General features: G+C 44.4%; 50 protein-coding genes (2 of these 50 cut by a window edge). 45 read left to right on the top strand and 5 right to left on the bottom strand.

Going from position 1 to position 57,671, the window contains the following annotated elements:
* On the top strand, positions 1-683 hold the 3' portion of the coding sequence (locus NST34_RS25050) for a glycosyltransferase family 2 protein (RefSeq protein ID WP_341128960.1). Its footprint begins 526 nt before the window's first position; 683 of the gene's 1,209 nt are visible here — the last part of the coding sequence; its start codon lies beyond the left edge, outside the window; its stop codon occupies positions 681-683.
* Between the two features lie 25 nt (positions 684-708).
* A complete protein-coding gene (locus NST34_RS25045) occupies positions 709-1,806 on the top strand; it encodes a glycosyltransferase family 4 protein (RefSeq protein WP_341128959.1) in 1,098 nt (365 codons plus the stop codon).
* A gap of 21 nt (positions 1,807-1,827) precedes the next feature.
* Here NST34_RS25045 and NST34_RS25040 read toward each other — a convergent pair whose 3' ends face one another.
* Entirely contained in the window at positions 1,828-2,508 is a 681-nt protein-coding gene (locus tag NST34_RS25040) for an SOS response-associated peptidase (RefSeq protein WP_341128958.1), read from the bottom strand.
* 125 nt (positions 2,509-2,633) lie between these two features.
* Here NST34_RS25040 and NST34_RS25035 point away from each other — a divergent pair, with 125 nt between their 5' ends.
* The 6 genes from NST34_RS25035 (at position 2,634) to leuS (ending at position 9,572) form a co-directional block, all read left to right on the top strand.
* Positions 2,634-3,083, top strand: a complete 450-nt coding sequence (locus NST34_RS25035) for a DUF523 domain-containing protein (protein ID WP_341129594.1) — start codon at positions 2,634-2,636, stop codon at positions 3,081-3,083.
* 230 nt (positions 3,084-3,313) lie between these two features.
* Entirely contained in the window at positions 3,314-4,459 is a 1,146-nt protein-coding gene (locus tag NST34_RS25030; RefSeq protein WP_341128957.1) for a cysteine desulfurase family protein, read from the top strand.
* A gap of 99 nt (positions 4,460-4,558) precedes the next feature.
* Positions 4,559-5,080 (top strand): PRC-barrel domain-containing protein, encoded by a 522-nt coding sequence (locus tag NST34_RS25025; protein WP_042191050.1) that lies wholly within the window; start codon positions 4,559-4,561, stop codon positions 5,078-5,080.
* Between the two features lie 14 nt (positions 5,081-5,094).
* Positions 5,095-5,304 (top strand): hypothetical protein, encoded by a 210-nt coding sequence (locus NST34_RS25020; protein WP_036677557.1) that lies wholly within the window; start codon positions 5,095-5,097, stop codon positions 5,302-5,304.
* A 232-nt stretch (positions 5,305-5,536) separates the two neighbouring features.
* Positions 5,537-6,604, top strand: coding sequence for an AI-2E family transporter (locus NST34_RS25015; RefSeq protein WP_042191048.1), 1,068 nt, complete (start codon positions 5,537-5,539; stop codon positions 6,602-6,604).
* Between the two features lie 517 nt (positions 6,605-7,121).
* Positions 7,122-9,572, top strand: coding sequence for a leucine--tRNA ligase (leuS, locus tag NST34_RS25010; RefSeq protein ID WP_341128956.1), 2,451 nt, complete (start codon positions 7,122-7,124; stop codon positions 9,570-9,572).
* 59 nt (positions 9,573-9,631) lie between these two features.
* Here leuS and comER read toward each other — a convergent pair whose 3' ends face one another.
* A complete protein-coding gene (comER, locus tag NST34_RS25005; protein WP_341128955.1) occupies positions 9,632-10,483 on the bottom strand; it encodes a late competence protein ComER in 852 nt (283 codons plus the stop codon).
* 186 nt (positions 10,484-10,669) lie between these two features.
* On the opposite strand from comER, the gene NST34_RS25000 reads away from it, so the two are divergent.
* From NST34_RS25000 to NST34_RS24975, 6 genes are all read left to right on the top strand, one after another.
* Entirely contained in the window at positions 10,670-11,308 is a 639-nt protein-coding gene (locus NST34_RS25000) for a helix-hairpin-helix domain-containing protein (protein ID WP_341124337.1), read from the top strand.
* 115 nt (positions 11,309-11,423) lie between these two features.
* The gene (locus NST34_RS24995) at positions 11,424-11,942 is read left to right on the top strand and encodes a deoxycytidylate deaminase (RefSeq protein WP_042191041.1); all 519 of its coding nucleotides are present in this window, start codon (positions 11,424-11,426) and stop codon (positions 11,940-11,942) included.
* A gap of 117 nt (positions 11,943-12,059) precedes the next feature.
* Positions 12,060-14,738 (top strand): ComEC/Rec2 family competence protein, encoded by a 2,679-nt coding sequence (locus NST34_RS24990; RefSeq protein WP_341128954.1) that lies wholly within the window; start codon positions 12,060-12,062, stop codon positions 14,736-14,738.
* Between the two features lie 364 nt (positions 14,739-15,102).
* Entirely contained in the window at positions 15,103-15,642 is a 540-nt protein-coding gene (locus NST34_RS24985; RefSeq protein ID WP_341128953.1) for an RNA polymerase sigma factor, read from the top strand.
* Positions 15,639-16,757, top strand: coding sequence for a hypothetical protein (locus tag NST34_RS24980; RefSeq protein ID WP_341128952.1), 1,119 nt, complete (start codon positions 15,639-15,641; stop codon positions 16,755-16,757). The genes NST34_RS24985 and NST34_RS24980 overlap by 4 nt, the downstream gene beginning before the upstream one ends.
* 73 nt (positions 16,758-16,830) lie before the next feature.
* Positions 16,831-17,847 (top strand): LacI family DNA-binding transcriptional regulator, encoded by a 1,017-nt coding sequence (locus NST34_RS24975; RefSeq protein WP_341128951.1) that lies wholly within the window; start codon positions 16,831-16,833, stop codon positions 17,845-17,847.
* An 88-nt stretch (positions 17,848-17,935) separates the two neighbouring features.
* Here the strand turns inward: NST34_RS24975 and NST34_RS24970 are convergent, their stop codons facing one another.
* Positions 17,936-18,886 (bottom strand): sugar kinase, encoded by a 951-nt coding sequence (locus NST34_RS24970; RefSeq protein WP_341128950.1) that lies wholly within the window; start codon positions 18,884-18,886, stop codon positions 17,936-17,938.
* A gap of 345 nt (positions 18,887-19,231) precedes the next feature.
* Between NST34_RS24970 and NST34_RS24965 the strand changes: the two genes are divergently transcribed.
* The 5 genes from NST34_RS24965 to holA all read left to right on the top strand — a co-directional run bounded on the left by NST34_RS24965 (position 19,232) and on the right by holA (position 23,824).
* Positions 19,232-19,873 carry a bifunctional 2-keto-4-hydroxyglutarate aldolase/2-keto-3-deoxy-6-phosphogluconate aldolase gene (locus tag NST34_RS24965; protein ID WP_042130419.1) on the top strand — a complete coding sequence of 214 codons (642 nt, stop codon included), beginning with the start codon at positions 19,232-19,234 and terminating at the stop codon, positions 19,871-19,873.
* A gap of 236 nt (positions 19,874-20,109) precedes the next feature.
* Positions 20,110-20,346 (top strand): hypothetical protein, encoded by a 237-nt coding sequence (locus tag NST34_RS24960; protein ID WP_042191032.1) that lies wholly within the window; start codon positions 20,110-20,112, stop codon positions 20,344-20,346.
* A gap of 384 nt (positions 20,347-20,730) precedes the next feature.
* Entirely contained in the window at positions 20,731-21,279 is a 549-nt protein-coding gene (locus tag NST34_RS24955; RefSeq protein ID WP_036677530.1) for an RNA polymerase sigma factor, read from the top strand.
* Positions 21,276-22,526, top strand: a complete 1,251-nt coding sequence (locus tag NST34_RS24950; RefSeq protein WP_341128949.1) for an anti-sigma factor family protein — start codon at positions 21,276-21,278, stop codon at positions 22,524-22,526. The genes NST34_RS24955 and NST34_RS24950 overlap by 4 nt, the downstream gene beginning before the upstream one ends.
* Positions 22,527-22,804: 278 nt before the next feature.
* Positions 22,805-23,824 (top strand): DNA polymerase III subunit delta, encoded by a 1,020-nt coding sequence (gene holA / locus NST34_RS24945; protein ID WP_340972318.1) that lies wholly within the window; start codon positions 22,805-22,807, stop codon positions 23,822-23,824.
* Between the two features lie 248 nt (positions 23,825-24,072).
* On the opposite strand, the gene rpsT is transcribed toward holA, so the two are convergent.
* Complete coding sequence (rpsT, locus tag NST34_RS24940; protein WP_042130412.1) at positions 24,073-24,345, bottom strand: 30S ribosomal protein S20; 273 nt, start codon at positions 24,343-24,345, stop codon at positions 24,073-24,075.
* A gap of 310 nt (positions 24,346-24,655) precedes the next feature.
* Here rpsT and gpr point away from each other — a divergent pair, with 310 nt between their 5' ends.
* The 18 genes from gpr to NST34_RS24850 all read left to right on the top strand — a co-directional run bounded on the left by gpr (position 24,656) and on the right by NST34_RS24850 (position 46,489).
* Positions 24,656-25,657: a GPR endopeptidase gene (gpr, locus tag NST34_RS24935; RefSeq protein ID WP_042191024.1), complete on the top strand. Its 1,002-nt coding sequence runs from the start codon at positions 24,656-24,658 to the stop codon at positions 25,655-25,657.
* A gap of 156 nt (positions 25,658-25,813) precedes the next feature.
* Positions 25,814-27,187, top strand: a complete 1,374-nt coding sequence (locus NST34_RS24930) for a stage II sporulation protein P (RefSeq protein ID WP_076284816.1) — start codon at positions 25,814-25,816, stop codon at positions 27,185-27,187.
* Positions 27,188-27,250: 63 nt separating this feature from the next.
* A complete protein-coding gene (locus NST34_RS24925; RefSeq protein ID WP_076284815.1) occupies positions 27,251-27,736 on the top strand; it encodes a hypothetical protein in 486 nt (161 codons plus the stop codon).
* 134 nt (positions 27,737-27,870) lie between these two features.
* A complete protein-coding gene (gene lepA, locus NST34_RS24920; protein WP_036677511.1) occupies positions 27,871-29,685 on the top strand; it encodes a translation elongation factor 4 in 1,815 nt (604 codons plus the stop codon).
* A 105-nt stretch (positions 29,686-29,790) separates the two neighbouring features.
* Positions 29,791-31,596 carry a cache domain-containing sensor histidine kinase gene (locus tag NST34_RS24915; protein ID WP_341128948.1) on the top strand — a complete coding sequence of 602 codons (1,806 nt, stop codon included), beginning with the start codon at positions 29,791-29,793 and terminating at the stop codon, positions 31,594-31,596.
* Positions 31,581-32,348 carry a response regulator transcription factor gene (locus NST34_RS24910; RefSeq protein ID WP_341128947.1) on the top strand — a complete coding sequence of 256 codons (768 nt, stop codon included), beginning with the start codon at positions 31,581-31,583 and terminating at the stop codon, positions 32,346-32,348. Before NST34_RS24915 ends, NST34_RS24910 begins: the two co-directional genes overlap by 16 nt.
* Positions 32,349-32,443: 95 nt before the next feature.
* Positions 32,444-33,748, top strand: coding sequence for an ABC transporter substrate-binding protein (locus NST34_RS24905; RefSeq protein ID WP_341128946.1), 1,305 nt, complete (start codon positions 32,444-32,446; stop codon positions 33,746-33,748).
* 91 nt (positions 33,749-33,839) lie between these two features.
* The gene (locus NST34_RS24900; RefSeq protein ID WP_231573337.1) at positions 33,840-34,724 is read left to right on the top strand and encodes a carbohydrate ABC transporter permease; all 885 of its coding nucleotides are present in this window, start codon (positions 33,840-33,842) and stop codon (positions 34,722-34,724) included.
* Positions 34,725-34,787: 63 nt separating this feature from the next.
* Positions 34,788-35,615, top strand: coding sequence for a carbohydrate ABC transporter permease (locus NST34_RS24895; protein ID WP_076284811.1), 828 nt, complete (start codon positions 34,788-34,790; stop codon positions 35,613-35,615).
* A gap of 19 nt (positions 35,616-35,634) precedes the next feature.
* Positions 35,635-37,884 (top strand): FAD-dependent oxidoreductase, encoded by a 2,250-nt coding sequence (locus tag NST34_RS24890; protein ID WP_341128945.1) that lies wholly within the window; start codon positions 35,635-35,637, stop codon positions 37,882-37,884.
* 213 nt (positions 37,885-38,097) lie between these two features.
* Entirely contained in the window at positions 38,098-39,270 is a 1,173-nt protein-coding gene (hemW, locus tag NST34_RS24885) for a radical SAM family heme chaperone HemW (RefSeq protein ID WP_042191005.1), read from the top strand.
* Positions 39,271-39,363: 93 nt separating this feature from the next.
* Entirely contained in the window at positions 39,364-39,855 is a 492-nt protein-coding gene (locus tag NST34_RS24880) for an N-acetyltransferase (RefSeq protein ID WP_042194380.1), read from the top strand.
* 104 nt (positions 39,856-39,959) lie between these two features.
* Positions 39,960-40,991, top strand: coding sequence for a heat-inducible transcriptional repressor HrcA (gene hrcA / locus NST34_RS24875; protein WP_042191003.1), 1,032 nt, complete (start codon positions 39,960-39,962; stop codon positions 40,989-40,991).
* A 62-nt stretch (positions 40,992-41,053) separates the two neighbouring features.
* Positions 41,054-41,635 carry a nucleotide exchange factor GrpE gene (gene grpE, locus NST34_RS24870; protein WP_076284809.1) on the top strand — a complete coding sequence of 194 codons (582 nt, stop codon included), beginning with the start codon at positions 41,054-41,056 and terminating at the stop codon, positions 41,633-41,635.
* Between the two features lie 114 nt (positions 41,636-41,749).
* On the top strand, positions 41,750-43,597 hold the full coding sequence (gene dnaK, locus NST34_RS24865) for a molecular chaperone DnaK (RefSeq protein ID WP_042190999.1): 1,848 nt from the start codon (positions 41,750-41,752) through the stop codon (positions 43,595-43,597).
* Between the two features lie 257 nt (positions 43,598-43,854).
* Positions 43,855-44,976, top strand: a complete 1,122-nt coding sequence (dnaJ, locus tag NST34_RS24860) for a molecular chaperone DnaJ (RefSeq protein WP_042130386.1) — start codon at positions 43,855-43,857, stop codon at positions 44,974-44,976.
* A 362-nt stretch (positions 44,977-45,338) separates the two neighbouring features.
* On the top strand, positions 45,339-45,737 hold the full coding sequence (locus NST34_RS24855; RefSeq protein WP_076301175.1) for a helix-turn-helix domain-containing protein: 399 nt from the start codon (positions 45,339-45,341) through the stop codon (positions 45,735-45,737).
* Complete coding sequence (locus tag NST34_RS24850; protein ID WP_256716456.1) at positions 45,653-46,489, top strand: IS3 family transposase; 837 nt, start codon at positions 45,653-45,655, stop codon at positions 46,487-46,489. The genes NST34_RS24855 and NST34_RS24850 overlap by 85 nt, the downstream gene beginning before the upstream one ends.
* Before the next feature lie 71 nt (positions 46,490-46,560).
* On the opposite strand, the gene NST34_RS24845 is transcribed toward NST34_RS24850, so the two are convergent.
* Positions 46,561-51,045 carry a S8 family serine peptidase gene (locus tag NST34_RS24845; protein WP_341128944.1) on the bottom strand — a complete coding sequence of 1,495 codons (4,485 nt, stop codon included), beginning with the start codon at positions 51,043-51,045 and terminating at the stop codon, positions 46,561-46,563.
* A 284-nt stretch (positions 51,046-51,329) separates the two neighbouring features.
* Between NST34_RS24845 and NST34_RS24840 the strand changes: the two genes are divergently transcribed.
* The 8 genes from NST34_RS24840 to prmA form a co-directional block, all read left to right on the top strand.
* Positions 51,330-51,689: a hypothetical protein gene (locus tag NST34_RS24840; protein WP_042190997.1), complete on the top strand. Its 360-nt coding sequence runs from the start codon at positions 51,330-51,332 to the stop codon at positions 51,687-51,689.
* A gap of 39 nt (positions 51,690-51,728) precedes the next feature.
* Positions 51,729-51,908, top strand: coding sequence for a YfhD family protein (locus tag NST34_RS24835; protein ID WP_042130382.1), 180 nt, complete (start codon positions 51,729-51,731; stop codon positions 51,906-51,908).
* 93 nt (positions 51,909-52,001) lie between these two features.
* Complete coding sequence (locus NST34_RS24830; RefSeq protein ID WP_341128943.1) at positions 52,002-52,376, top strand: hypothetical protein; 375 nt, start codon at positions 52,002-52,004, stop codon at positions 52,374-52,376.
* A gap of 520 nt (positions 52,377-52,896) precedes the next feature.
* Positions 52,897-53,808 carry a methyl-accepting chemotaxis protein gene (locus NST34_RS24825; RefSeq protein ID WP_341128942.1) on the top strand — a complete coding sequence of 304 codons (912 nt, stop codon included), beginning with the start codon at positions 52,897-52,899 and terminating at the stop codon, positions 53,806-53,808.
* Between the two features lie 197 nt (positions 53,809-54,005).
* Positions 54,006-54,566 carry an RNA polymerase sigma factor gene (locus NST34_RS24820; RefSeq protein ID WP_076299677.1) on the top strand — a complete coding sequence of 187 codons (561 nt, stop codon included), beginning with the start codon at positions 54,006-54,008 and terminating at the stop codon, positions 54,564-54,566.
* Positions 54,526-56,202: a DUF4179 domain-containing protein gene (locus NST34_RS24815; RefSeq protein ID WP_341128941.1), complete on the top strand. Its 1,677-nt coding sequence runs from the start codon at positions 54,526-54,528 to the stop codon at positions 56,200-56,202. Before NST34_RS24820 ends, NST34_RS24815 begins: the two co-directional genes overlap by 41 nt.
* Positions 56,203-56,338: 136 nt before the next feature.
* Positions 56,339-56,917, top strand: coding sequence for a DNA-3-methyladenine glycosylase I (locus NST34_RS24810; protein WP_042190988.1), 579 nt, complete (start codon positions 56,339-56,341; stop codon positions 56,915-56,917).
* A gap of 190 nt (positions 56,918-57,107) precedes the next feature.
* On the top strand, positions 57,108-57,671 hold the 5' portion of the coding sequence (gene prmA / locus NST34_RS24805; RefSeq protein WP_341128940.1) for a 50S ribosomal protein L11 methyltransferase. Its footprint extends 492 nt past the window's final position; the window shows 564 of its 1,056 coding nt (coding positions 1-564); it begins with the start codon at positions 57,108-57,110; its stop codon lies beyond the right edge, outside the window.

Genomic DNA, 57,671 nt, shown 5'->3' with positions numbered 1-57,671 from the left:
GGGGGTACGGAATGGAGCCGGTGGAGGATTATGATTACTGGCTGAGACTTGCTGAACATTGTGATATTCGCTTTATCCCCGTGGAGCTGGTGAATTATCGTGTGGACTCTACCTTTAGTGTATCTGCACAGTTACATTCCACTGAAAATCATCGGAGATGGAGATATACGTACCACTTGACCCGCCATCAGGCGCGATTCCGTAGAGGGATTCGTCCTATGATTACCGTTTTATTTCCTGTAGTAAATGCTGGTGCGGAGGAAATAGCGAGGATAGAGAATTTGTATGAACAGACGTATAGCAATTATGAGTGTCGGGTGCTGGATTTATCACTTACGGGTCAACCATCTGTACTAATAGGTTCAATCCCTCATCCTGCAACAGAGTTTGTTTACATGCCAGGGGTTGTGGAGTCGCACGCGATTTGTGGAGCGCTAGAGCACTTGTCCACTCCCTACACGATAGTTTTAGGTCCCAAGATTTTCATCGGAACACTCGATATTGAATACATGCTGGAGGCTTTGATTACTACCGGTGGAGATACGATCTCCAATTATTATACGGATGATCATAGCTTGATTGGATTCCGGCATAGACATGTCCCATCGACTAAAAATCACTACTATAATGAGCTGTTTCGAAGCACAGATTTGTATGATTTGTTGAAGATCTATTTTTCCTAAAATAATATGTGAATGAGTGATCGTAATGAAGATTTTGTTCACCTTCTTCAACCCGAGCGGCGGCATGCAGACCCTGAACCGAGTGCGCTGCCAAGCATTACATGATCGCGGTGTAGAGTGTCATTTGTTGTACACACACCCTGGGAAAGGGCAGCAAAATATCCCTAATATTCAAACCTATATTACCAATAATGATGACGAGATCAGGGGACTGCTCACTCGGGAAGCTTTTGACTTGATTGTAGTGTGTACGGATATTTACTTAGCGGAGAGGTTTAGAGGGTTTGGTTACAAGGGGCCGCTTGTTTTTGAGGTGCAGGGATTGGGGACCTTAGATGAAGCGGAGCAAGTTATTAGTAATTTTAATGAGCGGATTCACAAGCTAACCGATGCACTGCTCTATCCAGAAACCACTCATTTGCAGACGCTTTTTAAAGGTGGATTTCCATCTGTTCCTCAATATTGCTTTGACAATCCGATCGATTGCGATCAGTTTGAATATACCAATTATCCCGCAAAAAGCTTTCCCATCCTCGGCTGGGTGGGACGAATTCAAACGAATAAGAACTGGAGAGAATTTCTACAAATCGGACAACGGCTGCTGGCGATCCATCCAGAGCTTTATTTATGGATTTTTCAGGACGATACTTTGTTTGAGCCGGAGCAAAAAGAGAGCTTCGAACAATTTGTAGCCGAGACAGGGATTTCCTCACGTTTGATTTCGCATTCCAATGTTCCTCACGGGCAAATGGCAGATTATATGAGCATTATTGGTGACTCGGGAGGACTGCTATGTTCCACCTCTATTCTCGAGGGGTTTGGGTACGCCGTAGCCGAGGCGATGTTGTGTCGTTGTCCTGTTCTTACTACGGATTCGGATGGCATTCGGAGACTTGTCATTAATAATCATACTGGAAAAATATACACAAGAGGGCAGCTGGATGAAGCTGTGAATGCTGCTTTATCTTTAATGCATGATCCAGCACTGCGGGACAGAATTAGGATGAATGGCGAATGGCATATCCGAAACAATCTTTCCTCCGGGCTGTATGCGGATAGATTTCTCCAGATGTCTCATCAATTGGTGAGACGCCGATCTAAGATCGAGCGCCGATGGTCTTAACTCTGCGGTTAAGCCGCAGGGTTAAGATGTTTTCTGTGCCTCTTCAATTAATTCCTTTGCATCATTCCTAACATTTCCGACAGCCATGGAAACTGGATAGGCTCGCATTAGTTGTTGATCATACGGTTTCAGGAGCTTTATTAGAGAGGTAGTGTCCTGATTGCCCCGATCCAGCCACTCTGTCTCATCCTCAGGCTTTAAAATAACCGGCATGCGATTATGGATTTCAGCCATAAGCTCGTTCGGAGTAGTCGTTATAATCGTGCAGGTACTTAGTTTATTACCCTCAGGGTCCATCCAAATATCATATAATCCGGCCATAGAGAAAATACCTCCATCGCGCATCACGATCCGCATGGGTTGTTTGCTGCTGCCCCGCACCTTCCATTCGTAGAAGCCGTCAGATGGGATGATGCAGCGGCGTGAGCTTACTAAGCGCTTGAAAGAAGGTTTCTCCAGCAGCGACTCTGCCCGGGCATTGATCATTTTGCTGCCGATTTTGTCATCCTTTGCCCATGAAGGAACCAGGCCCCAACGCAGTTCCCCAAGCTTATTGCTGGAACCTGTATGAATGACTGCCGGAATTTGCTGCATGGGCGCGGCGTTATATTTAGGGGCATAGTGGATAATGGTTGAATCATTCGCAAAATATCTGACCATCAACTCTTCCATAGTGACGGTTATTGTATAGCGTCCGCACATTATTTACACTCCCCAGTCAGTAGATTAGAAGTTCACTCCGTTTACAGCTTAATTTCATCATGTTATGCTCGGAATATTTCTTATTATAAACGAAGCGGAATGAATGAAGAAAGAGGTGCTCATTGGTGATTTTGGTAAGCTCTTGTCTAGCTGGCATGAAGGTGAGATATAATGGTACGGATTGTTTGGATGAGAAAATTCAGAAGCTTTTAAATGAGAATCAAGCGATTGCTGTGTGTCCAGAGTTGCTGGGAGGATTCTCAACGCCTAGAGAACCAGCCGAAATCATTGGTGGGAATGGCGAGGATGTGCTGGCAGGGACGGCTAAAGTAGTAGATCGATCAGGTACAGATGTTACAGATATGTATTTAGAGGGTGCTTATATTACGCTTGCAAAAGCCCAAGAGGTATCAGCTACGATGGTAGTGCTTAAAGAAAACAGTCCTTCTTGCGGCAGCAGTATGATTTATAATGGGGAATTCAAAGGGAAGAAAATAGCCGGAAATGGCGTTACTACAGCTTTACTTAGAAAAAATGGCATTGAGGTAACCTCTGAAGAGAACTGGCTACTATAATCCTAGCTTTCATAGGGAAATGATTACAATATTGTGTTCTTTCGCTTGTGGAAAACTCACTTCTCGCGCGGTATAATTTAATAGTTCCAAGTATAAACGTCTTCTTCGTCCTTTTTAGGACGGTCAGCGTTTAAGCGAGAAATATAAGGATAATGTATAATGTGAAACTTATACCTTCTTATATTTTTAGAAGAACTAGTTTCCTATACTCTAGAAGCGGAGAAATGAATATGAAATCCATCTATTTGGACCACGCCGCATCAACCCCGGTTCATCCCGAGGTGGCTAAGGTCATGCTGAATATAATGACAGAACAATACGGAAATGCATCGAGTGTACATCAGTTCGGGCGTTCAGCTAAAAGAATATTGAACGGGGCGCGCGATAATATCGCCGCCTTTTTGGGCTGTTCCCCTGACGAGTGGGTGTTCACTGGAGGCGGCACCGAGAGCGACAATTTAGCGCTCTATGGAGCAGCAAATGCAGTTTCCCATAAAGGAAAACATATTATCACCACCCAGATCGAGCATCATGCAGTGTTACATACCTGCGAAGAGCTAGAGAAGGAAGGCTTCAAAGTTACCTATCTCCCTGTGGATTCGACGGGCAGGGTATCTGCTACAGACGTAGAGGCTGCATTGCAGGAAGACACGGTGTTGATCAGCGTAATGTATGCCAATAATGAAGTAGGCACCGTTCAGCCTATTCAGGAGATTGGTCAGCTTGCTAGAGAACGGGGAATTCTGTTCCATGTAGATGCTGTACAAGCTCTAGGTGCACTCCCTATTACACTCCGAGAGCTTCCAGTAGATTACATGAGCTTTACTGCTCATAAGATCAATGGGCCTCAAGGGATCGGTGGTTTATACGTTCGAAGCGGAGCGCCACTGCATCCAAGACTTCATGGTGGCCTTCAGGAGCGCGGCAGACGTGCCGGAACAGAGAATCTAGCCGGAGCAGCTGGGTTTGCCAAAGCCGTTGAAATAGCGGTTAAGGGGCTGTCAGAACGTCAACAGAATATGAAGCTCCTACGCAGTAGACTGCTCGAGGAGCTGGATACTCTGATTGGACGGGAGCGTTACTCGCTTAACGGTAATACCGAGGAGTTTTTGCCTAGTATTCTGAATTTGAGCTTCCCAGGGGCTGGGACAGATGTTATGCTGATGAACCTGGATATGGAGGGGATTGCGGCAGCAAGTGGTTCGGCTTGCACCTCAGGATCCCTGGAAATATCTCATGTTCTGAAAGCAATGGGACTTCCCCAAAATATTTTAGAGTCTGCGATTCGATTTAGTATCGGTTTGGGTAATACTACTGAAGAAATCGAGTACGTTGCTCGAAAAGTTGAAACCATTTTGAATGGCCTACGTAAATGAGACTTGTTACTCTAGGTTTCGATCTGTATCGGGGCGATTCGGGCTTTTGGCTTTCTGAGAACTCGTAAGTACACTCAAAGTGAGGGGACCGAGGCAGCCATGAGACTACAAGATCTGATCGGCTTGGCTGTATTTGAAGTTGAAGAGGGGAATGAAATCGGCAAGATTGTCGATATTCTACTCGATTCAAACTGGAATATTACGGGTATTGAACTGGAAAGCAAATCTTTTTTTGGTGGCCATGTGAAATTTGTGGCATGGAAAGATATTGTGGCCTACGGCGAGGATGCTGTCATGATTCGGAGTAAAGAGTCGATTGATAAGACAGATGCCGATCATATACCTTGTACTTTTCTATTAGGAAAGAACAAACTTAAGGATTTGAAAGTACTGACTACAACTGGAACTATACTTGGACGAATATCGGATGTTTATTTTGACCAAAAGTTGGGAAACACAATAGGAGCGCTGGAAATCAGTGACGGGCTTGTGACTGATTTGATCGAAGGCCGCAAATGGCTGCCTTGTTCTGATGAGATGTCCATTGGTGAGAATGCTTTAATGGTTCCTGCAATGAGCGAAGAACGGCTACAAAAAGCCATTAATATTGTTAACGGATAGGTGGAATGTATTATATGAAGTGTCCAAATTGTAACTCCAAAGATATCGGAAAGATTGGTTCCCACCAGTTCTATTGCTGGGGCTGTTTCATTGAATTGACGGTAAACGGCGAGAAAATGTCGGTGTATCAAGTTGAAGAAGATGGCACACTCAGCTCGCTGGACGATCTCTTCTCCGGGGATGATATGACTCAGGATTTCCCGCAAATTCATGCGTCGTCTTAACTATGAATCTTGCTTTGTAAGCAAGAATGATCTATGTACTTAAAGCGTCAATCTCCTTTCAGTTGAAATCAGCTGCAGGGTTATTGGCGCTTTTTTTGGGTTCCCCGCAAAGCATCGAAGCAAAGGCCTCACTTTGTGGGGTTATTTGTGTGCTTGATGGTTATTTTGCTGCGGCCATACATATACTTATTTACGAAGCTAGTCCAGGCTACAGTCGCAGGAGGGTACACTCATGGAGCAATGGTCCCAAAGTAAGTGGTTCCGCTGGATGATCGGAGTGCTGCTCTCCCTGATCATTTTGTATTTTGTTTGGTTGCTTCGTCCGATGCTGCAGGGGATATTTGTATTTTTGAAGGCAATCCTCGCTCCATTTCTGGCAGCTATGATTATTTCCTACGTGCTGAATCCCGTCGTTAGTATGCTGGCTGGACGGAAGATGCCGCGTAGTGTAGCTGTTCTACTTATATATGCAGTATTCCTAACGGCGATTGCAGTGATCGCAATTAACCTTATCCCGATGTTTATCGAGCAGCTTGAAGAGTTGAATGAACATTTGCCAGAGATGACGCTGCAAGCCCAAGGGCTGATGCGACATATGAATTCTAGACTAATCCCGCCCGGGGTCGAGATGGGGATGAACAACTGGTTTTTCCAATTGGAAAGTCGTCTCGCCGAAGGGATTTCTAATTTTCTCGATAATATAGGGACAACGATTAATGTGCTGTTCAATGCTTTCATCGTACCGTTTCTAGTGTTCTATATTCTGAAGGATTTTGATGTGTTTGAGCGGACGGTGGTGTCTTGTCTGCCCCGCGCACGCCGTAAGTCTATTGTAACTTTGTTAAAAGATATCGATGATGCACTAGGCAACTACATTCGTGGACAGTTTCTGGTCTGCATTATTATAGGTGTGCTTGCTTATATCGGTTATGCCATCATCGGAATGCCGTATGCTTTACTATTTGCGAGTGTGGTGGCAGTGTTCAATATTGTTCCGTATATGGGTCCCTTTTTGGGGGCTGCACCAGCCATTGTAATGGCTTCGACTGTTTCTTTTCGTTTAGTGCTGTTGGTTGCAGTGGTTAACACAGTGTGCCAAATCGTGGAAAGTAACATTATTTCACCACAGGTGGTGGGAAAGAAGCTGCATTTGCATCCGCTGCTCATTATTTTTGCGCTTCTGGTTGGCGGTGAATTGGCGGGAATGATCGGACTTATCCTAGCTGTACCGTTCTTCGCGGCTGCAAAAGTCGTTATTCAACACTTTATGACGTATTTAATCAAACGAAAGCCCGTGTAAATAGGGTAAAACATTGACTATAGTCAACAGTTTTGTATATAATGTTGGGGAATATTACTGATGAACAGTCGGTATATATAGTTGATCGATGATGAGGAGTATTAATTCTATACCGTTATTGCAGAGAGCCGGCACTAAGGTGCGAGCCGGTTAACGGAACGGAGTGAACTCACCTCGGAGTAACGGCGCAAGTTTCAGGATATCCACTAGACATAATGGATGTCCTAGGTGAACCGCCGTCGCCTCACCCCCGCTAAAGGGTGCAAAGTGAGTGGCAGAATAAAGTATATTCAGCCGCTAACTAGGGTGGTACCACGGGAATTATAACCTCTCGTCCCTAGCGATAATACGCTAGGGATGGGAGGTTTTTTTGTAAATATAAGAGGGTATAGGTTTCCCGAAATACTTCATGTCTTATATTTCTCGCATAAACGCTTGTCGTCCTTATAAGGATGCCGATGGTAGTTTATGCTTGGTTAAGAAATCTAAGTAATAACACTCCAAGGAGGAGCAGACAATGAGCGACAATCAAACAAACAGTATACCTGCCGGCGGTTACCGGGCGCAGGCTATTGAGCCCAAGTGGCAAAAGTTCTGGGATGAGAACAAAAGTTTTAAGACAGGTGAAGATCCAACCAAACCGAATTTCTATGCACTGGATATGTTCCCGTACCCTTCAGGTGCAGGACTACACGTAGGTCATCCAGAAGGCTACACAGCAACGGATATCGTATCACGTTACAAACGGATGCGTGGTTTTAACGTGCTGCACCCAATGGGCTGGGATGCTTTTGGACTTCCTGCAGAGCAGTATGCAATGGATACAGGTCAGCATCCACGTGATTTTACAGATAAGAACATCGATAATTTCCGTCGTCAGATCAAATCGCTGGGTTTCTCCTACGACTGGGATCGCGAGATCAGCACTACAGATCCAGATTATTACAAATGGACGCAGTGGATTTTCATCCAGTTGTACAACAAAGGCTTGGCTTATGTAGCAGAAGTACCTGTTAACTGGTGCGAGGCACTGGGTACAGTACTTGCCAACGAAGAAGTTATTGATGGTAAAAGTGAGCGCGGAGGACATCCGGTTGTCCGCAAACCGATGCGTCAGTGGATTCTGAGAATTACTGAATATGCTGAGCGTCTGCTTGAAGATCTGGAAGAGCTGGATTGGTCTGAAAGCATCAAGGATATGCAGCGCAACTGGATTGGCAAATCCACAGGTGCAGAAGTGAACTTTGAAATTGAAGGTCACGATGCTAGCCTGACCGTGTTTACAACACGTCCAGATACATTGTTCGGAGCTAGCTACTGTGTATTAGCACCAGAGCATGAACTGGTTGATGCCATTACAACAGAAGCACAACGTGCAGCGATTGCAGAATATCGTGTGAAAGCTTCTCATAAGAGTGATCTGGAACGTACAGATTTGGCTAAAGAGAAGAGCGGTGTATTCACGGGTGCGTATGCAATCAATCCTGTGAATGGCGCCAAGGCACCGATCTGGATTGCAGATTATGTACTTGCCGGATATGGAACGGGTGCGATCATGGCGGTTCCAGGTCACGATACTCGCGACTGGGAATTTGCTAAACAATTCGGCCTGAATATCGTGGAAGTCGTACAAGGTGGCAACGTTGAAGAAGAGGCGTATTCCGGAGACGGACCGCATGTCAATTCTGATTTCTTGAATGGACTTAAGAATGAAGAAGCGATTGCGAAGATGATTGCTTGGCTTGAAGAGAAGGGCGTAGGTAATGGTAAAGTAACCTATCGTCTGCGTGATTGGCTGTTCAGCCGTCAACGCTACTGGGGAGAGCCGATTCCAATTCTGCATTTGGAAGACGGTACAATGAAGACTGTTCCGGTTGATCAGCTGCCGCTGGTACTGCCTGATGTAGATGCGATCAAACCATCGGGTACTGGGGAGTCTCCACTTGCGAATGTAACAGAGTGGGTGGAAACGATTGATCCTGAGACTGGTATGAAGGCTCGCCGTGAGACCAACACCATGCCGCAATGGGCGGGCAGCTGCTGGTACTACCTGCGTTACATTGATCCGAAAAACGATCAAGAGCTGTGCTCCCCTGAGAAGCAAAAAGCATGGCTTCCAGTGGATCTGTACATTGGCGGAGCGGAGCATGCCGTACTTCACTTGCTCTATGCACGTTTCTGGCACAAGGTGCTTTATGATATCGGCGTAGTGGAAACGAAAGAACCGTTCCATAAGCTGGTTAACCAAGGCATGATTCTTGGAAATAATAATGAAAAAATGAGTAAATCACGCGGAAATGTCATCAACCCAGATGAAATTGTTGAAGCTTTCGGTGCGGATACACTGCGTGTCTATGAAATGTTTATGGGCCCTCTGGAAGCAACCAAACCTTGGAATGAAAAGGGTGTTGAAGGAGTTCACCGGTTCTTGTCCCGTGTATGGCGCCTGTTCGTGAATGAGGAAGGTAAGCTCAATGCCAAAATCACAGCAGATGGCGGTACGGAAGAGTTCAAACGTACTTGGCACAAAACGATTAAGAAAGTCACTGAGGATTTCGAACATCTGCGTTTCAATACGGCGATTAGCCAGTTGATGATTTTCATTAACGATGCCTACAAGCAAGAAACCTTGTCCCATGAAGCTGCCGAACACTTTGTGCAAATGTTGTCACCACTGGCGCCGCATATTGCTGAAGAGCTGTGGCAACTGCTTGGTCATGAAGGAAGCATCAGCTACGTGGCTTGGCCAACTTATGATGAAGCATGGACAGTCGATGCTGAGGTTGAAATCGTTATTCAAGTTAATGGTAAAATCGTACAACGCGCCCTGATTCCGCTGGATATGGGTCAGGAAGAAATGCAAGCTCATGCGCTGTCACTTCCTAATGTGAGTGCAGCTGTAGAAGGTAAAACCGTACGCAAGATTATTGCGGTTCCTGGCAAACTTGTAAATATTGTAGTGGGTTAAGCGAAGAACGCAATTCTGCCCGCAGCATCGGAGAAATCCGTGCTGCGGGCTTTGTTGTTCTAACGTTCTTTAGGACCCTGATTAATAGTGTCGTGTCCGAATAGCTCATCAAGCTTAATAACATCCTCATCATATTTATCATGCGTTGTCGTGATGAGGCGTTCAAATACACCATCTAGACTGGTACGTAAGTGGTTTAACGCTTCTGCGGTAATTCCACCGCGAACAGCGACCCGTTCTTGAAGCTCTTGCGGGGTAAACTCCCCTTCTGTCAGCAATTTGCCTGTTCCAAGCAGCATTTCACCAGCGAGTCGGCTGATTAATGTCTCTTCAATTCCAGTGGCCTCAACGGCTGCTTCAATCCAGCGCTCAATGAAATAGCTTAAGAACGCAGGTCCACAGCTGGAGAAATCAGAAGCGATTCGGGTATGTGCTTCTTGGATTTCTAAGGGAACACCTATGAAAGACAATAGCTGTAGCAGTACAAGCCTGTCTTCTTTATTAAGCCTGCTGCCAAATATGCACAGTGAAGTCCCACTCTTGACGCAGTGCGTAATGCTTGGGATGATCTTGGCAATTTTGGACGGCAAAGCGGATTCCAGATGATGCAATTGAACTGGACTTGTAATGGATACGACAATTTGCTCACTCCGGAGACATGAGCCGATCTCATCTGTTAATGTTTTAAATTCAAGTGGCTTTACGCATAAAAAAACGATATCACTTCCTAACGCTGTCTCCCTATTGCTTCCGCAAATGGAAATGCCGGGGTGACGCTTCTCAAGCTCCAGCAGCTTGTTCATGCTGCGGTTGCTGGCAAGCACATCACACGGTTCTAGCGCTCCGGAAGAAAGAAAGGCGTCGATCAGCAGGCTGCCCATGCTGCCTGTTCCGATAAATCCTACTTTCACCTGTGGTTCCTCCTTTCTAGCATTGCTTTTTACTAACTGACATGAATTCTCTTCGTTATATGTATGCAGGATAGCCTTGGACAAATGACAGGTTTTGTATGAATTATTAAAGGGAATTCCAATTAAAGGAATGTATGAAGATTCACAAAAAAGTATAGGACGAATTTTCGTGAGGGGGAGCGCATTTTGAATAAAGGGAATATAGTGCTCGGAGTGGTTGTAGCTCTACTGGGTGGTGGGTTGCTATGGTCTGCAGGGAACAAGGGGGATTCCGGCATTGCCGGATGGGAAACCTTGAATGGAAGCATGGAACAAGCGATTGGAGTCGCTGAGCCAGATGAAGCTTCGGCTACAGAGGGCAAAGTGGGAGGCCAGCAGACGAAGGTAGATAAGCAAAGTGCTGGGAAAGTTACAGTGGGAGCCGAAGCTACTGGGAAGACTGATGCTTCTGGGAAAAATGATAGTGCTGGAAAGGCTGAAGTTAGTGATAAGTCTGATGCTGCTCAGAAGGTGAAGGATACTGCACAAGTAGATCATACTGTCCCGACTCCAGTAGATGAAAAAGGGACAACAGTTACTGGAGAGAATGCTTTGGAGGCGCTTGAAGTTACCACGTCAGTCGTTTCACAGGATGGTAAAATAAATGTGAACACTGCGGGTGCTAAGGAGCTGATGGATCTTCCGGGCATCGGAGAGAAGAAGGCCCAGACTATAATCGAATACCGCAACCGTGAAGGGGCTTTTCGTAGTCTGTCAGATTTGGGGAAGGTGAAGGGGATTGGGCCCAAAATGCTTGAAAAGCTAAAGCCTTTAGTAATATTTTGAAGATAAAAGGGTATTGAAGGTACTGTTGAATGTGCTACAACCGTTGTCCTAGTGAATACTTGCGGGGATGTGCTACAATAGTTAACAACTATTTAGAAGGATATGGAGATTGATTATGACTGCTGCTTATCGTAAAGACTGGGATACTTATTTCATGGACATTGCCTGCATGGTCTCAACTCGTTCACGCTGTAATCGCCGACATGTGGGTGCTGTGCTGGTACAAGGCAAGAAGTTGCTAGGAACAGCGTACAACGGGGCGCCAATGGGCGTACCTGATTGTTCAGAGGCAGGCTGTATGCTCTCGGAGCAATATGAAATGGAAATCGTGGATGGCGTAGAGACAATGGTGAAGAAACAGCGCTGTATTCGCACGATTCATGCGGAACAGAATCTTTTGCTATTTACAGACCGAATCGATCGGGAAGGCAGTACCGTCTATGTGACAGATGAGCCTTGCTGGACCTGCGCCAATATGCTGGCGAACAGCGGTATCGTGGAAATCGTGTATTACCGACCTTACCGTAAGGATATGGAAAAGGTTGAAGCGATGATGGCTGCCAAGGGTATCATATTTCGTCAATTGGAGAACTATGAGCCGCCAAGTGAAACGATGATCAAAGTATCGGAATAGCTGATCTGTATAACACCAATTTAATAAGATGGCTTGAGGAAGAACCTCTCGTGCGCTTTTATGGCGTATGCAGAGGTTCTTTTTTTGTATCCAGTATTGTGAAAGGGGGATGGGCACGTGAAGGAAAGACCCTTGTTAAGCTTTACAGTATGTTGGGTGGCTGGAAGCGCAGCGGCTTGCTTAAGCTCAGGGAGCGGATTGCTATTGGCGTGGGCTGGATTAATACTTTTACTGGTGAGTCTGAGGGTGTGGGGAACAGTGAGCTGGAAATACATAGCGGTGTTGTGTTTATCCATTTCTTTAGCGGCTGGATATTGGGAGTGGAACGAAGCTCGCAATATTAGCGGAATTCCTAAAGCGCTGGGTAGCACGATTGCAGAGCTGAATGGGAGTCCCGTGGAAGCTAGAGGCACGATCATTTCCGTCGTGGAACGTGATGGGGATCGGGTTGATTTTATAATGAAGCTCTTACATATGAACCTGCTTGCAGAAGGAGATGATAATTCATCTGATCCTTTGGATGGAAAGGACAGCAAGATGCAAGGGGAGTTAATCGCAGTTCAGATCAAACTTCTGGCTGAGCAAGAAATTGCTGTCGCTGCGGAGTGGCGAAGAGGGGATGAGGTGCTGCTTAATGGCGTGCTGGAAGAGCCGTCAATAGCGCGTAATTTTGGAGGCTTCGATTATCGTGCCTATTTACATACGAAGAAGATTCATTGGCTATTGAAGGGGCAGGGAGCGGAAAATGTAAGGGTAACCGTACCAGATTCATGGAGTCCGTTAACGATTCTTCGCTTAAATGACAGCGCGCGAACGGCCCTTGGGGCGGAGCTGGACCAACTTTTTCAAGGACGCCACTCTGGGTATATGAAGGGCTTAATCATTGGGATGCAGGATGATCTCGATCCGGATACCTTTAAGCAGTTCTCCCAGCTCGGTTTGACGCATATTCTCGCTATTTCAGGTATGCATGTAGCGGTGTATGTAGGCGTTCTTTTATTTCTGTTCAGACGCTTACGCTTGACAAAGGAGACCGCACTAACGCTCACTTTCTTACTCGTACCGGTATACGTCCTTTTGTCTGGTGCGGGTCCGTCCATTGTGCGTGCGGGGCTGATGAGTATGATTGCCTTGCTCGCTGCAAGAGTTGGAATGTTGAAGGATGGACTGAATATTTTGGCGGCATCGGCACTGGTTATGTTGATCTGGAATCCTTATATGCTGCTCAGTGTCAGCTTCCAGCTGTCTTTTCTGGTGACCCTGGGCTTGATGGTATACGTTCCGCTTATGAATCCTCTTTTGAGCATACTGCCACGCTGGCTTAAAGGTGCGGTCTCGGTGACGTTAGTGGCCCAATTAGTTTCTTTCCCACTCACGATTTATTATTTTAATCAGTTTTCGCTACTATCCTTTGTCGCCAATTTGGTCTTTGTACCTTTTATTACCTTTGTAGTATTGCCGCTAGGGACGCTTGCGCTACTGCTTGGACGACTATGGGAAGATGCTGCAAAAGTACTGGCACATGTTACGGAGCTGCTGAATAACTTTACTTTCTACGTTGTGGAATGGATCAATGAATTTACTGGTGGAGTACTGATTTGGGGCTCGCCTTCACTGCTGTGGATCGGGGTGTACTATGTTTTGTTGTATGGTCTGCTGTATGTTGCCAAGCTAGGAAAGGAAGCTCGTTCTGCACCGCAATATATGGAGGATGAGACGAGACCTTTAGCGGAGGCTGGTTTATCTATGAACAGTCACGGTGGGTTTGGGAGAGAGGGGAATGCACAGATTGCTGTTGGTGCTTCTAAGGTTGGACGCTGGAGCGGAGCGATTGTTCTACTATTGGCAGTTGGGCTGGGGATGTTGCTGTATAGGGGTTATCAGTCGGATGGTCAAGCAGGTAGAGGTACAATTAGTTATCTGGATATCGGACAAGGCGACAGTATTCTCATCACTACACCGAGCGGAGCACATATTCTAGTGGACGGTGGTGGAACCTTAAACTTTGGTCAAAAAGAAGAGTGGCGCGTTCGCCGAAGTCCGTTCGAGGTTGGCGCTAAAGTGCTGGTGCCTCTGCTGAAAAAACGTGGTATCCACCGTTTAGATGCGATTATTTTGACACATGGAGATCAAGATCATGCCGGAGGACTCCAAGCCGTGTTGGAAGAAATTCCAGTTTCGGCGTTGCTTTTTAATGGAACGTTTGTTGATCGCGAGTTTTATTTGGGAATGATGAGGACTGCACTAGAGAGGGATGTTCAGTTGTATGCTGTGCATCAAGGAATGACCCTTTCCACGGATGATCAGACGGAGCTGTCCTTTTTATGGCCGGAGGGAAGGGATGGAGAAGCGTCGGGTACTCCTTATCAGAATGGCATTCCTCTACTGGAAGAACAGAACCACGATTCGGTAGCTTTTCGCTTAGAGATGAATGGTAGAAACTTTCTATTCACCGGAGATATGGATCTGGAAGCCGAGGAAGAGATTGTAGAGCAGGCTAAGCAAAAGGGGATCAGCACTGGACCTGTCATTGATGTGCTGAAGGTGGCTCATCATGGGAGCAAGACATCTTCTGGCGAAGCTTGGTTAAAATTCTGGCAGCCTGCAGCAGCGGTGATTTCTGCGGGTGTCAATAATCTGTATGGTCACCCGAAAGCTGAGGTGTTGGAGCGATTTCAAGATAACCAAGCATCTATATTCCGGACGGATCAGCAGGGGGAGATACAGATGCGGGTGCGGGCGGAGAGGGTTGAAGTGCGATATAAGTTGGTGGAGGCATTGCATTTTGTGCAATAGAACGCAATCCAAGATAGCTGGATCTTCATTCTACTGTACTTTGTACACTCAAAATGAAGGAAAACGCCTAATTCTCTGAATTTTAATAGTATCTATTGCATGAAGTGCAACAGAATCTTTCTATGGAGTTGGAAAATCAAGTTCTATTGCACGAAATGCAATAGAAAGCTATTTACAGATAAATTCAGCTCTCCCCAATCGGACACGTGAGCACCACTGATGACGTTTAAGCGTTCATCGGTGGTGCTTTTTAATAGACAGATATAGAGATTATGCTGTTAAGTAATATATAGCCTAATTATTTATTTTAAAGGGAACTTTTTCAAGTTTGGAAAGTCTTATTAGGCAAGGGGTGAGACGAAACATGCTAAGCGAAGATATGCCATATGCAGAAGCGTATGCGTCCGAGATGACCTTGCGGGAAATGATGGAGGAGTATGGATCGGATGTGTGGAATTATGCTTTTTTCTTAACTAGAAGCCGTGAGCAAGCGAATGATATTAGCCAAGAAGTGTTCTTGAAGGCATATAAAAATGTGGGGAAGTACCGGGGACAATCGTCGATGAAAACTTGGCTACTTACGATTACTAGAAATACAGCCTTTAGTTGGAGTAAAAATAGCTTTTGGCGCAGATTCATACCATTTGGGGATCAACCTGTCACTATAACTGCTCCGTCTGCGGAAAGAGAAGCGCTCGGCAATCAGTATGCGAACCGAATCTGGGAAATTATTATGACCCTACCAGATAAGAACAGAGAGGTGCTAGTACTGGATATTCAGCATGGGCTATCGATCAGCGAAATGTCCGATTTACTGAATGTACCACAAGGGACTGTGAAATCTCGGCTCGCGCGCGCGAGGGAGAAGGTTAAGCAAGCCATCCAGAAGGAGGAGAGAGAATGAAAGGCAAAGCTGATAATAGTAATCCAGTGATGATCGGACAGACTGATTGGTATGCACAAGCAGGCAAAAGACCTTTTATTGAAGATGGCTTTACACCTGAGCTGATGATTCAGATCGAACAGGCTGCTACGCTTAAAAATAAAAATCACAGACGTTATCGAATAAACAAAAGTGTGCTACTGACCAGTGTGGCTATGATTTTGTTGATAGGTGCACTTAACTTGCCTATAGGCGCATGGAAGAGTCATGGTCCAGTCCAATCGTCATCGGTGCAGTCACAAGCTGCAGGGATACTACCTTCTTCTACTCCTGCTACTAATGACAAAGCGTTAGAGCCTCCGACAAGTCCAGCAGAGTTTGAGATTAGCGGTAAGAAATATTACATGCCTTTACCAATGAGCAGAGATAAGAGCAAAGCATATGCCGTTGAGACAACAGCGGGAATCCTCTGGTCGCCGCCGCCCCCGATGGTTGACTACAAGAAGCCAAAGTACACACATCCTACAGAACCTTTTACACTTTACTTAAGTTCAAAAGATCAAGCAGAGCTGTCAGCTTCTTCGGCTACTAGGATATATACATTTCCTCTTTATGCTGGAAGTGCAAGTACTTATCAATATTTGAGTGGGGTTTTTGGAGCGGGAGATTATGTCCTGTTAACTTCTTACAAAAAGACTCTTGGTGTAGGTATATATGAGGATGGCCAGTTTTCGATGCTCAATGTTAAAAAAGCAGCGGCGGGAGAATCTGTTGTTCCCATAGCGCTTGAATCCTTCGATAATACACTATTAGATTACAAGTCAATCATTGCTGTTGATAAGGAGCATGAGCAGCTCGTACTTAGTTACTTAGAATATGCAGGGGATAAAAAGTACAAAGAGAAAACCGTACTTTATGATATGGAGACCATGAGCATTCCAACATCTGCTACAGCAATTGGGTTTAAAGAGATTAAGGGAGAAACATTAATCATGGATTATAAAGTGGGCGGAGAACAACGTAAAGCTGATATTCTTATGAAAGCTGGATTGGGGTGGCTGGATGAGAATTGGGCTTTTTTATCGGAAGAGCAACAAAATAAGCTTTATATGGATTATTTGAATTCTACTCCTTAGTAGATAATTCACCCAATAAAAGCTATACTTTTTGATAAAGTAATTTTCTTTTGAGAAGAGTGGAGCCGAAGCGATGAAGAAGTTAACGATTGATGATGTGGCTCAAAAAGCGGGAGTGTCGAAGAGTACGGTCTCCCAATTTTTGAACAAACGTTTTAAATATATGAGTGAAGCGACGAAAAACCGGATCGAGGCTGTGATCGAGGAGCTTAATTATCAACCGAATGGACTTGCACGCAGTCTGAAACAGAATCGGACGCATATGGTCGGAATCATCGTTGCTAATATCGATTATTCGCTGTCTATTCAATGTATCCGGGCGATCGAGAACGAGCTGCAGCAACACGGAATCCAAGTAATCATATGCAATGCCGATGAGAATGCGGAAAAAGAAAGCAATTACGTCGAAACCTTAGTTGCCCGCCAGGTGGACGGTTTGATTATTTTTCCGACGGGGAACAATCCATCTGCATACAGCCGACTAATAGAGGCGGATTTTCCGTTAGTGTTTATGGATCGTCTGGTAGATGGAATCACTACGCAGAGCTTGCTGCTCGACAATGAAATGGCGGCCAAGATAGGTGTGGGACAGCTTACACAGCAAGGCCATGAGCGAATTGCTCTGGTCACCCTGCCGCTAGGGGAACATGCTATTACCCCTCGTAAAGAGCGGATCAGTGGTTATAAAAAAGCGATGGAAGAAGCGGGCCTAACGCTGAGTGAGGAGTATATTTGTAGTGTGCCAAAAGAAGAATTAGCTGCAGGACTGAAGCGCCTTTTAGCATTGCTGCACCCTCCGACAGCGCTATTGGCTACGAATGATATCACGCTAGCAGAGATTTTGAAATATGCGAATCGAAATGCTATCGCTATTCCGGAACAATTGTCTGTCATCGGTATAGATGATGCGGAGTTCGCGCAAATTTATAATCCGGTCATTACAACGATTCGTCAGCCTGCTTACGAAATGGGCATGCAAGCTGCTAAGATTATACTCTCTTCTATCGAGGATAAAGGCGCTTCTGTTCCTATCACTTATCGTTTTCCGCCGACCCTGCAACAAGGACAGTCTGTGAAGTCTTATAAATAAGTATAGGCTATAAAAATACAAAGAAATGCCGTTCCACAGTTCAACTGTGAGACGGCATTTTTTAATGAATATACTCAAATCTATGTGCTTAAACCTCCTGCTGCATAAACTTTGCAAGCTCCTCACGGGTCGGAAGTCCATCCATATCGCCAGGCGACATGACGGCTAACGCACCGATCGCATTGCCACGTTTGACGGCCTCAGCAATCGGAAGCTTTTCCAGCATCGCACTGATTACACCAACGGCAAACCCATCACCTGCACCTACGGTATCTACGACCTGCTCTACCTTAAACCCGTCTACATAACCTTCTCCTTCAGCGGATTTATAGTAAGCGCCTTCAGGTCCGAGCTTGATGACGACTAAGCTGATGCCACGCGCCAGATAATAGTCCGCAATCTCTTCTGGCGTACTTAGACCTGTAAGAATCTTGCCTTCACCGAGTCCTGGAAGGAACCAATCACAGCGTGTAGCCAGATCATTGATCGTCTTCACCATTGTTTCTGTATCCGGCCATAAGCTAGGGCGCAGATTTGGATCGAGAGAGACCGTCTTTCCTTGTCGCTTCATAAACTCCATGGCATGAACAGAGAATTCATGACAGCTCTTGGATAAGGCGGCGGAGATACTTGTTACGTGTAAATGTCCTGCAGCATTAAAGTATGCCTCGTCAAAATCAACCAGACTAAGCTTGGAGGCCGCGGAATTTTTGCGGAAGTATTCGACTTTAGGATCGCCAGTAACAACCTTTGATTTGATTAACATACCCGTTGAATTTTCTTTAGTAAAAGTAATGTTGGTGGTATCAATGTTCTCTTTCTTCATTGCTTGAGCAATGAAATGACCAAAGTTATCTTCGCCAAGCTTCGTAACATAACCTGTAGGATGATTTAAGCGCGATAAGCCTGTAGCTACATTGCTCTCGGCACCTGCCAACGCTTTGGAGAACGAAAATACTTCATGCAGGGGACCCGTTTCATTCGCATAAAACATCGCCATCGGCTCCCCGAAAGTGACGGCATCCAACTGTTTACTCATTTGAGTTCCTCCTAGGGTAATGAATTTATCTCAGTATAATGATGTATAATTTGAAATTATCACATAAATCGGTTTTGTACAATAAAAGAATGATTTTTAATCCGAAAGGTATTTTGGATAAAAGAAAACAATTGACCAATAAATCCTTATAAAACAAGTGTTTATTGGTCAATTTGATAAATTAATATCTCTATACCCAGAAAAATGTATTGACTGTTAACCGTATTGTTATTACTATCTGATTATAGATTATATCGTTTTGATTAGTAAATTTAATAAAAAAGTTTATCTAAATTAGTATTTCATATTCATCTATGATCGTACCAAGAGAAAGGGAGTCTACTGATGAAGAAAATGAAAGTATTGCAGAATGTGGCGTCGGTTGGAGTTGTAGCCGTTATTCGTGCTGATAGTGCTGAGGAAGCTTTTAAAATGTCCGTTGCTTGTATCGAAGGCGGTTTGAATAATATTGAGGTAACTTTTACTACTCCGGATGCGGATGTGGCGATTAAACGATTGGTAGCGGAGTACGGAGATCGCGCAGTGATTGGAGCAGGAACTGTACTTGATCCATTAACGGCGAGAATAGCCATTCTTGCAGGCTCGGAATTTGTGGTCAGTCCCTCTTTTGAAGCAGAGACAGCTAAAATGTGTAATCTTTATGGTATACCGTACATGCCTGGCTGCATGACATTAAATGAAATGAAGGAAGCATTGAAGTTTGGTGTGGATGTGCTTAAGTTGTTCCCTGGCAGTGCGTTTGGTCCGGATTATGTGAAAGCGGTTAAAGGCCCTATGCCGCATGTGAACATTATGCCAACAGGTGGCGTGGATCTGAATAATATGGAAAAATGGATTGCCAACGGCTGTATAGCAGTAGGAATCGGGGGTAATTTGACTGCACCTGCGAAGGATGGTCGGTACGATCAGATTACCGATCTTGCGGCTCAGTATGTGGCGAAATTTAAAGAGGTAAAAGGTATTTGATTCTGTTTTGTTTTAATTCGATTAGATAGATTTATTGAAGGTTGTATAGCTGACGCATGTCAGCCGTACAACCTTTTTTATATACATATTTTCCGACATTCAGATTTTCTTACATTATATGTTTTCATAAAGTATAGAATGAGGACAAAGGCAATAAACTATAAAGTAGAAGAGTTATGATGTTTGACTGACGTCTACGAATTGGAATGGTTTATTATCGGACCGGGAGTGAGTATATGCCTGCTTATCATGATAAAAAGCTGTATCTTGCAGCTGATGAAGAGGATGCGGAATACGTAGAAATTGCGTCGGCATTCCATGGTTGTAAGGTGACGGAAGGCCAGATCTATAGATTAGAGAGGAATTACAATAACCCTCATATTTTTGAGAATGGAGAGGCGTATGTTGTGGATGATGAAACTAGGGACAACTACGCAGTGTTCATGCTCTGCAAGATTGTGTTATATAAATAGAGTTATGTGCTCGATTCTAAGGTTATTTCTTGTTTACTGACGGCTTCTTTTCCGACAGGAGGATAAGCCGGTTCTTTTGGAAATGGGAGATATTTCTTACCTAAACGCTTGCCGGCTTTATTGAGATGCCGAAGGCGTTTATACTTGTGTCATTTTTGTTATAAAGTTATTCAAAAGAGTATTTGAATGATTGAAGTTTCCCCTGTATGCTTAGTAGGAATTATTGGTTGTGAAATGCTATGAAATGTGCGATAGCGCTTTATAAAAGATGGCTTAACATGACGTTCTAAGAAAAGTTTGGTATTCTAAAAATATTAATTACAGGGTTGCAACAAATTCGCAGTCTTGCGCGTCAGTAAGATTGCATAGAGAGGGGGAACCTTCGTGGTGGAGCAGGGACTCATCAGAGCCGCTCAAGCGGGCGATCGCGACGCTCTAATCACCCTATTGCGAGAAATTGAAGGGCATGTATATAAAACCGCCTTCTACATTTTGCATAATGAACAAGATGCGCTGGATGCATCTCAGGAGGCCTTGATCCGGGTTTATACCAAAATCGGTTCATATGAGGAAAAGGCCCAGTTCAAAACGTGGGTTCAGCGAATCGTTACCAATATTTGCATTGATAAATTCAGAAGAACTAAACCTACAGTTTCTATTGATGAGCATGAAATGGTGTTTCAGGATAAACACAATGTGGAACGTGAGGTTCTATCCTCTTATTTAGCTGAGGATATACGTGAAGCGATTGATCAATTGCCCGAGCATCATCGGACAGTCATCGTCCTGCGCTATTTACAAGATTTTTCTTACAACGAGATTGCAGACTGCCTGGATTTGCCTTTGAATACAGTGAAATCATATCTGTTTAGGGCCAGACAGCAGCTGCAGAATAGACTTCAGGAGTACCAGAAAGGTGGTGTATCGGGATGAAATGCGCGGAGGTGATGGAATGGATGCACCGCTATATAGACCAAGACTTGAGCCGAGATGAGATTGTTGAGATGTTCCGTCATATCGATAATTGTCCTTCCTGCGCGGAAGTCTTTGAGCGGCTGACACTTCTCTCCAAAGAATTGGAGCAGTTGCCAGACGTGAAACCCCCGTTTAGTCTGGTTGACTCTATTTTACCTCAGCTTGCAGAATTGGATCGAAGCAGTCGTGAACAAAGCGCTGTGAGAACCGAGGAACCAGTTGTAGTTCCATTTTCACGAGAAAGTTCCCGCGGTAAACCTTCCAAGGGAACCTCTATAGCAGCACGGACAGGCATTGGAGCTATCGCAGCTGCCGTAATATTAGGGATCGCTATTTTTAATATGCCGGATAAAATGCCTGGGGCAGAGGTAGAGCAAATGATGCAGGATAGTAGTAAAGCGACCAGCGATAGTGCTAATAATATGGCTATTGAATCGCAAACTTCTACTTCTGGTAATTCATATGAGGCTGCGCCTGCTAATAGCGGAACGGATTCGGGGTCTCTACCAGTTGCACCTGATGTGAGTGAAGATAACGCTGCATTAGATAGAGCGATGGGGCCAGTAGACCCTGCGTCGATGCCGACTTCTCCAACAGAAACTAATGCTGGATCTGGAGGACGGTCGATACCAGAACCAACAAATAATGTGAAGCCCAATCCTACGGAGAAGATTATGACGCCGAAGCCGGATGCTGTAACGAAAGTTCAAACTCCGGATACTAGTGCTGGCGGTAATAATCAGTCCAAAGCTGATAAGAAGGATCAACCTGCTTCTATAGATAAAGGGATCGCAGCTGATTCAGCGCCATCTACGGAGGAATCATTAAAGACTTCTGATGACTTCGGAATGGGCGTTATGGGTTTTAACATTTCTAATGATTCTAATGATTCTAATGTACAGACTTGGACTTCCCCTGATGGGCATTATGCCGTTGAGTTTGCTGGATTACAGCTTGTTATTTATAAGAATTCACCCGAAGGTTCAGTGGAAGATAGGATAGCAGTGACTTCTTATCCATTAGAAGGAAATTGGATTTCTGGAGAATGGTCGGCGGATAGCTCGCAGTTCACGTATGTGACGGAGAAAGATGGTGTGAATACCACTAAGGTGTACACTGTACAGGAAGCAGCAGCTTCTTCAACGCCGGTTACATCACCTGGGGCGACACCATCGAAGACTCCATCTTCAACGTCAACAAATTAAATTGAGGCTGGAACATTTTTCGAAGTTTCAGAATATACTATAGCAACCGGACAGGAACTAGAAAGTATAGGATTTGAAGAACATCGGTATGACCGTCGGATGGGAAGTTTCTAGGGCTTCTCACTCCGGCGTTTATATAGATGCGCCGCTTAAACGGAGGGGCTTTGGCCATGGCTGCCAGAGTTTCTCCGTTTTTGCATGTGCATTTATGTTGTTTTTTTTGCTACAATAGGAATCTGGGCAAATTGGGCTAGATGAATGGAAAAGGAAGTGGCGGAATGGATGCCAAAACGGCGATAAAAGAAATCAAACAAGGGAAAATCTCACCGCTGTACCTTTTGTACGGCAGCGAAAAATTTCGAATGAATGAATTCGCGGCAATGCTGGAAGACCAGCTGATTGCCAAAGAGGATCGCGATTTTGCAGTTATTCCCTTTGATCTCTCTGAGACGCCGGTGCAGGCTGTGGTAGAAGAAGCTGAGACTGTACCTTTTATGGTAGAACGTAAATTATTGCTGGTGCGGGACGCATCGTTATTTACAGCGGGAAAAGAAAATGCCAAACTTGAGCATCGTATAGATATTTTAAGTGATTATTTGCAGCATCCTGTAGATTTCAGTGTGATCGTCTTTATGGTGAATAGTGACAAGCTGGACGAGCGTAAGAAAATTGTGAAGACTGTTAAAACGGCGGGTACGGTATTAGCTTTCAACCCGCTAGGGGCAGAAGAGCTGCTGCGCTGGGTAGAGAAAGGGATTCGTGAGCGGGGGTGTACGATGGCACCTGGCACCGCAGAGATTCTTATCACTAACGCCGGGACAGGTTTGCAGGGCTTATCCGCGGAAATGGACAAGCTATGTTTGTTCGCTGGTAAGGGCGGAACCGTAGACGCAGAAGCAGTAGAAAGTCTGGTGCATCGCGGAACGGAACAAAATGTGTTTACGCTTGTAGAGGACATCGCTAATCTGCGTCTAGATAAGGCGCTTGATACGCTGTATGAGCTGTTGAAGCAGCGGGAAGAACCCATTAAGATTGCTGCGCTGGTTGCGCGGCAGTTCCGAATTATTTTGCAGGTGAAGGATTTATCAGCACATAGTTATTCGCAAGGGCAGATTGCGTCTCAAATTGGACTTCATCCTTATGCAGTAAAGCTTGCAGGGGAGCAGGCCCACAAGTTCTCAAGTGAACGTCTGCGGCAAATTTTAAGTGCACTAGCTGATCTGGATTATAAGATGAAGACAGGAGCTATAGATAAAGTGCTTGGTCTGGAGTTGTTTATGTTAAGGCTAGGTACTTGAACTAAGCAGTGGAAAAAGTATATGGAGATGATCCATCTATGAAAAATGCCTAATCGGAATGAAAGTAACTTATTCAAAAGAGAAAAGTTGATCGTTTAAGAAAACTACCTTTCTAAGGTGGTTTTTTTTCATTCAACTAACGTCTAAAGGAAACTATTACTTATATTTATAGAATAGTAGGCACAAAAAAACCCAACCGTATGAAACATAGCGGTCAGGTTCTTCAATTGCTCATTATGAATGTCGTCCTAGGCTTGAGCCTTAAGAGCGTTCAATTTCTTCGCCAAGCGGGATTTTTTGCGGGCAGCCGCATTTTTATGAACCAGACCTTTAGTTACGGCCTTGTCCAGCTTTTTGGAAGCAGCTTGGAAAGCAGCTTGAGCAGTTTCAACTTCCGTACCTGTCAGTGCTACATCAGCAGTTTTCACAGCTGTACGAAGCGCGGATTTTTGGGAAGCGTTCAGTGCACGGCGTTTTTCGTTCGTGTTTACGCGTTTAACCGCGGATTTAATATTTGGCATTGCATTCACCTCCTGTAAGACATTCGAAATCATTATCAAATGATTCACAACTTAAAATAGTTTAGCATGACCGGTAGTAAAAAGCAATACTTAAAGCTTTCAAATTAAACCATTTTAACCTGCATAAACAAGGGCTTTCTCTCGCACACTATCGACAAAAGAGCATAGGCAGAAGCTTGCAATTTGAGTTTTTGTTAGAAGTAACTCAAGGAAGTGTCTGCTCACAAAACTAAGTATCGCTTACGAAGCAAGTTTTGCTCGAAGTAATTCAATGGAGCGATGCTTACAAAACTTTTAGGAGGCTGGAACAATGGAACCGGATCTGCAGCTATATTCGGTACGCACGGACTTGGCGTTAGAGGCAAAGGAAATGGCTCAAGGGCCACAAAGGACGCCAATCCCTGGTGTAAACGAAGAAGTGGAAGAGTCTGATGGGATAAAAGTTACCCGGCTTGGTGTGGCTAACGCTGCCGGATCACAGGCGATAGGTCGCGCGATTGGGAATTATGTCACGCTTGAGGTACCAGCATTGCGCAATGGAGATACTGGCTTGCAGCAAAAAGTAGCTGAAGTCTTTGCTCGCGAATTCGAGGACTTCCTGACTAGGATTGGGATTGGTAAGGATGCATCTGTACTGATCGTTGGACTCGGTAACTGGAATGTGACTCCAGATTCATTGGGGCCGCTGGTGGTGGAGAATGCGCTCATTACTCGGCAATTTTATGAGCTCGTGCCGGATCAGGTCTCTCCAGGCTACCGTAAGGTAAGTGCTATTGCTCCCGGGGTGTTAGGGTTGACCGGTATCGAGTCGAGTGAGGTTGTACAGGGGATCGTGGATCGTACAAAGCCGGATCTTATTATTGCCATTGATGCGCTGGCATCCCGTTCGCTGGAACGGATCAATACGACGATTCAAATTGCCGACATCGGTATCCACCCCGGTTCGGGGATTGGCAATAAACGGCGCGGATTGACGCAGGAAATTCTGGGTGTTCCTTGTATTGCTATCGGTGTTCCTACAGTTTGCTATGCTTCGACCATTGTAAATAATGTACTGGAGATGATGAAGAATCATTTCGGGCAAGGAGCTGGTCACACCAAGGAAATTATGGGGATGCTAGACGATATTTCTGAGCAGGAACGATTGTCACTAGTGAAGGAAGTACTTGAGCCACTAGGACATGATTTGATCGTTACACCTAAGGAAATCGATGAATTTATTGAAGGCATCGCCAATATTGTAGCCAGTGGTCTGAACGCGGCCCTGCATGATGCGGTCGATCCTGAGAATGTCGGCGCTTATACCCACTAATTGAATCATAGCTAGCACAAGTCCGGCGGGATGCTGATGTACAGTATCTCGCCGGACTCTATGTCTATTCTCTCATTTAGGGTTCTACTATTTCTCTTTCACTCATAGATTTGGAGTATAAGAGATTACAGAGGGCTGGAGGAGGACATAAATATAATGAATAAAAAATGGTTTCAGCTTTGGAACATCGGCCGTTTACGTGGAAGAGTGCTGGATGCTTTATCGCTGGGAAGAACGATGCTGCTGTTGGCCGGAGGTTCGCTAGTATTTTTTATGCTGCTTGGCGCTGGTGGATTGGCCGGACAGAAGTTGAACTCTTCACCCATTCCATCTATGAAGGGGCTTGCGGCCTCCCTATCGAGTGGATTTTTCATGGAGCTGTTGGGGATGGAGGTACCCCATTTACCGCAGGGTAAAGAGCCTTCCGCTTTTTCAGGTGAAAAAGTGACTTCCTTTGTATTTCAATTACTGACCAGTGTGAATCCAAGTGATCCGAAGAGTCTAGTTTCTCGTGAAGTGCCAGGCTTGGCAGCGGATGATCCATTTCTTTTACGAAAAGGCTCGGGTGGCTCTACAGGAGCTCCTGTTGATTATCATCCGGGAACGGATGAACTGGCTGAGGGTGGAGGGGAAGAGGTTGATCCATCGGTTCCAAACGAAGTGGACAAGCCCGAAGATACTCCAGCACAGCAGCCTGAAGCGACAGTAGCTCCGTCTCCTGAGCCATCAGGAGCTGCGGGAGGTACGGATAAGAGTGATCCGCAAAGCGAGACAGATAATACCAAGGACACCTCAGTTAAACGGATCCTTATCTATCATTCACATCCTCGGGAGGCTTATAACCCTCTACTAGGAGTAGCGAACGAAAATCCAAGCTCTGCGGTTTCATCTAAAAATGTAATGCTGGTAGGATCATATATTACGAAAAGATTGGAACAACGCGGGATTGGTACAGTTCATGCCAAAGAAGATTTTCTAACAAAAATTGCCGACTATAACTGGAATTTTTCTTACAAATACTCTCGAATGCTGGTTAAATCTGCAATGAGCTCAAACCAAGAAATGAGTGAACTTATCGACATTCACCGTGACTCGCAGCGTCATGGCAAAACAACTGCAGTGATTGATGGGAAAAGTTATGCTCAGGTGTATTTTATTATTGGACATGCGAATAAAGATTGGAAGAAGAACGAAGAGTTTGCGAACAAGATTCATCAAACGATTGAAAAGAGTTACCCAGGAATATCTCGCGGAATATGGGGAAAAGCTGCGGGTAAAGGAAACAACGGGGAGTACAACCAAACCCTCTCACCTAATAGTGTCTTGATTGAAGTGGGCGGTATTGATAATACAGCAGAGGAATTAAAGCGTACGGCTGATATCTTGGCAGATGCTATTGCGGATGTGTATTGGAGCAGTCATGACTCGGAGAAGGTAAACGCAGCTGGCAAGGCGACGAATCCCACAACCCAAGAGAGCAAGGGACAAACCAATGCTACAGCACCTCAAAAGTCGAACGGAGCTTCTTAAGCTATAGACATTTAATTAGAATAAACAGCCTTATTACCAAGTATTTAAAAAGGAGTGGCTTACATGTCTCGTTTCGGTAAAAAACTGGTTATGGTTGGTATTTGGGCAGGGGTCGGCATACTGTTAGGTATGCAGTTTAGTGGCAGCGGAGGGGCAACCGTCTCTAAGTTGCTGCCAGGCTGGACCGACCTATCGACTACGCCAACCAGTCAAGTGACGGGCATGCAATCACAGCCGATTAAGAATGGGGCTACACAAGGTGGGCAGACTTATGTGTATGTTCCGATGGTGATCGACCCTATCACAGGTGCATATACGCCTGTTTCTCCATTGCCTCAGAATAGCAATCCTGCGCCAACTACAGATCTTCCTCAGAAGGTGGTAGATGGGTATAATACTAAAACTCCAGAGCAGATTCTAATTCCTGAGGAACAAAAGCCGACAGTCGATGTGATAGCGGATAAAACGGCAGGCCTTCTGCAGCAGGCTTCTCAAAAGGGCATACGCTGGGTAGTCTCATTGTTCGATTCGGCGGAAGAATCACAATGATTTCAGGAGAAACAGTTATTTCACGGGTACGTGAATAGCTGTTTCTTCTGTTTTACGTAAGGGCGGGATTGATGGAGTAAGCTTGTACTGTTATAATAAGTGGATTAATATCAGGCTGTCTGTGGGGGTAAGGAATGACTGACGTTCAGAAAAGACAACAACAAATTCGCAATTTCTCGATTATTGCACATATAGACCATGGTAAATCGACACTAGCTGACCGCATTTTGGAATACACGGGGGCACTAACCACGCGTGAAATGCAGGAACAGGTACTCGATCAGATGGATCTGGAGCGCGAACGTGGTATCACAATAAAGCTGCAAGCCGTGCGTTTAACCTATCGTGCAGACGATGGTGTAGAGTATTATCTCAATTTGATTGATACACCGGGACACGTCGATTTCACCTATGAAGTTTCCCGCAGTCTTGCAGCATGTGAAGGCGCACTGCTGGTTGTGGATGCGGCTCAAGGAATTGAAGCGCAGACACTGGCCAATGTGTATTTAGCACTGGATAATAACCTTGAAATCCTACCTGTGCTTAACAAAATTGATTTGCCAAACGCTGACCCTGACCGGGTAAAGCAGGAGATTGAGGATGTTATCGGGCTGGATACCAGTGAAGCGGTTATGGCATCTGCCAAAGCCGGTATCGGGATCAAGGAAATTCTGGAGCAGGTGGTGAAGCAGGTTCCTGCGCCATCCGGTAATTCAGAAGAGCCGCTTAAAGCGTTGATTTTTGACTCCCATTACGATCCTTACAAAGGCGTTATCGTCTATGTGCGCGTAATGGACGGTAAAATCCGTGCGGGATCGAAGATTAAGATGATGGCAACTGAGAAGACTTTCGAGGTCATTGAAGTTGGCGCATTTATGCCGCGTATGACCATTGTCGATGAATTGAACATCGGGGATGTTGGATTTATCGTAGCTGGGATCAAGCATGTTGGAGATACCCGTGTCGGTGATACTGTCACTGACGCAAAGAATCCTACTGCTGAGCCGCTTCCAGGTTACCGTAAGATCAACCCGATGGTATATTGCGGGTTGTATCCGATTGAAACCTCAGATTATAACGATCTTCGTGAGGCATTGGAGAAGCTCCAGCTTAATGATGCTTCGCTAAGCTTTGAGCCGGAAAGCTCGAGCGCGCTTGGATTTGGTTTCCGTTGCGGATTCCTTGGACTCTTGCATATGGAGATCATTCAAGAGCGGATTGAGCGCGAGTTCAATTTGCCGCTAATTACAACAGCACCGAGTGTTATTTATCGAATTATGCTGACCAATGGCGAAATGATTCAAATCGACAACCCGTCACATTATCCGGAAATCGGAACGATTGACTACATTGAAGAGCCATATGTTAAAGCAGCAATCATCGTGCCTAACGACTTTGTAGGTACCGTAATGGAGCTGTGCCAGAACAAACGTGGCGAGTTCGTAAATATGGAGTATCTTGATACTAATCGTGTAACGATTACTTACGAGATTCCACTGTCTGAAATCGTTTATGATTTCTTTGATCAGTTGAAATCAGGTACAAAAGGTTACGCATCCTACGACTATGAAATTTGCGGGTACCGTCGTTCGAATCTGGTCAAGATGGATATCTTGCTTAACAATGAGCAGGTTGATGCTTTGTCCTTTATCGTTCACCGTGACCGTGCATACAACCGCGGACGTATCATTTGTGAGAAACTACGTGGGATTATCCCTCGTCAAATGTTCGAAGTGCCGATTCAAGCCTCTGTGGGTACGAAGGTGGTTGCGCGTGAAACCGTTAAGGCGATGCGCAAAAACGTACTTGCTAAATGTTACGGCGGCGATATTTCCCGTAAACGGAAGCTGCTGGAGAAGCAAAAAGAAGGTAAGAAACGCATGAAGCAAGTGGGTAGTGTAGAAGTACCACAAGAAGCGTTTATGGCAGTACTGAAGATTGATGAGTAGAAAATAGGTAGAGCCGGGAGAATATCCCGGCTCTATTTTTTTAAGCAGGAGCAGATTACAATAGGGGGAAGGATTGTAAGCACATACAAAGTGAGGGGAGTCCTCGTGAAGCGATTATATTTGAAACTTACGCCAAGTACCTTTAAGAATCGGATTTTGTTAGCTTTCTTACTGTTGGTACTAACACCCATTGCCATACTCGTTCTGTATAACTTCAAAGAGACAGAACAAATGCTTCAGGATAATGCGGAAACGAAGAACATAGAGCAGCTTATTGGGATTAAGAATGGTTTTGTTGATCTCATGAGTCTCGTTATGAAAACAGGGTCATTACTTGAACAAGATACAACGATTTTATCGATAATGAAGAATCCCGAGCAATCGGATGAAATCACGAGAAAAAAGCTCGTTGAAAACAAGTTTGGAGCGATTGAAAATACATTCTTCATGAGTGGAGCGACGGTGTATTATACTTTAATCGACCTTCATGGAAACGCATACACTTCCTTTATGCCGAGGGAAACCTTGAGCTACGATGAAATCCAATCGGAGGATTGGGTTCAAGCATTGAAGCGAGAAGGAGCAAATCGATTTATATGGAATCCGAATGATAAGAATAATGTGGTCCGGGAAAGTACGACAAGTAAGAAAATGCTTAGCCTCTATGAGGTTATGCGTGATAATGGTTTTAACATTTATGCCTATGCAAGACTAAGTATCGATTATGAGGAGTGGTTTACTAGATCAACGTTAGGGAGTAAACAGGAAGGTTCTTTTTTTCTACTCGATGCCTCAGGGAGAATGATGCTTAATCCGGATAAGGATGAGACCTTTTCTCCAGATATTGCGCAGAGTATTGTGAAGAGTGATCACCAGCGGCAGACAGAGCGTGCTGCATCTATCATCGATCCGAAGGAGAAGAGCTTATACACATACAGCTACATCGAAGAGTTGAATGGTTATGTCGTTAAAAAGGTACAGCTAGCACAGCTATTTCTTGAGGTGTATAAGCAGAAGCAACGATTTTTTGCTGTATTTGGAGTCATACTACTGCTATTTGTTCTATTAACTTATTTTATATCATCGACGATTACAGTGCCGCTAAAGAAGCTGCAGAAGAAGATGGAGATGACCGCTAAAACGAATCTCAAAATGAAATTACCCGAGCAAGGGCGGGGAGAGATTCTTGCACTGACTCAGAGTTTCAATATAATGATCCATGATTTAAATGAGCTGTTGCAGCGTCTTCAGCTTGAAGAAAAACAGAAGCAATTCGTTCGATTTCAGGTGTTACTTTCGCAGATGAATCCACATTTCCTACTAAATACATTGAATACGATAAAGAGCATCGCCTTAGATAAAGATGATGATGAAATTTATGGAATTTGTGTTGCACTAGGCAAAATATTGGAAACAACCTTAAATACGGAAGTGGATTTGATTCTGTTAAAGGATGAGATTGTACTAATTGAATCTTACATGGAGATTCAGCGGCAACGCTTCGGACATGGGATTGAGATTCAATATGATATCAACGAGGAACTACAATACGCATTAATCCCTAAATTCTGTCTTCAGCCCTTAATTGAAAATAGCTTGATTCACGGCTTCGGTCAGTCTGTGAAACAAGGGAGAATTGATATTTCCGCTAAGGTGACTGGACAGCAACTATATCTGCAGGTTAAAGATAACGGCATGGGGATAGATAGAGCACAGCTGAATAAGGCTGCACGGAAACGACAAGGAATCGGTGTTCAGAATATTAGGGAGAGCTTAGAGCTGTTGTTCAAGAATCAACGGACAGGTATGGACATTGTATCATCAGACACAGGAACTGAAGTGATTATCCATTTTCCACTTCTTATTTCAAAACCTTACGATGGAGGTAAGCTCACATGTGGAGAACGTTAATTGTGGATGATGAACAACCCGCGGTTAAAAGTATACGGAAGTTATTCTTAAAGGCTGGAATCCCGTTTGAAATTATAGGTGAGGCGGAGAATGGAGAAGTAGGCTTGCAAATGATTCGTGAGCTTCATCCAGATGTGGTAGTGACGGATATCAATATGCCAGTGATGGATGGGGTGAAGCTCCTTCAAGTTGCGCGAGAGGAAGGCTTCGACTGCCGATTTGTAATGTTGACCGCGTTGAGTGAATTTGAATACGCCCGGCAAGCGCTCGTATTTGGAGCTTCGGACTACATTCTGAAGTTATCTTTAGATCTACAAGGTTTGAAGCAGACCATGGATAAGGTTCATGCCGAGCTGGAGCGAATGGTGAAGATGAAGAAGGCCGATAAATGGTTTCCTGAGAAGCAACAAACGGGACCGACAGATCATGTGGAGATGAACAAAATAATTGCTTATATTGAAGAACATTATTCTGAGGAAATCTCGCTCAAATCCATGTCAGAGTTGATCCGAATGGATGCCAGCTATATAAGTGACTTATTCAAGAAAAAGACAGGGAAAACGTTGACGAATTATATTCAAGAGCGGCGTATTCAGGCTGGGAAAATGCTGCTAGCAGAGACGAAGCTAACAATTAGTGAGATTGGGCAGCAGGTGGGCTTTGAGAACGATAATTATTTTATTAAAATTTTCAAAAAGTGGTGTGGCGTCACGCCAAATGAATTTCGAAAAGAACCAAAAAACGTTCTATAGTTTCCCAAATGTAGTTCATCCCCCAGAATCCGCTCTGATGATAAAGTTATAGACGTAGAGCACAACACATAATCCTTCCAAGGGGGAAGATATCGATGAAGAAAAAGTGGTATCCTGCAGTGCTTTCTGTCTTATTAGCAGGTACGATGCTGGCTGGTTGTGGTCCTAGTGGAAGTAATGATGCGCAGGGCAGTGCAAATGGACAAACAGCAAAGGAGAAAATAAAGCTTACGATGTGGGGGGCAGTTCCTGCAGAAGCCGGGCCTCAAGCTGTAATTGATAACTGGAATAAAGATAATCCGGACATTCAAGTCGAGTATATCCGTAATGTAAATGACGATGCTGGAAACTTAAAGCTGGATACTGCCTTGATGACCAATCAAAACATAGACCTTTTCATGAACTACGATCTTGCTCATTTACAGAAACGTATGGATGCAGGCGTTGCCTTGGATCTAAGCACGAAGACAGATTATGATATCGACAGCCAGATCGGCGAAGACGCAGCAATGTGGAAAATCAATGATAAGTACTATGGGATTCCTACAAAGAAAAACATGGCGTTTGTATGGTTGAACAAAGATATGCTGGATGCAGCAGGATTACCGATTCCTGCGGTGGACTGGACCTGGTCAGATCTTGAGGAGTATGCGAAGAAGCTAACGAAGCCTGGTGTGTACGGATTATTGCAGGCAGATTCCTCCTTCCCAACAACGATGGACGGTACGCTTGCTGGAATGGGTGTGAAACAGGCGGATGGTACTTCAAACTTTGGGAATGATCTATGGAAAGAACACCTGGAAATATTGCATAACATGATGTTCGTGGACAAATCCACACCGGAATATGGCGAGCAACTGACCAGTAAAATGCCGGTTGACACCATGTTCCTGCAAGGCAAAGCGGCAATGCTAGCAGCAGGTGAGTTTATTTTCCGAAATGCGAACAACTTGAAAGACTATCCGCATGATTTCAAAACCGCGTTCGCCGCTATTCCAAAAGTGAATAAAGATCAAAAGGATTATAAATATTCGGGCGGTGTGGGTGACATGCTTGCTCTTAATGCGAAATCCAAGAACCTGGATGCAGCTTGGGAGTTCGCAAAATGGTATGCGGATGGCGGTATGCTGCCAATGGCAAGCGGTGGTCGTATTCCAGCCTCTAAGAGTGTAGATAGTAAGGAAGCAATGAGCCTTCTCATGAAGGGTGTGGAAGACAAATATGATACAGATTCAATGAATAAAATTGTATTCGGCAAATTCCCGTCCTTCCAGCTAAATGTAACTCAACAAGCCATTGATGCACGTAAAGAAGAGTATGAAAAATACTTCTTAAATAAGCAAGATATTGAAACCACGATGAAGAATATGCAAACCCGTTCGCAAGAGTTATTGAAATAATGAAATAGTTAGCACAAAAGAGAAGGAGGAAGATTTCTTCGTTCTTCTCTTTCGTGTACCCATTTTTCAGCATACGAAAGGCGGCGATACCGTGAAGCGGAGAAGCTGGATGGACAGACAAGGCTGGATCGGCATGACCTTTATTCTTCCGAATATGATTGGTATTCTCTTATTCTTTATTATTCCTGCAATCTATTCCTTTGTCCTCATGTTTACGAATTATCAATTTTCAAATCCGAATTGGCAATTTACTGGGCTGGATAATCTCAAACGATTGTTCCATGACGATAATTTCTATGCCTCGATCAAATATACGGTGATATTCCTGATATCGGTTCCAGTATCGATGGTGCTCGCATTTATTGTAGCGCTATTTCTAAACCGCAGTGTGTATCTTAAAGGCGTATTACGTGGAATGTTCTTCCTACCGTATATCTCCAGTGGAGTAGCCGTTGCATTTGTCTGGATGCTGCTATTTCAGCCTTCACAGGGACCCATCAATGAAATGCTTCGCTGGATTGGCATAACATCGCCGCCAGGATGGTTTGCGGATACGGAAACCGCAATGTATGCCATTGATATCGTACAAATCTGGCTGATGCTTGGCTACAATATGATCATCTATTTAGCTGCATTACAGGAAATTTCGACAGAACAGCTGGAGGCTGCTCGGATCGATGGTGCAAGCACATTCAAAACAACATGGAAAATTGTATGGCCTCTTGTTAGTCCCACAACTTTCTTATTAATGATTACCGGATTAATTATGACGATGAAATCGTTCTCGATTATTCAAGCCATTACGGCTGGAGGTCCTAGCGGAAGTACGACGGTCTTATCACTATTCGTTTATAAAACAGCATTCAGTTATTACGATATGGGATACGCTTCAGCCATTTCATGGTTCTTGTTCGCCGTCATTCTCGTCATTACAGTCATTCAGTGGATCGGCCAAAAGCGCTGGGTTCATTACTAAATGATCCCACAAAGTGAAGCTTTGCGGGGGGCCCCGAAACCATAATTTAAAGGAGCAGGCGGTATGAATGAAAAAGCAGGAAACATGAAGGTGAAACTGCCAGTAACGATCATCATGTTTGTTCTAGGACTATTTATGATTGTGCCTTTCCTATGGATGCTCAGCACATCCTTTCAGACACCTGCCGAGGTGTTTAACAAATGGCTGCCTTCATCTCTCAACTGGAGCAATCATATTCGGGTGTGGACAGGAAGTCATGATTTTGTTCCGTATTATTTAAATTCACTTAAGATTTCAATTATTGGAACTGTGGGGGCGGTGTTTCTATCTGCCCTTGCCGCTTACGGATTTTCACGTACTTCGTTCAAAGGTCGAGATGGACTATTTGTCATATATTTATCCATGATGATGGTTCCGCCTCAGGTACTATTTGTTCCAAAGTTTATCATGTTTAACTGGGTTGGGATTTACAATACGCATTGGGCGCTGATCCTACCAGCCATGTTCTCAATCTTCGGTGTATTTATGCTTCGGCAGTTCTTTATGAGCATTCCTAAGGAAATTACGGAATCTGCTTTTTTGGATGGGGCGGGGCATTATAAGATATTTTTCCGCTTAATTCTGCCATTAGCGAAGCCAGCAATAGCAACGTTTGCTATTCTCGATTTCTCCTGGCAATGGAATGATTATGAGAATGCGCTTGTATTCTTGCAAAGCCCTAAACTATATACCATTCCGCTTGGATTGCAGAATTTTATTCTTGAGAACAATGTGGACTACAACGGGATGATGGCTGCTTCATCGGCTGCGATTATTCCAATGATTATTATCTTCTTTGTGGGTCAGAAATACATTATTCAAGGGATTTCAAGTTCGGCTGTGAAAGGCTAACTATAGGAGGGGTACTAACATGAGAACAGAAACGGTTAAATCCGATGTAACAGTGGTCGGTGGTGGACTTGCAGGAATGAACGCGGCGATCGCTGCAGCGCGCCTAGGGTTAAAGGTAGCACTAGTGCAGAATCGTCCTGTACTTGGTGGTAACTCGAGTTCAGAGGTTCGGGTATGGGTATGTGGTGCAACAGGACATGGTGTAAATCGATATGCACGTGAGACAGGCATTATGGGTGAGTTATTCATCGAGAATCAATACCGGAACCCGGAGGGAAATCCATACTTATGGGATCTAACCTTACTCGAAGCCGTGAAGGCGGAGTCGAATATCAGCCTGTTCCTAAATACCGATGTACGCGAAGTGGAAGCGGAAGGTGAGGCAGAGGATCGGACGATTCGCAGTGTGATTGGTTGGATGATGGGATCTGAGCGGTTAATTACGTTCAAGAGTGAGGCGTTCATCGATTGCACGGGCGATGGTTTGGTTGGCTTCCTGGCAGGAGCTGACTTCCGATTAGGACGTGAAGCCCGCCATGAATTTAATGAGGAATGGGCACCTGAAGTGCCAGATAACATTACATTAGGCAGTACATTATTGTTTTATACACAGGATACAGGAAAACCTGTACGTTATGTTGCTCCATCGTTCGCGAAGGATATTACAACAACGTCGATTCCGATCCGTCGGGTCATTCGGAGTGGAGATTCAGGCTGTCACTACTGGTGGATTGAGTGGGGCGGTGAGCTTGATACTGTGGATGAGAATGAACGTATACGTGATGAGCTATCCTCTGTTATTTATGGGATTTGGGATTACATTAAAAACTCAGGTCATTTTGATGCCGAAAATATGACGCTGGAGTGGGTTGGCTCAATTCCGGGTAAACGTGAATACAGACGGTTTGTTGGCGATACGATCTTAACGCAAAATGATATTCTTGCGCAGCGTGAATTTGCAGACCGGATTGGATTCGGAGGATGGTCGATTGATCTGCATCCACCGCAAGGGATGTACGCAGAAGAGAGCGGCTCGAAGCATCTGCATGCGGATGGGATTTATCATATTCCATTTAGTTCGCTCTATTCGAAGAATGTGAGAAATCTACTCTTCGCGGGTCGGAATATCAGCGCATCTCATGTGGCTTTTGGAACAACACGCGTCATGGCAACCTGTGCGATCATGGGTGAAGCGGCTGGAGCAGGTGCAGCATTATCCGTCATCAAAGGTGTAACCCCTCGTGAAATTCGCAATCAGCATATGCATGAATTGCAACAGGTGATGTTAAAGCAAGATGCTTCGATTATTGGATTGCGCAACGAAGATCCGCTAGACCTCGCGAGAAATAGTGAGGTTCATGCGTCCAGTACGATGAAAGGCATATTACTGGATCGACCAGCTGAAGCTTATGAGCTTTCTCATGACGTAGGAATTTTGTTTCCGGTTGAAGGAAATATCCTTGGGTTGAAGCTGCTTGTGTCAGCAAGTACTCAGTCAGAGCTGACTGTTGAGCTATGGACGACTGGGCGTGCGGAAAATTACGTTCCAGCAGAGTCTAGACAGGTTGATGTTGTTATAGTACAAGCTGGAGAGCAGCAATGGATTGATGTTCCGGTACAAGAGGAGCAGTGGAGTTCAATCGGCGAATGTAATATCTTCGCTATTATTCGAGCTAATGAGCATATTCAATTGCATATTTCAGAAACCCCAATCACAGGTGTTATTACATTTGAGCGAGGCGTTAAACCTGTAGTCGATTCAGCGCTGGAGGATCATCAGCCAGATCAGCCGGTGATGGAGTGGAGCATGAAACAGCTTGTACGCAGGCATTTCTGCTTTGCGGTAGAAACATCCGCATATGCTGCATCCAAAGTCACTGACGGGTATGTTCGACCTTTTGCAGGGCCACATAGCTGGGTTTCTGAGCCGATGACTGCTGGTAGAACGGAGTGGGTAGAGGCGCGTCTCCCGGATGCTGCTTCAGTCTCTGAAATTCATTTTACCTTTAACGATGATGTTAATGAGGATCTTATCAACTTACATCACCATGAAACGCCATTTCTAGTGATTCCTGAACTAGTAAAGGCTTACGATGTAGAGTTGCTCATTGATGGCGTGTGGCAAGTCATGTTCCGCGTCAAAGACAATCATCGCCGGAAGAACGTACATCGTTTAGAGAACCCTGTCCTTACGGACGCTGTTCGGATCGTTATTCATGAAACTAACGGAGGAGAACGTGCAGAACTCGTGGAAATGCGGATATATTAAGAAGAAACGGCTTAGCCGTCCTTATAGGGACAGTATCCGTTTCTGCGAGAAATACAAAATATATAGGATAACGTAAAACTTATACTTTTTTGTATTTTAAAATAGAGATCATTTATAAATGATCGCCCCTCGAAGGGAAGCCGTCAGGCTTCCCTTTTCTTGTTTTTTAGATTACACTAGTCAAACGATATTTTTATATAAAGGAGACAGCTAATGACCACGAATACTAATGGCCGTCCCCCTGAGGCCGTATACATTCATATTCCTTTTTGTACCAATAAGTGCTTTTATTGTGATTTTAATTCCTACGTTCTCAAGGATCAGCCGGTTATGGATTATCTCCAAGCCTTGGATCGAGAAATGGAGCTGACCGTCAAGAATACTCCACCGGGAGTTATCAAAACGATCTTTGTCGGCGGTGGTACCCCAACAGTACTGAAGCCGGATGAGATGGCTTATTTTCTAAAATCAGTTCGGACACACTTCCCAAACTGGGATAAAGATATCGAGTTCTCTATGGAAGCAAATCCGGGAACTACGGATATAGATAAGTTGGCGGTTATGAAAGAAGGCGGCGTGAATCGAGTGAGCTTTGGTGTTCAGGCGTTTCAGAACGAACTCCTTACGGGTATTGGCCGGATTCATAATGTTGACGATGTATACCGCAGCTTGGAGAATGCTCGTGCAGTTGGTCTTAACAACCTGTCGGTTGACCTTATGTTTGGTTTGCCGAACCAAACTGTAGAGATGCTGGGCGAAAGTATTCGTAAGGCCTTGGAGCTTGATTTACCCCACTATTCTATTTACAGCTTGAAGGTGGAGGAGAACACTCTTTTTCACACCCTATTTAATAAGAACAAACTTCCTCTTCCTAATGAAGAAGATGAACTGCAAATGTACCTCTTGTTGATGTCATCTATGAAGGAAGCGGGCTATAACCAATACGAAATCAGTAACTTCGCAAAACCAGGTATGGAGAGTCGTCACAATATCACTTACTGGCGTAATGAAGATTATTATGGTCTCGGGGCAGGTGCACATGGATATGTGGGGCGCCAGCGTCATATTAATGTTAAGGGTGTAAATCCTTATGTTGAAGCTACACGTAAAGGGTTGCCTCGATTAGACGCATACCCAATCACTGAAGCAGAAGCGATGGAGGACTTTATGATGGTTGGCTTACGTATGCATGAAGGCGTCTCTAATGAGGCTTTTCAAGCGCAATTTGGGCGTTCGATAGAGGATGTATTTGCGAAATCCTTGCATAAGATGCTGCATGCGGGTCTACTTGAGCACGAAGAGGGGACTTACCGACTCAGCAAACAAGGGATCCTTTTCGGGAACGATGTTTTCGCGGAATTTGTAGGCGCACTGACAGAAGTTTAATTTTAAAATACCCCTTGAATTGTAATTCACTCTGTTGTATATTTATTCATATTATCAACAGAGGGGTGAATTAAAGTGCTTGCCAAGACGGAAATGATCCGCCATTCGTCTCCAGCAGGAGACGCACAGGTGATTTGCAGAAATGCTGTGATAGAAGATGTTGAACCGTTGTATCTGATGATAGAAGAATACGCACAGCGCGGGATCATGTTGCCCCGTTCCAGGCAGGCGCTGACACGCCAGATCGATCAATTCGTTGTTGCAGAAATTGGCGGCAGATTCGTTGGCTGTGGGTCACTCTTCAGACTCGGGAATGATCTTGTAGAGATTCGCTCGATCGGTCTGAATGACGAAGGTAAGGGCAAAGGTGTAGGCTCAATGATTTTAGAGAAGTTGGTTGAGGAAGCCAGAAACCAGAAAATCCCTAAGGTCATGGCATTAACCTACGCCGTAGATTTCTTTCTTAGAAACGGATTCGAAGTCGTTGAGAAAGAGATTTTTCCCGAAAAGGTATGGACAGATTGCGTGAATTGTAAAAAGCAGCATGCCTGCGATGAAATAGCAGTACTTAAGATGCTGAACTGACTTGACAATGTCAATGTCAGTTTGGTATTTTTGTATTAGTGGTTAGCACTCATCTGAGTCGAGTGCTAACGAATCGGAGCCAACAGCCGATAGGAGGGGATAACATGTTAACTGATCGCCAGAGAATGATACTAAATGCAATTGTAGATGATTATATTTCATCGGCAGAACCAGTAGGATCTCGCAGCATTTCTAAACGGGGTGATGTAGGGTACAGCCCTGCAACTATTCGAAATGAAATGGCTGACCTAGAGGATTTGGGTTATCTCGAGCAGCCTCATACATCGGCGGGGAGAATACCTTCCCATAAAGGATACCGATATTATGTGGATCATTTGGTACCGTGGAATTCCGCCGAAACGGCAGAGATGGGCACGATCCGCGCTTTTTTTGCCGAGAAGCTGAATGCGATGGAGCAGGTAATCCAACATGCGGCGATGATTCTTTCCAATATGACGAATTATACTTCCATCCTTCTGGGACCGGAGGTTTTTCATACATCATTGCGTCATTTTCAGTTGTTACCACTAGATGATAAAACCGCTGTAGCGATTATTGTTACAAGTACGGGTCAAGTTGAGAACCGTACGGTGAACATTCCACCGGAGATATCCGTTTCCGAGATGGAGAAAGTGGTTAACCTACTGAATAGTAAGCTGGTCAATGTACCACTCTATAAGCTGAAGACTCGGCTGTATTCCGAGCTTGGCGAGGAAATGCAGCGTCACATCTCACATTATGAAGAATTAATGCAAGTGCTAGACATTGCGCTGGAAAGTGATCAAGAGCAGCGTATCTATCTTAGTGGAGCGACGAATATGCTTACACAGCCTGAGTTCAAGGATGTTGACAAGGTGAAAAGCATTCTTGATCTGCTGGAAGAGACGCCTACATTGCTCAAAATGCTGGCCCCTACAACAGGCGGCACAGGTATCCAGGTCCGAATAGGGACGGAGAACAATCATGAAGCGTTCGCTAACTGCAGTCTGATCACCGCCACTTATTCTCTTGATGGGCAGGCACTGGGGAGCATTGGTATCCTTGGTCCGACACGAATGGAATATGCAAGAGTGATGGGGATCTTGGGCATTTTATCCCGAGATTTGACAGCGATGCTGGCACACTGGTATAAGTGAACAGAGTCAACATTGATTACGTGAATGATTTTAATGAATGATTTTAAGGAGGTGAAGACAACTTGAAAAAGGAACAAGTTCAAGATGCTAATGAATTCAAAGATGAATTGATAAATGAGGAACCTGAGGCTGATGTAGCTTCGGAAACCGACTCATTTACGGCAGAAGAAATTAGTGAAGGTGCTTCAGACACAGGTTCGGAGGTAAAACGTCTGCAGGATCTCGCTGATGAATATCAAGGACGTGCGCTGCGTGCGCAGGCTGATTTCGATAACTTCCGTCGTCGTACTCAGAAGGAGAAAGAAGAGTTGGCTCAATATGCCACCTCCAAGCTCGTGACTGAATTGCTTTCAGTACTGGACAATTTTGAGCGTGCTTTAGTGACTACTCCTAGCAGCCCAGAATCCGAAGCTTTCGTGAAGGGTGTTAATATGATTTTCCGTCAGCTAGATGGGGTATTGAAGTCCGAGGGACTTACGGCTATGGAAACAGTAGGACAGCCTTTTAATCCTGAATACCATCAGGCTATTATGCAGGTGGAGAGCGAGGAGTACGAAGAGGGTATCGTAACGGAAGAGGTCCAAAAGGGATACCTCCTGAAAGATAAAGTCCTTCGTCCTGCTATGGTCAAAGTCAGCATGTAATCTGTATATATAGGACGGGCAGTATCTGTCCACCATGTACCAATCGAATTTTTTAAATATTTTATTATTTTAATGAGCGAATGCTCCATATACCTTTAGAGGAGGCAAATTATTGTGAGTAAAGTTATCGGTATTGACTTAGGAACCACGAACTCTTGCGTTGCCGTAATGGAAGGCGGCGAAGCCGTTGTAATTCCAAACCCAGAGGGCGCACGTACAACCCCTTCGGTGGTAGGTTTTAAGAAAGACGGCGAGCGTATCGTCGGTGAAACAGCTAAACGCCAAGCAATTACTAACCCTGATCGTACGATCAGCTCTGTTAAACGTCACATGGGTACTAACCATAAAGAAAGCATCGATGGTAAAGACTATTCCCCACAAGAAATTTCAGCAATGATTCTTCAAAAGCTGAAATCCGATGCAGAAGCATATCTTGGCCAAACTGTTACTCAAGCAGTTATCACAGTTCCTGCTTATTTCAATGACAGCCAACGTCAAGCTACTAAAGATGCAGGTAAAATTGCAGGCTTGGAAGTTTTGCGTATTGTGAATGAGCCAACAGCTGCAGCTTTGGCATATGGTCTGGAGAAATCCGAAGATCAAACTATCCTTGTCTATGACCTTGGTGGCGGTACGTTCGATGTATCTATCCTTGAACTGGGCGATGGATTCTTTGAAGTAAAAGCTACAAGCGGCGACAACAAACTTGGTGGCGATGACTTTGACCAAGTGGTTATGGATCATCTGGTATCCGAATTTAAGAAAGAGCAAGGCATTGATCTGAGCAAAGATAAATCTGCTGTACAACGTTTGAAAGATGCAGCTGAAAAAGCGAAGAAAGAATTGTCGGGCGTACTGACAACTACTATTTCTCTTCCGTTCATCACTGTAGTTGACGGAGTACCTCAGCATTTGGAGATCAACTTGACTCGTGCGAAGTTTGATGAGCTTACTGCTGGTCTAGTAGAACGTACTTTGGGACCAACTCGTCAAGCATTGTCTGATGCTGGTATGACGCCTGCAGACCTTACCAGAATCGTTCTGGTTGGTGGTTCTACACGTATTCCTGCTGTACAAGATGCAATTAAGAAGCTTACAGGTAAAGATCCACACAAAGGTGTGAATCCGGATGAAGTTGTAGCTCTTGGTGCTGCTGTTCAAGCGGGTGTATTGACTGGTGATGTTAAGGACGTTGTATTGCTCGACGTAACTCCGCTTTCCCTCGGTATCGAAACTGCAGGTGGCGTGTTCACGAAGATGATCGAGCGTAACACTACAATTCCTACAAGTAAATCCCAAGTATTCTCGACCTTTGCTGACAATCAACCTAGCGTTGAGATTCACGTGCTACAAGGTGAGCGCCAAATGGCGAATGGCAACAAAACATTGGGACGCTTCATGCTGAACGAGATTCCACCAGCACCACGTGGCGTACCACAAATCGAAGTTTCTTTCGATATTGATGCCAACGGTATCGTGAATGTTTCTGCAACTGATAAAGGCACTAACAAGAGCCAAAAGATCACTATCACTTCTTCCAGCGGTCTGAGCGACGCAGAAGTAGAACAAATGATGAAGGATGCCGAGCTTCATGCTGAGGAAGACCGTAAGCGTAAAGAATTGGTAGAAGCGAAGAACAGCGCTGACCAACTCGTGTATTCCACTGAGAAAGTGATCAAAGATCTTGGTGATAAAGCTGATGCTTCCGAAGTTGAAAAAGCAAACGAAGCTAAAGATAAAGTGAAAGCAGCACTTGAAACTGACAATCTTGAAGAAATCAATGCAGCTACAGAAGCATTGACTGAGATTGTACAACAGTTGTCCATGAAGCTGTACGAACAAGCTGCTCAAGCAGAGCAAGGTGCTGAAGGTGGTGCTGGAGCTGCTGAAGGCGCTCCTAAGAAAGACAATGTAGTTGACGCTGATTATGAGGTTGTTGACGAAGATAAGAATCAAGGGTAACCTTAAACGATAAGTGTATAGGGCGTAACTGATAAATTCTTATATAGTTAAGAAGGGAAGGTCAAAACCGGGTCATCCCGTGTTTTGACTTTCCTTTTGTAATATCAGTTTGCACACTCTTCGCGAATGCGCCTTCTGATATTGTAAGAATAAACATCTGCTGGAACTGGATGGTCAGATCCTGGGGTTTTATCGTATAATGGTTTCTTTGGCAGGTAATTAGGAATTTGAGTATGTAATGTACGGAGGTGAAAGCAGTGGCAGATAAACGCGATTATTATGAAGTGCTTGGCCTCAGTAGAGATGCTTCAGACGACGAGGTGAAGAAAGCGTACCGGAAATTGGCGCGCCAATATCACCCAGACGTGAATAAAGCAGATGACGCTGAAGCTAAGTTTAAAGAAGTAAAAGAAGCTTACGATGTTCTTAGCGACGGACAACAGCGAGCTAGATATGACCAATATGGCCATATTGATCCTAACCAAGGTATGGGCGGCTTCGGAGGCGGCGGTGGCGACTTCGGAGGATTAGGCGATATCTTTGATATGTTCTTTGGCGGCGGCGGACGTCGTGATCCTAACGCACCACAGCGTGGTGGGGATTTGCAGTATACGATGACCATTGAATTCAAGGAAGCGGTATTCGGTAAAGAAACTGATATCACTATTCCACGTACGGAAACTTGCGATACCTGCTACGGCTCCGGGGCTAAACCGGGTACTAAACCAGAGACTTGTTCCACTTGTCATGGTAGTGGGCAACAGGAATTCGTACAGAATACACCACTTGGACAGATGCGTAATCGTCGTCCATGTTCGCATTGCAGTGGTACAGGTAAGATTATTAAGGAAAAATGTACGACTTGTAGCGGACAGGGTAAAGTTAAGAAGCAGCGTAAGATTCATGTACGCATCCCTGCCGGTGTCGATGACGGTGCGCAGCTGCGCATGACTGGCGAAGGCGAGGGCGGCTTACGCGGTGGTCCTGCTGGAGACTTGTATATTGTCATCCGTGTCAAATCGCATGATTTCTTCGTACGTGAGAACGATGATATTATGTGCGAGGTTCCACTTACATTTGCACAGGCTGCACTTGGCGATGAGATTGAGATTCCTACCTTAACGGAAAAAGTGAAGCTGAAGATTCCTGCGGGAACGCAGACCGGTACTTTCTTCCGCCTTAAAGGTAAAGGTGTTCCACGTCTACGTGGATCTGGCCAAGGTGACCAGCATGTTAGAGTCATTGTTGTGACACCTAGCAAGCTGAATGATGAGCAAAAAGATTTGTTGCGACAGTTCGCCTCTCTAAATGGAGAAAACACACATGAGCATGAGCAATCTTTCTTTGATCGTGTGAAGCGTGCGTTCCGCGGGGACTGATATTTCTAACTTCATTAATTGAGCAAATAAATAATACAGCAGAGCAGCTATCCTCCCGTTATTTGGGGATCGCTGCTCTGCTTTTTTGATTAAGCCAGTTTGCTCATGTCGACTGTTAGTAGGGACAAGCTAGCCAATCTCATGCGGTGCTTTTCATGCCAATAGCGACTATGGGGTCCGTTAGCATACCAAATATCGCATAATCCAGCGTTTAAGGTCATCTGAGTCCGATGACTGCCTCGGAAACGCAAATGTGACTTATAGACGAAAAAGCCCCAGCAGTCATTTGAAGTGCACCCCTTAGAATAGACATTGGATAAAACCCCTGGTTTGTCCGATGAAATTCTAGGGGGTGTATTTTTATGGCGATTAAAGGACAGAAGTTCAAAACTTACTCGGATGAGATTAAAAAAGAGGCCATTCGTTTACATGTGGAGGAAAGATGGACTTACCGGAAAATTACGGAGCATTTTGAGATTCAAGACCAAGGGCGGGTAAAGAAATGGATGAAGAAATACCGAGAGCTAGGGGAATTTGGGTTACTAGATCAACGGGGGCGTCGTAAAGAATATATCGATCAAGATAGGTATGTTCAAAAGCTCAGACGGGAAAATGAAATGCTAAAAAAGTGTTTGGAAATCTGGATGCAGGAGGTGAAACGCACAAATATAGAGCCATTGAGAGCGCTGCAAAAGAGTATGCCGTTAGCGACCTGTGTAAACTCTTTAGGGTCTCCAGAAGTGGATACTACGCTTTCTTGAAGCGCAAAGGAACAGATCGGGATCAGGAAGCAAAGGCGCTCATTCAAAAGGTATATGAACGGTATAACGGAGTCTACGGTTATCGCCAAATTCAATTATTCTTGCTACAAGACCATGGGGTTTGGATGAATCATAAGAAGGTACTCAGAATTATGCAGGATTTAGGCATTCGTTCGAGGATCCGCCGAAAACATCGTTTTAATTATGCTACTTCCGAAGGAGATCGTGTGGCGAAAAATATATTGAAACGGGATTTCAAAGCGGATGCTCCCAACCAAAAATGGGTGACAGACATTACGCAATATCGCATAGGCGAAAAGTGGCTCTATCTTTCAGCTATTAAAGATTTGTTCAATAACGAAATTATTGCTTATCAAATGAGCGCTAGGAACGACAATGAACTGGTTCTCCGGACCTTTCAGCAGGCGTGGAGTCAACAAAAAGACGTGACCGGACTGATCGTTCACAGCGATCAGGGGTTCCAGTACACGTCTCATGCATACCACGACATGCTGCCAAAGGTTGGCGCCCGAATCAGCATGTCTCGCCGAGGCAATTGTTATGACAACGCCTCTATGGAGAGCTTCTTCTCGCATCTCAAAACGGAAGGACTCTATCCTTATGATATCCGAAATATCGATGAGGCACAAAGGAAAATTGAAGATTACATTCGATTTTATAACCAACATCGGCCACAACGAAAGCTAAATAAGCTGCCTCCGGTAGAGTACCGGAAACAGCTTATTGCCTAGGGTCTTTTTTCAGTGTCTATAAAATGGGGGCTTGACCACATTGGCTGCTGGGGCTTTCTTTTAAAGTGAAGCTAGATGTTGTTCGAAGAACGTAGGTCCTCAAGCACACGGCTCAGAATTGTTGCTGCTTGTGCACGAGTCAATGTACCTTGTGGATTGAAGCTGTCCGCAGTAACACCTTTGAGATAACCCTTGGTTACAGCATAGGCTACAGCGTTGCGTGCCTCCGCAGCGATGTTATCGGCATCCTTAAAGCTTAAAGGTGTCTTGGCTACTGTAAGATCAGCACCAAGAGCCTTAGCGATGATAAGAGCTGCTTCCTCGCGAGTCAGCACATCACGAGATCCACTTTCTTTGATGCGAGTACTCCAAGTGTCACCTTTTCCAAGTAGACGGTCGAAGAGCGTTAGAAGCTCTGCCTGATTTAAAGTGTCAGCAGGTTTAAAGCTGCCATCGGCTCCTTTGCCGGCAATGATAGCATGTGAAGCAAGGATTTCGATATCGGTTTGAGCCCAGTGTGTGCCAATATCTTTAAAGCTTATTTTTCGGGATGCTGCACTGTAAGAACCGTCACCAGTAACGTTAAACTGTAGAATCCCTTCTTTAGAGATAGAACCAGGTAGTAGATAGGACCATTTATGATCCTTTGATTCTACATAAGCGGCAGTCTTTCGTGCATCATGAAGACTGCTGGCTTTTAGATTAAGCTGAAGGATGATCGGCTTTCCGGTTGTCCAACCATTTTTGATAGTGAGAATGGAAGAACCGATATTTATTGCTGCTGAGCTACCTGCTAAAATTGCTGTGTTGCCTGCATCTGTCAGGCTAATCGTTAGGGTCAAGCCGTTGCTGTTGATGAAATCCGGAAGAGTCGCCGCTGGAATAAGTACATTGAACCCACTACCGTTTAGGCGGAGTGCATTCTCCGATTTCTTTAACTGCTCGGCTTGGGCCGGTGTAAGAGAAATAACAACTTGGCTATATTTATTGAAGCTTACATCGCTAAGATCAAGAACAGAAGTTTTATCTTTTGCATTCTGGATCGAATTGGCTAATGCAGTGTCTAAGATGTTGAACACCGCTGAAGGCTTGCCACCTGCTGGATCTGCTGCAGTCTCTACTAGCTTCCCAGATTTCAATGCGATTCCAGAAGCAGGAGCACTGGTTGCTGTAGGTACATACGAATCAGGTGATGGAGTTGGTGTTGGCTTCGGTGTTTCAGGTGTATTAACAGTTACGCTTACCGTTCTCACACCAGATGGGATTGTTGATGTTGTAGCATCATTCCAGATCTGCACATCATACAGCTCGAGGGAATAGGCTCCTTCTACTGTAGGTTTGAAGGTTATTTTGCCTAGTGAGCCAGAGCCGTGATAAGCACCACCTGACAGATTGACGCTATACTGTGTCAGTTTGCGGCCGTCTTCTAGATCATAGGTTTGTGAGAATTCTGTAAGTGGAACACCAGAGAAATTCTCCTCTTGATACGTAGCCAGTTGTACGCTTGGCTGGATTACCGGTGTTTCAAGGGAATCGTCGTAAATGACAGCGAATGAAGCTCCATAGACGCCATAAACCTCATCTGTCACGGAATACCCAAGATCAACGGTTACCGGTTGTCCCACATCAATGGTGGCTGCAGATAGAGACGGAGTTACATTGAAAATACCATCTCCTGTGCTATAAAGCAGTCGCTGAGTATAATCATCGTCGTCCGCGCCGTTACCTACTTTATCAACCACATAGATTTTGTACTCATTAAGCCCCTCGTTAACAGGAACGTCAATGGAAAAAGCACCATTACTTGCAATTACTCCACCGAATTTATAAGTATTCCCATCATAATGTTTACCTTCGGCGTACACGGTAAACCAATTTCCAATAGGTTGTGTATTAGAAATATAATAGGCCATTAGGTCATCATCAATAAAACCGCTGATTTGAGCCGCACCAGGATCGGTTGGCGCTTCACGTTCATACTCCTCAAGTGTGATGCCGGAAACTAATGGCTTCTCGGTATCAATTGTGAACTCTGTCTTTTGATTCTCGAGCAGTTGCCCATTAGGAAGCACAGGAGTGATGTAGTAATGACCATCTGCTAAAGTGGACTTGGCGGAGGTCTCCAGGTCTGTTAACGTTCCATCCCAATTTGTAATCTCGTAAACGCCACGATAGACCTTTTCATCGATAGAATAAACTTCACCTAAAACTGTCGCAGGAGCATCTATTGGAGAGGCTACGAAACTTATGCCATCCAGTTCTTCATTGACAGAGAAGGTAAAGGTGGTGTCGTCTGAGCGTCCATCCCCATTAGGAGAGATCTGTGGACTTTCAAAAGAAAGCTGATTAACAGGCTCTAAGTTGAATTTATCACCGACAAGTGCATTAAAGGGAAGACGAAGAGTTTCAGTATCAGAGGTTAGGAACAGGATCCCTTCATATGCACCCTCTTTTGCGGTTTCAGATACCTTTAGTGTAAATTGTGCATATTGATCTACACCTGAGGTAATGCTGTTTGGTGCAATATTAATACTAATGTCACCAGGCACTTCTGTAAGCCATTTGGTGGATAGAGTATAGGTTGATCCATTCTTATTAAAATCTTCCACATAGACTGATTTCGTTACACTAGCTCCCTTTGAGAGCAAGCCAAAGGATAAGGAACCTGTGTAATAAGGGATTTCTACAGTCCCAGGAAGGCCGCTAATTAAGCTCTCTCCGACTTTAGCGATGGATTTAGCGTTTACCGATTTCTCCAGATTAATTAAACCTGCACCTTGTTGATACAGTGAGTAAGGATTCCCATCACGGTTAAAGATAGGATCCGCATTGTTCATCAGCAACGCTTTAATATCATTTGGCTTAAGATCAGAGTTTTCACTCAGTAGCAAAGCTACAGCCCCTACAACATGTGGGGTTGCCATACTGGTGCCGCTTTTTAAGCCATAAGCATGTTCGTAATCATCATTCCAGCTAGGAATTGTGGAGTTGATATTGACCCCTGGTGCAACAACGTCAGGTTTGATTAGATAATCAGGCATCCCCGGACCCATAGAGCTGAAGTTTGCTAACTGATTGACTTCAAGCCCTATATAGTAACTGATAATATCTTTAGCAGCATCCAATTGAGCTTTTATCTTTTTCCCATCTGCTTGAGAAATTCCGTAGGTAGGAATGTAATTCCCAGGCGCACCAAGGGTGGGACTGATTTCACCAGCAGCATTATTGGCAATTAGGACAAGCTTGGCTCCAGCTGCTTTGGCATTTAGAGATTTATCTCCGAAGCTCAGCACACCACGATCGACGAGGACTACCTTATCTTTGACGTCCAAATTTGTGTAATCGGAAGTACCTCCAAGACCAGCATAAACGATCTTACTGCCAGCAGTATTATCAACTAAATTTGGGGAGTAAGTTGCTAATATCCCTGGAATTTTTTTTACATCGCCAATATTAAAGAATGGGGTATTCACTGGGGTAGTAGAAGCACCTACACTAAGTGCGAGTTGAGATCCAGCAGGTTCGCCCAATGTTCCTACATCCGGTCCAGCGTTACCGGCAGCAACAACAACATTCACGCCCGACTTTATGGCGTTATCTATCGCGATTGAACTTGCGGAATAGCTTTGGTTGACATCAGAGCCCAGGGAGAGGTTAATTATATCGGCTCCATCAGCGACCGCTTTCTCAATACCCGCGATTACAACCGCTGTTGGACCGGAACCGTAAGGGCCAAGTACGCGATACGCGTACAAATCCACCTCAGGTGCAACATCCAATATTGTACCGGCTACATGAGTGCCATGCGAGGTTTCATATGGGCTACCATTTTTTGGAGGGAAGTTGGCATCAGGAGGTGTTTCTGACGGATCATTATCCTGATCATAGGCATCGTAACCGCCCTTATAATTATCCTTTAATAAAGGGTGATTTTTATCGATGCCGGTATCGACAACGGCTACCTTTACTCCTTCTCCCGTGTAACCTAATGCATGTAGTTTATCCGCGCCTATAAGATTGCCACTGTCTGAATAGGAACGTGTAACAGGCAAAGTTGCTACCTCAACACTGTCTGCTAACGCATGTACTTCATCATTTGGATAAACAGCCGCAACGCCCGGAAGCTCTAGCAGCTTGTTTACTTGATTGGCTGGCAGAGTAATGGAATATCCGTTAAAAATCTCACTGTATTCAAAACCGATGTCGGCATCGATTTTCTGCGCTGAGGAAATAAAGCTTTTATGCTCCGAGATAATTTTACTGCGTTGTAAGGAGACTGAGGATCGTAAAGAAGAAGTTTTAGCCTCATTTTCATACACACTGACTGGTTTATTAGTTAATTCCACGATCACGGATACTGGTGCTGAACCTTTGAGCACACCCGCGTAGTTATGAGGGGTCACACTTTGAGACTGTACATTATTAGCTAGGTTAGTTGATGTTTCAAGGGATGAGTTCGCAAATGCAGCGGATGGAAAAAGGACAGAAACAGCCAGTCCGAAGCTCGCCGCCCCAATACCAAATTTTTGAATAGAGTGTTTAAAGGTACGTTTCAAATAAGTTCATCCTCCCAAATGAATTTTTATATTGCAGTGTGTATCTGTAGTTCTCCTCCTCAGCGTAAAATGTAAAAAATTATGAAAATTAAATTTATTCTACAGCTATAACTTCAAATCGAATATACAACTTTAGCACTATATTGCAGGGAAGCGTCGAGGAAAATGTCGAATTCCCAGTAAATAAGTAGAGTATGAGAAAAAAAGGGCATAAAAGAAGTGAAATGAAGACAATATAAAGGAATGCAACAGATATCTGAATTTCAAGCGAGAGCGGGGATAAGATGTCGGAAAGATCTATTTTGGCTTATTTTAAAAGTCCTGAGGAAGCGGAGGGTGTTGCTCGTAAGCTCCGGGCACTTCGGGCCATTGAAATTTCCGTTGATCGCTTCAGTAGATATGGAGGCACGAGCTTTAGCTCAGGGGTAAACCCAGTGACAGGCAATGTTGCCAGAATGGACTCCATGACTGCTGAGCGTGCACACACAGGTATACTAGCTGCTGCTGATACCAGCGCCAGTGGGATGAGTCATGGCGGAGATGGAGGACCGACGGGTAGAGATATTTTACTTACGGTGATCTTGAATTCGGAGTCCCATGATCAAGCATTACGCTTAATTGAAGAAGCAGGCGGGATGATTTGAATAATAATTTTCTTAATAAGAAGGGAGACGATCGATACTATGGATAGAGAGAACTCGCAAATATTCTCAAAGACCGAGAAGATGAAAATGCTGTACGAGGCGAAGGCAGAGGACGTAGAGTTTTCAGCAGCGGAGGCAGATCTGGAGGATATCGAAGCCCAGGCCCGGGCGTTAGAAGCAGACAAACGTCAGCTGCATGAAATTATGAAAAAAGAATAGATGCTAAAAGCTAAGGCAGATACCTCACATTGTGGGGTATTTTTGCGTTCTGGTGTGTATAATTAGGAGAATAGCCCAAGCAGGGGGGAGAATATGGACAACGTTATTTTATGGATAGGTTTAGCACTACTTATCGCATTCTTAACTTTTATGAATCAGAAGCAACTGTACTCTTCAAAAGTAAAACAGGCCTACCGTGAGCTGCGGGAGCTGACTGAAAAAGTTCGGCTGGAACGATCTGAGGCAAGCGATTTATACCGTTGGGAATTAGAATTAGCGGAGATGGAGAAACACCCGAACGAACTTAATAAACTGGATGCTGAGATTGGGCTTCGCCAGGCGTTTGTGATGTATTTGGAAAGACATAGTCCTCTGGATGCAAGACTTCCAAGTTTAAAGGAGGCTGCTGCCCATCAGAAGGATTCAGTATGGGGAATTAAGATGGGAGATTACGGATCCAAGAAATAAGGAAATGTACATATAAGGGCTATGTTTGCTGGACCGTTTGGTATGTGCATTTTCAAGAGACAAATTAATATTAATAGGAACTTGCTTCGAACCCTGGCTGGAATTACGGCTGGGGTTTTTGTGGTTAAAAATAATTACGGAAAAACTCCCTGTATTTTTCTCCAGACGCCTAAAAATGTGAGCTTTTAGGGAGAATCTCCCACAAATAACTCTTAAAACTAGAAAAAGGCTTGATTTTATAAGATTATAGGGAGCATTTCCCTAAAAAAGAGATAAATCTTCGATATTCGTGTATTTTTAGGGAGGTTTTCCCTAATTATCATCACTTAAAAGTATTTCAGGGATCAATCTATTAGAAATGAGCAATACTCGCTCGCCATCGGCCTTTTTTAACAACGAATTTTAATAAATTTAATAAGAATCATGTATTTCTCTCTGCGCAATAAGAGCGTATAATTGTTCAGATATACTTCATGATGACGCGACGAGTAACTTATAGATATCCAGGAGGAATTATTATATGGGAATGGTACACTCTCAGGGAGTTACCGATGAGCTTGTTGTCCGATCTTTAGAAAAAAATTTAGCGATTATAAGGTTTGATCTTGAGCGACGAGTGGCTTATGTGAATGACGTTTTTGCTAGTTCGATGGGGTATAACAAAGAAGAGATGTATGGTATGCATCATAAAGAGTTTTGCTTTCCTCACTTTGTAAATAGCCCGGGCTATGAGCTGTTCTGGCAGGATCTTTTTTCAGGAAAAAGTGTTCAGGATAAGATCGAACGAATGGATGCAAAAGGAAATGCGGTATGGCTGGAAGCTACATATATGCCTGTCTTTGATGAAAATAATGAACAGGTCATAGGCGTATCTAAGATAGCGACTAATATCACGGATCGACAAAATAACATGAGTGTTGTGGTACAGCGGATGCAAGAGATGTCGCACAGCTTAAATCATAGAGCCGAGAAAGGCATTGAACGTAGTCAAGAACTATTGCTGAGTATCGATAAAATAGCCGAAGTATCCATTGAAAATACACAGACTCTAGCTAATCTGGAGACACAAGCGGTATCGATTCAGGGAATTGTACAAACTATTCGTAATATTGCTTCGCAAACGCAACTGTTAGCGCTTAACGCAGCAATTGAAGCGGCACATGCCGGGGAGTTTGGGCGTGGTTTTGACGTGGTTGCAAAAGAAGTTAGGAAGCTATCTTCCATGGTGCAGGATTCGATCATTCAAGTGAAAGATAGTGTGGATGCCATTACGCTGGAAATCAATAAGATCTCCAAAGGAACAAACCAGGTGCAAGAAAATATAGAAGCTAGTCAACAGCAGATTCAAATAGCCTTAGATGATTTCAATAATATTTCTTCCTCAGCCCAGGATTTAGATACACAAGCACGAGAGGTTATGAATATCATTTAATTTCTGTATGCTGTTAGCGTGAATATAAAGGAAAGCCAGTTCTCAGATTTATGGGGAGTGGCTTTTTGTGTTGCGAGTATAATTGCTATCTTTCATCTGTTATTACTAGCATCTATAGTTTATGCTCAGAAAAACGAACCTTTTCCAGAGATTGGTTGTCATATAGATATCACGGATAAGAAAGGAGGGCGAAAGATTTGGAGACTAATCGGGAATTATTCGAAGCCTACAACAAGGATGTATATCGGACCTGCTACTATATGGTGCATGACGCGGCGGATGCGGAGGACTTGACGCAGGATGTGTTCATTACTGTATTTCACACGAATCGTGAGAACGTAGAGCATTTGAAGGCTTGGATTATGAAAATAACGGTCAACCATTGCCTGAATCATTTGAAACGGAAGCGTACTTTACAACAAAAAATCTCAGACAATCTTTATTTATTTAAGAAGTCTCCTGAAATCCCTGTAGAACGATTGATTGAGCAGCGGGAGACGACAATGGAATGGGCGAAATATTTGAGCCAGCTCCCAGTCAAACTTCGGATGGTGATTACGCTTAGGTACATGCATGATTTCAGCTTGGCTGAAGTATCGGACCTGCTATCCATCCCGCTCGGGACGACCAAATCAAGGCTGCATAAAGGGCTAAAGGTATTGCGGAGAATTTTGCTGGAGGCTGGGGTTCAAATTGAACGGAAAGAGGGCGAATCTTATGAAAAAGTTGGAGAATATGCTGGAGCATCAGTTAAATGAGGGTCAAAGTGTAACATATCCTGATTTTGAAAGCATGTGGGAGAGAATTGAACATAAAAATACAACATCTTTTCACGCTCGGATGAGCAGTGGTAGCCAGAAACAGGGGAGAAACTGGAGCAAAATAGCACTTGTTTCATCGTTTTCAGTACTTCTAGCGGCGGCGCCAGTATATGCGGCAGTTCATTATAATTGGGATACAATGCTCCGTGAAAAAGGTGGTATTCAGGCGGCACTGGCACAAAACCTCGGTCAACAGCTGGATCAATCGGTGACAAAGGACGGAGTGACGCTAAAGCTACATACCGCCATCGTGGATGAGAATCGAACGGTCATCTTATTCACATTGGATGTTGGACAACGACAGGACAGTGAAACTTGGCGTGTGACTGAGATGACCCTGAAAGGTACTGAGGGGGGAAATAGTTCTGGAGAGTACAATTATCTGAACTGGGACGAAAAGAACCAAATTTATAACGGTTATTTCGAAAGTGAATGGACACCAGAGAAGGACACCGTGAATGTTCAGCTAGTTACAAATGATATTCAGGCTTTTAGTGAACAATCGTTAGATTTGCCGCTGGATATTCACTCGACGGAGACACAGAGCTTCCCTATTGGACAGGAAGGGATGCGCAGCATAGAGGTGAAGCCATTTACCCAAGGTCAAGAGAAAATGTTATTCTCTTCAGCGATCATTTTTGATCAACCGGAAGCAAAAGAATGGGCCTTTCCAAATATTGTTGCATACAAAAACGGAACGCTCATAAATTCGCTGACTGGAGGTACTTTCGGTACACCGGGAGAAAACGGGGAATATACGTCCCAGCAATATTTTAAGGCGGAGGATGTTTCCGGTGGTCAAACGACTTATAAGCTGCAATATATGAAGAAAGAAAAAGATGTTAATGGACCACTTTCATTCGATCTTCAATTAAGCAAAAAGCAGATGGAGAGCGGGACGATAAAAACCAGTCTAAATCTGCCGCTCGAGGCAGGTGAGACTGATTACACGCTGGAGAATATGGTTGTGTCGCCTACTCAAATTCGAGTCACAGTTAGAAGTAAGGATCTAGACAATGGCTTCCCTTATAAAAAGTATGCTCTTGAAGTAGCAGGCAAGACGCTTGAAGGGAATTTATGGAGATCTCCAGAGGGTGAGCCGGAGCTGACAGTGCTTCGTTTCGAACGGCCAGTCGACCTTGAAATTACGAAAGAGACTCCGATTACCTTTGTAGCTAAATATAAGGTGACTCAGCATGGCAGCTATAAAATTACCAATAATAATGATGACAAAATACCGCTTCTTTTAACGAACATCTCTCAAAAGAAACAGACGATTATCCAGCAACTCAACGGGTATCCGGTGAAGTGGACCTACTATATGCAGGGATCCGATCTTTATGTAGAAACTGGAAGTGAAGATGCTCGCTTCGGTGGAATTAACCAGACACATATCGGGTTGGGTAAAGAGCGCATCCTAGGTAAACCGCTAACCGTCAATTTCGCGGGGGATGGAAACAACAAGGCCATTGATGTGTATAAGAATTTTAAAGGTACAGAAGCTACTATCTATATGTTCTACTATACAACTGATGATCCGGATAAAGAAACGAGAGTGCAGATCCGGTTATAAGAGTTAGAAGAAGCATAATTAAAGGAAATAGAATAACTTTTTTAGGGGATGAACCTTGTGTTCTTCCCTTTTTTTCGTATACAGTGAGTAGACGTTGTAAAGGTTTAGCTATGAATAATTAAAGGGGGAGGAAATGATGGAAGTCACTCGCTGTGCTTGGGTCAATGATGATCCTCTATATATTGCCTATCATGATGAAGAGTGGGGAAAGCCTCTATATGGTGACCAAAAGCTGTTTGAATTGCTTATGCTGGAAGGGATGCAGGCAGGGCTGAGCTGGTACACGGTACTAAAAAAACGGGCGCGTTTCAGAGAGGTATTTGACGGATTTGATCCGAATAAGATTGTCCATTATGATGAAGCCAAAATGGCAGAGCTAATGAGTGATCCAGGGATTATTAGAAATCGATTGAAAATTGATGCTATCATTCGTAATGCGGGTGTGTATTTGCAAATTTGCGAGGAATATGGCAGCTTTGCAGAGTATCTCTGGAGCTTTGTCGGAGGTGTGCCAACTATTAATCATTGGAAGACTCGTGCAGATGTACCTGCTTCGACGGCTCAGTCTGATGAGATGAGTAAGGCATTAAAGAAGAAAGGCATGAAGTTTGTGGGTACTACAATATGCTATGCTTTTATGCAGGCATCGGGGATGGTGGATGATCATTCGCTCAACTGCTTTTGTAGGCGTAAAGAGGACGTCGCAGGTCGTTGAGCTGTAGTTTGGCGTTACACCAATAAGAAATGTTATACTATGAAGCGAATGCTTTCGAAGCGAGTTTTGCACGAAGTAAATCAATGAAGCAAATGCTCACAAAACTAAGCCTATGCTTTCGAAGCGAGTTTTGCACGAAGTAAACCAATGAAGCAAATGCTCACAAAACTTTTAGGAGGATTACATAAAGATGTTATGGCATGAAGTGACGATACATACAACAGAAGAAGCACAGGAAATGATTTCGAATTTTTTATATGAAGCTGGTGCGGGTGGGGTTTCTATCGAGGAATCCGGCACACTGAATAAAGAACGGGATACACGTTACGGTGAATTGTACGACCAACCTTTGAATGATATTCCTGAAGGGGAAGCGGTCATAAAAGGGTATTATGCCGATTCCACAGATATGGATGCTGTTATAGAAGAATTGACTCCACGGGTAGCCGAATTGCATGAGTACGGGATTGATCCAGGCAAAGCGTTGATTTCTTGGAAGACTGTGGATGAAGACGAATGGGCGCATGCTTGGAAGCAATATTTCAAACCGCTACGCGTATCCAAACGTCTTACCATTAAACCAACCTGGGAGGAATATACGCCTGAGAGTCCAGATGAAGCCATCATTGAGATCGACCCTGGCATGGCATTTGGTACTGGGACTCACCCTACAACAGCTTTGTGCCTCCGTGCACTTGAAAAGAATATTAGCGGCGGTGAAGAAGTTATCGATGTCGGCACCGGTTCAGGAATT

It is taken from the genome of Paenibacillus sp. FSL H7-0714 (genome assembly GCF_038003765.1).
Lineage (GTDB): Bacteria > Bacillota > Bacilli > Paenibacillales > Paenibacillaceae > Paenibacillus_AQ.
The sequence above is the reverse complement of the archived record's forward strand: the minus strand, read 5'-3'. Positions and strand labels throughout refer to the sequence as shown.

What these genes read in the sequence shown, in the direction of transcription:
- NST34_RS24905 (WP_341128946.1), top strand. Translation starts at nt 32,444, where the DNA reads ATGAAGAAAAAGTGGTATCCTGCAGTGCTTTCTGTCTTATTAGCAGGT.
- NST34_RS24835 (WP_042130382.1), top strand. Translation starts at nt 51,729, where the DNA reads ATGGATAGAGAGAACTCGCAAATATTCTCAAAGACCGAGAAGATGAAA.
- NST34_RS25030 (WP_341128957.1), top strand. Translation starts at nt 3,314, where the DNA reads ATGAAATCCATCTATTTGGACCACGCCGCATCAACCCCGGTTCATCCC.
- NST34_RS24930 (WP_076284816.1), top strand. Translation starts at nt 25,814, where the DNA reads ATGAATAAAAAATGGTTTCAGCTTTGGAACATCGGCCGTTTACGTGGA.
- NST34_RS24810 (WP_042190988.1), top strand. Translation starts at nt 56,339, where the DNA reads ATGGAAGTCACTCGCTGTGCTTGGGTCAATGATGATCCTCTATATATT.
- NST34_RS24910 (WP_341128947.1), top strand. Translation starts at nt 31,581, where the DNA reads ATGTGGAGAACGTTAATTGTGGATGATGAACAACCCGCGGTTAAAAGT.
- gpr (WP_042191024.1), top strand. Translation starts at nt 24,656, where the DNA reads ATGGAACCGGATCTGCAGCTATATTCGGTACGCACGGACTTGGCGTTA.
- NST34_RS24840 (WP_042190997.1), top strand. Translation starts at nt 51,330, where the DNA reads ATGTCGGAAAGATCTATTTTGGCTTATTTTAAAAGTCCTGAGGAAGCG.
- NST34_RS25040 (WP_341128958.1), bottom strand. Translation starts at nt 2,508, where the DNA reads ATGTGCGGACGCTATACAATAACCGTCACTATGGAAGAGTTGATGGTC.
- NST34_RS25020 (WP_036677557.1), top strand. Translation starts at nt 5,095, where the DNA reads ATGAAGTGTCCAAATTGTAACTCCAAAGATATCGGAAAGATTGGTTCC.
- NST34_RS24980 (WP_341128952.1), top strand. Translation starts at nt 15,639, where the DNA reads ATGAAAGGCAAAGCTGATAATAGTAATCCAGTGATGATCGGACAGACT.
- holA (WP_340972318.1), top strand. Translation starts at nt 22,805, where the DNA reads ATGGATGCCAAAACGGCGATAAAAGAAATCAAACAAGGGAAAATCTCA.
- NST34_RS24880 (WP_042194380.1), top strand. Translation starts at nt 39,364, where the DNA reads ATGATCCGCCATTCGTCTCCAGCAGGAGACGCACAGGTGATTTGCAGA.
- leuS (WP_341128956.1), top strand. Translation starts at nt 7,122, where the DNA reads ATGAGCGACAATCAAACAAACAGTATACCTGCCGGCGGTTACCGGGCG.
- NST34_RS24815 (WP_341128941.1), top strand. Translation starts at nt 54,526, where the DNA reads ATGAAAAAGTTGGAGAATATGCTGGAGCATCAGTTAAATGAGGGTCAA.
- hrcA (WP_042191003.1), top strand. Translation starts at nt 39,960, where the DNA reads ATGTTAACTGATCGCCAGAGAATGATACTAAATGCAATTGTAGATGAT.
- NST34_RS24895 (WP_076284811.1), top strand. Translation starts at nt 34,788, where the DNA reads ATGAATGAAAAAGCAGGAAACATGAAGGTGAAACTGCCAGTAACGATC.
- NST34_RS24965 (WP_042130419.1), top strand. Translation starts at nt 19,232, where the DNA reads ATGAAGAAAATGAAAGTATTGCAGAATGTGGCGTCGGTTGGAGTTGTA.
- NST34_RS24960 (WP_042191032.1), top strand. Translation starts at nt 20,110, where the DNA reads ATGCCTGCTTATCATGATAAAAAGCTGTATCTTGCAGCTGATGAAGAG.
- lepA (WP_036677511.1), top strand. Translation starts at nt 27,871, where the DNA reads ATGACTGACGTTCAGAAAAGACAACAACAAATTCGCAATTTCTCGATT.
- NST34_RS24970 (WP_341128950.1), bottom strand. Translation starts at nt 18,886, where the DNA reads ATGAGTAAACAGTTGGATGCCGTCACTTTCGGGGAGCCGATGGCGATG.
- NST34_RS25015 (WP_042191048.1), top strand. Translation starts at nt 5,537, where the DNA reads ATGGAGCAATGGTCCCAAAGTAAGTGGTTCCGCTGGATGATCGGAGTG.
- NST34_RS24855 (WP_076301175.1), top strand. Translation starts at nt 45,339, where the DNA reads ATGGCGATTAAAGGACAGAAGTTCAAAACTTACTCGGATGAGATTAAA.
- NST34_RS24890 (WP_341128945.1), top strand. Translation starts at nt 35,635, where the DNA reads ATGAGAACAGAAACGGTTAAATCCGATGTAACAGTGGTCGGTGGTGGA.
- NST34_RS24825 (WP_341128942.1), top strand. Translation starts at nt 52,897, where the DNA reads ATGGGAATGGTACACTCTCAGGGAGTTACCGATGAGCTTGTTGTCCGA.
- NST34_RS24925 (WP_076284815.1), top strand. Translation starts at nt 27,251, where the DNA reads ATGTCTCGTTTCGGTAAAAAACTGGTTATGGTTGGTATTTGGGCAGGG.
- NST34_RS25025 (WP_042191050.1), top strand. Translation starts at nt 4,559, where the DNA reads ATGAGACTACAAGATCTGATCGGCTTGGCTGTATTTGAAGTTGAAGAG.
- NST34_RS24995 (WP_042191041.1), top strand. Translation starts at nt 11,424, where the DNA reads ATGACTGCTGCTTATCGTAAAGACTGGGATACTTATTTCATGGACATT.
- NST34_RS24985 (WP_341128953.1), top strand. Translation starts at nt 15,103, where the DNA reads ATGCTAAGCGAAGATATGCCATATGCAGAAGCGTATGCGTCCGAGATG.
- NST34_RS24950 (WP_341128949.1), top strand. Translation starts at nt 21,276, where the DNA reads ATGAAATGCGCGGAGGTGATGGAATGGATGCACCGCTATATAGACCAA.
- hemW (WP_042191005.1), top strand. Translation starts at nt 38,098, where the DNA reads ATGACCACGAATACTAATGGCCGTCCCCCTGAGGCCGTATACATTCAT.
- rpsT (WP_042130412.1), bottom strand. Translation starts at nt 24,345, where the DNA reads ATGCCAAATATTAAATCCGCGGTTAAACGCGTAAACACGAACGAAAAA.
- NST34_RS24975 (WP_341128951.1), top strand. Translation starts at nt 16,831, where the DNA reads ATGAAGAAGTTAACGATTGATGATGTGGCTCAAAAAGCGGGAGTGTCG.
- NST34_RS25045 (WP_341128959.1), top strand. Translation starts at nt 709, where the DNA reads ATGAAGATTTTGTTCACCTTCTTCAACCCGAGCGGCGGCATGCAGACC.
- NST34_RS24830 (WP_341128943.1), top strand. Translation starts at nt 52,002, where the DNA reads ATGGACAACGTTATTTTATGGATAGGTTTAGCACTACTTATCGCATTC.